Source organism: Actinokineospora bangkokensis (assembly GCF_001940455.1).
GTDB lineage: Bacteria > Actinomycetota > Actinomycetes > Mycobacteriales > Pseudonocardiaceae > Actinokineospora > Actinokineospora bangkokensis.
Window position 1 is genome coordinate 226,081 of record NZ_MKQR01000017.1, and the last position, 57,671, is coordinate 283,751.

35 protein-coding genes (1 of these 35 running past the window's edge) are annotated in these 57,671 nt (G+C 74.7%); 10 read left to right on the plus strand and 25 right to left on the minus strand.

All coding sequences use genetic code 11. The features are described 5' to 3' along the window. From BJP25_RS34225 to BJP25_RS17905, 17 genes are all read right to left on the minus strand, one after another. Nucleotides 1-1,123, minus strand: a 1,123-nt coding sequence (locus tag BJP25_RS34225; protein WP_456318646.1) for a WXG100-like domain-containing protein, incomplete at its 3' end; no start/stop codon positions are given. A 4-nt stretch (nucleotides 1,124-1,127) separates the two neighbouring features. Beyond that, nucleotides 1,128-2,423 (minus strand): hypothetical protein, encoded by a 1,296-nt coding sequence (locus tag BJP25_RS17830; protein WP_075976078.1) that lies wholly within the window; start codon nucleotides 2,421-2,423, stop codon nucleotides 1,128-1,130. Then, entirely contained in the window at nucleotides 2,420-2,821 is a 402-nt protein-coding gene (locus BJP25_RS17835) for a YbaB/EbfC family nucleoid-associated protein (protein WP_233158132.1), read from the minus strand. The genes BJP25_RS17830 and BJP25_RS17835 overlap by 4 nt, the downstream gene beginning before the upstream one ends. 108 nt (nucleotides 2,822-2,929) lie before the next feature. Further along, nucleotides 2,930-6,289: a right-handed parallel beta-helix repeat-containing protein gene (locus BJP25_RS17840; protein ID WP_198943534.1), complete on the minus strand. Its 3,360-nt coding sequence runs from the start codon at nucleotides 6,287-6,289 to the stop codon at nucleotides 2,930-2,932. A gap of 28 nt (nucleotides 6,290-6,317) precedes the next feature. Continuing rightward, complete coding sequence (locus tag BJP25_RS34230) at nucleotides 6,318-9,122, minus strand: hypothetical protein (RefSeq protein WP_075976079.1); 2,805 nt, start codon at nucleotides 9,120-9,122, stop codon at nucleotides 6,318-6,320. A 4-nt stretch (nucleotides 9,123-9,126) separates the two neighbouring features. Next, nucleotides 9,127-10,482, minus strand: a complete 1,356-nt coding sequence (gene eccB, locus BJP25_RS17850; protein ID WP_075976080.1) for a type VII secretion protein EccB — start codon at nucleotides 10,480-10,482, stop codon at nucleotides 9,127-9,129. A 4-nt stretch (nucleotides 10,483-10,486) separates the two neighbouring features. After that, entirely contained in the window at nucleotides 10,487-11,881 is a 1,395-nt protein-coding gene (gene eccD / locus BJP25_RS17855; RefSeq protein WP_075976081.1) for a type VII secretion integral membrane protein EccD, read from the minus strand. 61 nt (nucleotides 11,882-11,942) lie between these two features. Further along, nucleotides 11,943-15,935, minus strand: a complete 3,993-nt coding sequence (eccCa, locus tag BJP25_RS17860; protein WP_075976082.1) for a type VII secretion protein EccCa — start codon at nucleotides 15,933-15,935, stop codon at nucleotides 11,943-11,945. Beyond that, nucleotides 15,932-20,269 (minus strand): hypothetical protein, encoded by a 4,338-nt coding sequence (locus tag BJP25_RS17865; RefSeq protein WP_075976083.1) that lies wholly within the window; start codon nucleotides 20,267-20,269, stop codon nucleotides 15,932-15,934. Before BJP25_RS17865 ends, eccCa begins: the two co-directional genes overlap by 4 nt. An 81-nt stretch (nucleotides 20,270-20,350) precedes the next feature. Beyond that, nucleotides 20,351-21,058, minus strand: a complete 708-nt coding sequence (locus BJP25_RS17870; protein ID WP_075976084.1) for a hypothetical protein — start codon at nucleotides 21,056-21,058, stop codon at nucleotides 20,351-20,353. A 175-nt stretch (nucleotides 21,059-21,233) separates the two neighbouring features. Beyond that, entirely contained in the window at nucleotides 21,234-21,533 is a 300-nt protein-coding gene (locus BJP25_RS17875) for a WXG100 family type VII secretion target (protein WP_075976085.1), read from the minus strand. 37 nt (nucleotides 21,534-21,570) lie between these two features. Beyond that, nucleotides 21,571-21,894: a WXG100 family type VII secretion target gene (locus BJP25_RS17880; RefSeq protein WP_075976086.1), complete on the minus strand. Its 324-nt coding sequence runs from the start codon at nucleotides 21,892-21,894 to the stop codon at nucleotides 21,571-21,573. An 818-nt stretch (nucleotides 21,895-22,712) separates the two neighbouring features. After that, on the minus strand, nucleotides 22,713-25,004 hold the full coding sequence (locus tag BJP25_RS17885) for an MMPL family transporter (RefSeq protein ID WP_084794131.1): 2,292 nt from the start codon (nucleotides 25,002-25,004) through the stop codon (nucleotides 22,713-22,715). 188 nt (nucleotides 25,005-25,192) lie between these two features. Beyond that, nucleotides 25,193-26,392, minus strand: coding sequence for an RNA polymerase sigma factor (locus tag BJP25_RS17890; protein ID WP_075976088.1), 1,200 nt, complete (start codon nucleotides 26,390-26,392; stop codon nucleotides 25,193-25,195). Continuing rightward, on the minus strand, nucleotides 26,389-26,757 hold the full coding sequence (locus BJP25_RS17895; protein ID WP_075976089.1) for a YciI family protein: 369 nt from the start codon (nucleotides 26,755-26,757) through the stop codon (nucleotides 26,389-26,391). The genes BJP25_RS17890 and BJP25_RS17895 overlap by 4 nt, the downstream gene beginning before the upstream one ends. 89 nt (nucleotides 26,758-26,846) lie before the next feature. Beyond that, nucleotides 26,847-27,689 carry an LLM class flavin-dependent oxidoreductase gene (locus BJP25_RS17900; RefSeq protein ID WP_075976090.1) on the minus strand — a complete coding sequence of 281 codons (843 nt, stop codon included), beginning with the start codon at nucleotides 27,687-27,689 and terminating at the stop codon, nucleotides 26,847-26,849. A gap of 43 nt (nucleotides 27,690-27,732) precedes the next feature. After that, nucleotides 27,733-28,512, minus strand: a complete 780-nt coding sequence (locus BJP25_RS17905) for an SDR family NAD(P)-dependent oxidoreductase (RefSeq protein ID WP_075976091.1) — start codon at nucleotides 28,510-28,512, stop codon at nucleotides 27,733-27,735. A 290-nt stretch (nucleotides 28,513-28,802) separates the two neighbouring features. Between BJP25_RS17905 and BJP25_RS17910 the strand changes: the two genes are divergently transcribed. Beyond that, the gene (locus BJP25_RS17910) at nucleotides 28,803-29,624 is read left to right on the plus strand and encodes an SGNH/GDSL hydrolase family protein (RefSeq protein ID WP_075976092.1); all 822 of its coding nucleotides are present in this window, start codon (nucleotides 28,803-28,805) and stop codon (nucleotides 29,622-29,624) included. 60 nt (nucleotides 29,625-29,684) lie between these two features. Here BJP25_RS17910 and BJP25_RS17915 read toward each other — a convergent pair whose 3' ends face one another. From BJP25_RS17915 to BJP25_RS17940, 6 genes are all read right to left on the minus strand, one after another. After that, complete coding sequence (locus BJP25_RS17915; protein WP_075976093.1) at nucleotides 29,685-31,442, minus strand: ABC transporter ATP-binding protein; 1,758 nt, start codon at nucleotides 31,440-31,442, stop codon at nucleotides 29,685-29,687. An 81-nt stretch (nucleotides 31,443-31,523) separates the two neighbouring features. Next, entirely contained in the window at nucleotides 31,524-32,693 is a 1,170-nt protein-coding gene (locus BJP25_RS17920; RefSeq protein ID WP_075976094.1) for a glycosyltransferase, read from the minus strand. Then, a complete protein-coding gene (locus BJP25_RS17925; protein ID WP_075976200.1) occupies nucleotides 32,690-33,463 on the minus strand; it encodes an alpha/beta fold hydrolase in 774 nt (257 codons plus the stop codon). Before BJP25_RS17925 ends, BJP25_RS17920 begins: the two co-directional genes overlap by 4 nt. A gap of 101 nt (nucleotides 33,464-33,564) precedes the next feature. Beyond that, entirely contained in the window at nucleotides 33,565-33,882 is a 318-nt protein-coding gene (locus BJP25_RS17930; protein WP_075976095.1) for an acyl carrier protein, read from the minus strand. Continuing rightward, the gene (locus tag BJP25_RS17935) at nucleotides 33,879-38,345 is read right to left on the minus strand and encodes a beta-ketoacyl synthase N-terminal-like domain-containing protein (RefSeq protein WP_408607155.1); all 4,467 of its coding nucleotides are present in this window, start codon (nucleotides 38,343-38,345) and stop codon (nucleotides 33,879-33,881) included. Before BJP25_RS17935 ends, BJP25_RS17930 begins: the two co-directional genes overlap by 4 nt. Nucleotides 38,346-38,352: 7 nt before the next feature. After that, nucleotides 38,353-45,501, minus strand: a complete 7,149-nt coding sequence (locus tag BJP25_RS17940) for a type I polyketide synthase (protein WP_075976096.1) — start codon at nucleotides 45,499-45,501, stop codon at nucleotides 38,353-38,355. A 664-nt stretch (nucleotides 45,502-46,165) separates the two neighbouring features. Here BJP25_RS17940 and BJP25_RS17945 point away from each other — a divergent pair. From BJP25_RS17945 to BJP25_RS17970, 6 genes are all read left to right on the plus strand, one after another. Next, on the plus strand, nucleotides 46,166-46,816 hold the full coding sequence (locus BJP25_RS17945) for a GntR family transcriptional regulator (protein ID WP_075976097.1): 651 nt from the start codon (nucleotides 46,166-46,168) through the stop codon (nucleotides 46,814-46,816). Nucleotides 46,817-46,909: 93 nt separating this feature from the next. Then, on the plus strand, nucleotides 46,910-47,392 hold the full coding sequence (locus BJP25_RS17950) for a tellurite resistance TerB family protein (protein ID WP_075976098.1): 483 nt from the start codon (nucleotides 46,910-46,912) through the stop codon (nucleotides 47,390-47,392). 392 nt (nucleotides 47,393-47,784) lie between these two features. Then, on the plus strand, nucleotides 47,785-49,113 hold the full coding sequence (locus BJP25_RS17955; protein ID WP_084794151.1) for an amino acid permease: 1,329 nt from the start codon (nucleotides 47,785-47,787) through the stop codon (nucleotides 49,111-49,113). Between the two features lie 128 nt (nucleotides 49,114-49,241). After that, entirely contained in the window at nucleotides 49,242-50,468 is a 1,227-nt protein-coding gene (locus BJP25_RS17960) for an ABC transporter substrate-binding protein (protein ID WP_075976100.1), read from the plus strand. Next, nucleotides 50,465-51,355, plus strand: coding sequence for a carbohydrate ABC transporter permease (locus tag BJP25_RS17965; protein WP_075976101.1), 891 nt, complete (start codon nucleotides 50,465-50,467; stop codon nucleotides 51,353-51,355). Before BJP25_RS17960 ends, BJP25_RS17965 begins: the two co-directional genes overlap by 4 nt. Further along, on the plus strand, nucleotides 51,352-52,152 hold the full coding sequence (locus BJP25_RS17970; RefSeq protein ID WP_408607156.1) for a carbohydrate ABC transporter permease: 801 nt from the start codon (nucleotides 51,352-51,354) through the stop codon (nucleotides 52,150-52,152). Before BJP25_RS17965 ends, BJP25_RS17970 begins: the two co-directional genes overlap by 4 nt. Nucleotides 52,153-52,457: 305 nt before the next feature. On the opposite strand, the gene BJP25_RS17975 is transcribed toward BJP25_RS17970, so the two are convergent. Further along, nucleotides 52,458-53,192 (minus strand): dienelactone hydrolase family protein, encoded by a 735-nt coding sequence (locus BJP25_RS17975; RefSeq protein ID WP_075976102.1) that lies wholly within the window; start codon nucleotides 53,190-53,192, stop codon nucleotides 52,458-52,460. Between the two features lie 206 nt (nucleotides 53,193-53,398). Here BJP25_RS17975 and BJP25_RS17980 point away from each other — a divergent pair, with 206 nt between their 5' ends. The 3 genes from BJP25_RS17980 to BJP25_RS33500 all read left to right on the plus strand — a co-directional run bounded on the left by BJP25_RS17980 (nucleotide 53,399) and on the right by BJP25_RS33500 (nucleotide 57,216). Then, nucleotides 53,399-54,745 carry a hypothetical protein gene (locus BJP25_RS17980; RefSeq protein WP_084794132.1) on the plus strand — a complete coding sequence of 449 codons (1,347 nt, stop codon included), beginning with the start codon at nucleotides 53,399-53,401 and terminating at the stop codon, nucleotides 54,743-54,745. Next, nucleotides 54,745-55,563 carry a TauD/TfdA family dioxygenase gene (locus BJP25_RS17985; protein WP_075976103.1) on the plus strand — a complete coding sequence of 273 codons (819 nt, stop codon included), beginning with the start codon at nucleotides 54,745-54,747 and terminating at the stop codon, nucleotides 55,561-55,563. Before BJP25_RS17980 ends, BJP25_RS17985 begins: the two co-directional genes overlap by 1 nt. 117 nt (nucleotides 55,564-55,680) lie before the next feature. After that, entirely contained in the window at nucleotides 55,681-57,216 is a 1,536-nt protein-coding gene (locus BJP25_RS33500; protein WP_075976104.1) for a hypothetical protein, read from the plus strand. Between the two features lie 58 nt (nucleotides 57,217-57,274). Here BJP25_RS33500 and BJP25_RS17995 read toward each other — a convergent pair whose 3' ends face one another. Further along, nucleotides 57,275-57,671 carry the 3' end of an ABC transporter permease gene (locus BJP25_RS17995; RefSeq protein WP_084794133.1) on the minus strand. It continues 404 nt past the right edge of the window, so the window shows 397 of its 801 coding nt (coding positions 405-801); the start codon falls outside the window, past its right edge; it ends in the stop codon at nucleotides 57,275-57,277.

The following is a 57,671-nucleotide window of genomic DNA, read 5'->3' on the forward strand; positions in this document are numbered from 1 at the left end:
GCGGGCCCTGGCTGCCCTGCGGGGGCGGCGCGGGGGTGCCCTGGGGGCTGGGGGTGGGACCGCCTTCCGGGGTTCCCTGCGGGCCCTGATTGCCCTCGGGACCCTGGTTGAACGAGTCCTGCGGGCCCTGGTTGCCGCCGGGGCCGCTCTTGGGGTCGCCGGAGCCACCGGAGCCGCCCGGGGTGTCGAGGCCGGAGGGGGGTGGGGTTTGGGGGATGTTGGGGAGGTCGGTGCCGGTGTCGGGGCCGCTGGGGGTGTCGGGGGTGTCGGGGCCGCCGGACCGGTCTTTGGTGTGGCTGGCGGCGCCGCTGAGGAAGCCGTTGAGGCCGCCTGCCCAGAGGCTGTCGAAGTCGCCGCCGAGGGCGGCGGCGGCGCCCGCGCCGACGATGATCTCGGTGAGGCCCTCGTTGACGCCCGCGCCCCAGCGGCTGTTGTTGAAGTTGGGGTTGACCTTGTTGCCGCCCAGGTGCAGGCCGCCAGCGACCACGCCCGCGGCGCCGCCGATGGCGAAGGCCTGGCCGAGGTCTTCGAGGTTGAACTTGTCGCGCACGCCCTGCAGGTACTGGATGAGCTGGGCGAGGAACTCCTGGGCGGCCTCGGACAGGGCCTCGGAGAGGGCCATCCTGGCGAGCAGGCCGCCGATGCGGCCGAACAGGGAGGTCAGGATGCGGCGGACGGCGGCCTGGCCCGCGGCGATGAAGCCGGGGACGAGGGGGGCGGTGAACGGGTTGGACAGCGCCCAGGCGATCTCCGCGGCGGTCATCACCGCGGCGATGATCATGGAGTACTTGGCCTTCTGGACGTTGAGGCCGTACTGGTAGAGGGTGTTGGCCGTCTCCCCGGCGCTCTTGGCCAGCTGCGGGGCCGCCCGGCCCAGCCTGCGCCCGTACTCCAGGAACGCCCGGCCGCTGTCGCCGGACATGGCCTGCTGGGCCTGGCTGATCAGCGACGGCAGGTCGTTGACCGAGGTGGTGATGTCGCGGGCGATCTGGTTCCACTCGTTCGACATCATGAACAGGTCGCCCTCGCGCGACTTCGGGAAGAAGTCGCCGAACAGGATGGGCGCCAACCAGTTCAGCTCGGACGGCCACATGATCGAGCCGACCTGGGGGACGTTGTCCACGGGGCTACCCGGTCACGACGACGGTCTCACCCGGGGCCAGGGTGCGCTCCAGGCCGCCCATGAGCAGCGAGACCCGCAGCCGCGCGTCGTCGACGGGCAGCACCCACCCCTCGACGCCGGGCCCGCCGTCCACGCCCGGCTGCCGGATCATCGCGGGCGAGGCCAGGTAGGTGCCGTCGGGCTGCTCGCCCTGCTGCACCACCACCTGCTGCCCGGGTCGCAGCTGCGCGCGCAGCATCCCGACGAAGGTGTCGCGCTCCGCCGCCGGGTCGGCCGGGAAGGGCAGGACCTCGCGCTGACCCGCGGGGGTGTCGATGAACTGCGTGGCCGGGATGCCCGGCAGCGCGGGCTCCAGGGCGGACTGGATCGGGTCGATCCCGGGCAGGGCGGGCAGCAGCTGCGCCTCAGCGACGGGCTCCAGCCCCCGGCTCGGCTCCAGCGGCTGCAACGGCTCCATCCGCCTGGCCAGCGGCAACCCGTCCTCGGTGAACTCCTGCGGCGCATCAGCGCGCAACCGCGGCAGCGCACTCACCGTGTCCATCCGCCGCGCCAGCGGCAGCCCATCCTCGGTGAACTCCTGCGGCGCATCAGCGCGCAACCGCGGCAGCGCACTCACCGTGTCCATCCGCCGCGCCAGCGGCAACCCGTCCTCGGTGAACTCCTGCGGGGAGTCGGCGCGCACCCGGGAGTGCAGGGTGCCCTCCTTCGGCTGCTCCACCACCCGCTTCGCCACCCGCTGACCGTCCTGGGGGGACTCCTCCCCCGGCTGGTCGGCGCGCAGCCGCGCCCCGCCCATCCTGGCCAGCCGCGCGTACCGCCTGGGGGTGGCCTCGGCGTGCTCGCCGGTGCCCGTGCCGTCGCCGGAGCCCTCCTGGGGGGCGAGCTGCTTGGCGATGCGGGTGTTGTTCTCCTCCACCCGGTCGGCGATCTTGGCCTGGAACTCCAGGCCCTCGCCGGTGGCCTGCACGCCGCGGGCCAGGTTCTGCACGCCCTTGGCCACGCCGGTCTTGAGCTTGGTGTAGGAGGCGAGCATCTTCTTGCCCGCGCTGTCGTCGCCGAAGGCCTCGGCGTAGGTGCCGTCCATGAGGTTGACCCGGCGGTAGATCTCGTAGACGCCCTCGGAGGCGTCGGTGTAGCCCTGGGCGAGGCGGCGCAGCGACTCGGTGTCCATCGACACCGGCAGGCCGCGGTGGCGGGTGGACCGGCTCGCGCCGCCGTCGGTGGAGTCGGCGCCGTCGAAGTGGTACGGGTTGTTGCTGCCGCCGCGGACCGGGTCGTTGTAGCGGTTGGTGTAGCTCACAGCTCCTCCTCCGTCAGGCCCACGACGGGCGGCTCGGGCGGCAGCACGGCGCCGATGTCGGCCTGGCCGCGCATCACCTGGCGGGCGTCGAGGCCCGGCGGGAGCATCGGGGCGAGCAGGTCGGCGGCCTCGTCGAGGGCCTTGTCCCTGGCCTCGGCGATGGTGGACAGGATCGCCGAGGCCAGTTCCGCGGGCGCCATCCGCTTGTAGGCACCGGTGGGGAAGGAGACGTCGGTGACCTGCCCCTGGCCACCGACGGTCACCGACACGACCCGGCGCGGTGAGGTCGCCGTGGCGGCGACCTCACCGAGGCGGCGCTGGTAGTCCAGGGCCGACGCCCGCTGGTCGCGGTAGTGGGCCATGGCCTCGTCGAGCTGCTGTTCCAGCGGTGCCGACACGCCTGCCTCCCGGGATATCGGGTCCGGAGTCGAGTAAAGGAGCCACCCACCGCGCCGACAAGCGCCCAACCGTCCACCTGGGCAGACCGGGAACGCTTGTTGCCCGAACTACCCGACCGACGCCAGGCCCGGCACCGGGCCCAGCGCGGGCGCCGGGCGCAGGTCGGCCGCGGCCAGGGTGCGCGAGGCCACCGCGGCGGCCAACCGGTCGGCGAAGCGGTGCACCGCGTGCGCGGTGCGCAGGTCGCCGTCGCGCACCTGGTCGGCCAGCGCGGCGCGCACGTCGTCGGGCACCTCGTGGCCGCGGCGCAGCAGCCTGCGCACGGCCAGCTCGGCCAGCTCGGCGTCGGTGTAGTCCTCCAGCGCCCAGGACTGCGGGAACACCTGGGCCAGCGCGCGGGAGCCGGAGAACAGCGCGGCGAGGGCGTCGTGCTCGCCCAGCAGCACCACCACCGGGTCACCCGCGAGCCTGCGCAGCCCGTCCACCAGCGACTCCACCGCCTCGGCCCGCCACTGCTCGGCGGGCCGGTCGTCGACGTCGACCACCAGCACCCCGCCGGAGGCGTCGGCGACCGCGGCGCGCAGCAGCGCCCCGGCCTGCCCCGGCCACTGTGGGGTGAGGTCGGTGCCCAGGCCGACGCGCACCAGCTGCCCGCCGGGCACCAGGCCCAGCTCGCTCAGGCACTGGGCGTAGCGGCGGGCGACCTCGCTGCGGCCGGTGCCGCGCGGGCCGCTGAGCACCAGGTTGGCCTGCTTGTTCAGCGGTTTGCGGGCGCGCACCAGCTCGGCGAGGCGGACCAGGCCGGGGCCCGCCTTCTCGCGCAGCCCCGCCTGCCCCACCAGCGCCTCCAGCCGCTGCCAGCCGCGGCTGGCGCGCACCTGGGAGGCGGGGTCGGTGGGGGCGTCGGAGCGGTCGGTCTTGGCGCCGACGGCAGCGGACAGGGCGGTGATCTCCGCGCCCAGGTCCTCGGCGGTGAGCCGGGACAGCTCGGAGTCCTTCGTGCTGGCCTGCGCGGCCAGCCGGGAGGCCTGGTTGCCGACCATCGCCTCGAACAGCTTGCGGGCGACGCGGCCGTTGCCGAAGGTCTCGTTCTTGGGCACCCCGTCGAAGTAGTCCACCAGCGCCTGCGTGGCGTCCTCGGTGAGCTCGAAGTAGTGCTTGCGGCACAGGTTGGTGGTGATGGTGACCAGCTCGTCCACCGAGTAGTTGGGGAACTCGATGGTGCGGGTGAACCGGGAGGCCATGCCGGGGTTGGAGGCGAGGAACTTCTCCATCAGCTCGGAGTAGCCCGCGACGATCACCACGAGCTCGTCGCGGTGGTCCTCCATGAACTTCATCAGGGTGTCGACGGCCTCCTGGCCGAAGTCCGGGCCGGAGCCGCCGGACTGGGCGGTGAGGGTGTAGGCCTCGTCGATGAACAGCACCCCGCCCAGGGCCTTGGTGACGACCTCGGTGGTCTTGATGGCCGTGGAGCCGATGTACTGGCCGACCAGGTCGGCGCGGGCCACCTCGACCATGTGGCCGCGGGAGAGGATGCCCAGCTCCGCCAGCACCGCCCCGTAGAGGCGGGCGACGGTGGTCTTGCCGGTGCCGGGCGGGCCCGCGAAGACCAGGTGCCGCGACATCGGCGGCATCGGCAGGCCCATCTCCTGCCGCCGCTGGGACATCTTGATGAGGTTGATCAGGCCCTTGACCTCGTGCTTGACCGAGGCCAGGCCGACCAGGGAGTCCAGCTCGCCGAGCGGGCCGGAGGGCTCGACGCCCGCGGCCTCGCCCAGGGACTGCTCGGGGTTGGGCCCGGTGGCGTGCTCGGGCTGCTCGGCCCCGGCGGGCGCCCGCTCCTCGCGGGCGGCGGCGGGCACGGCGGGGATGGCCGCGGACAGCTCCTCCAGGCCGGAGGCCACCACCGCGCCGGTGAGCTGCTCGACGGTGACCCGGTCGCCCTCGGCGGGCCTGCGCAGCGCCTCGCCCGCGTTGTCGCGCAGGGTGCAGCGGCTGACCAGGACCGGTTCGGTCGTCTCGACCCGCACGCCGTCGGCGGCGGCGCCGGTGACCTCGCACTCGCGCAGCTCCGCGCGCCCGCCCGCGCCGATGAGCACGCCGTTGCGGCCCGCCCCGCGCACCCGGCAGCGGGTCATCGTGGCCGAGCCGCCGCCCGCCACCAGCACCGCGTCGCCCGCGGCCTCGACGACCTCGCTGTCGCGCAGGCCCACGGCGCTGTCCGCGCCGACCCGCACCCCGCCCGCGCGCAGCAGCGCGGAGGTGACCTCGGCGCGGGCGCCGCCGCTGAGCGCCACCCCGTCGCCGCCGACGGCGGTGATCCGCAGGTCCGACAGCACGCCGCGGGAGGAGTCCGACAGCGCCACGGCGGTCTCGCCGCGCACCTCGACGACCCCGTCGGACAGCGCCAGCGCAGACCCGGCGCGCACCTGCACGCCCGGGCCGGACTCCGCGGCCAGGCGCAGCCCGGCGAAGCGGGCGTCGGCGCCGCCCTCGACCACGACCGCGCCCTGCTTGCAGCCGCGGACGGTGGTGCGCTCGAAGACCGGCTTGCTGTCGGCCTCGACGATGACGCCGACGCCGGAGTCCTCGACCCGGCAGTCGGTGAACCGGGGCGCCGAGCCGCCGGTGACGTGCACGGCGTTGCGGCCCGCGCCGGTGAAGCGGCAGCCGGTGAGCTCGGTGGCCGAGCCCGCGGCGATGTGCGCGGACTGCACCGGGGCACCGGTGAACACCGAGTCCGCGATGGACACCGCGCCGGTGGTGAGCAGGTAGAGGTCGAGCGCGGTGCTGCCGGAGACGGTGAGCGCGCGCGCCTTGGCCTGGCCCTGCTTCTCCACGACGACGGCGGGCTTGCCCGCGCCGACGACGGAGACCTGCTCCAGCACCGCGCGGGCGCTGTCGTTGACGCAGATCCCGTTGCCCTGCACGCGCTCGACGGCGGTGCGGCGCAGGGCCAGCGCGCCCCGGTCGGCCAGCACCACGCCGGAGGAGCCGATGTCGTGCAGCGCGGTGTCCTCGACGGTGCCCTCCACCGGGGAGGTCACCACGATGCCCGCGCCCGCGGAGTTGGCGATGTCGCAGCCGCGCAGCGCCACCCGCCCCTGCCCGCGGCCGAGCACCGCGGCCCACGCCGAGCCGGAGATGCGGCACTCGTCGAGGGCGATCTCCCCGCCGTGCACGTCGACCACGGGGGCCTTGGTGTCGGTGGAGGTCAGCACCAGCCCGCGCAGCTGCACCGCCTCGGCGCCGCTGACCACGGTGCTGCCCTGGGTCGAGTGCACCTCCACGGTGCCGGGGCCGTCCTCGGCGACCACGGTGACGAGCCTGGTGAACACCAGGTTCTCGGCGTAGCGGCCGGGCAGCACGCTGATCGTGGCGCCGGGCCCGGCGGCGTTCAGCGCGGCGGTGATGGTCGGGTACGAGCCGGGCTTGTCCGCGGAGACCACCAGCAGCTGTCGGTTCATCGTGCGCTCCCTCCCGCGTCCACCGCGCCTACACCAGCCCCGGCAGGGCGCGGAACCGCGGCGCGGCCTCCGCCTCGACCGCCGGGCCGGTGCCCCCGGCCCGGGCGGCGGCCCACCGCTCGGCCCGCTGGCGCAGCGAGGTGACCGCCAGCTCGTCGAGGGACACCTTGTCCGCGTCCACCCGGCCCTGCGCGTCGATCTCGGTGGCGGCCAGCTCGCGCAGCATGATCGTGGCCCGCCCGCCGTCGGTGGCCGGGGCCAGCGACAGCACCTTGAAGCTGGTGCCCGGCACGAACACCACCCGGTCGGCCACCTGGCCGGTGTCCGGTTCGAGCAGCCGGGTGCGGCGGGCGGTCATCGACCACAGCAGCACGTCGGTGTCGCCGTCGAGGCCCGCGGCGGGCTCGGTGAGCGCGTGCCCGAAGCCCCACTCGGTGACCAGCTGGTTGCCCTCGTAGAGCGCCCACTGGGCGGCGTCGACGGCGGTGGTGACGATCGCCGGGCCGCGGTGGGTGGGCAGCCGGTTGAGCCCGGAGACCGCGCAGCGGGCCAGCGGCACGTGCGGGCCGACCGCGGCCGTGCGCAGCGCGTCGTCGACCGGGACGCCCTGCGGGGACAGGTAGAGCCGCAGCGCCACCGCGTCGGTGACCAGCTCGGCGGAGTTGCGCGACAGCGCGCCCTGGAAGCCGGGGTGCTCGGACAGCACGCGCAGCACCGCGTTGGACATGGTGCCGTAGTCCTGGTCGAGGGTGCGGCGCAGCCAGGAGCGCTCGTCGTCGATGCCGCGCCGGGGCAGCAGCGCCGCCGCCTCGGGCGACGGGGTCGGCTGCAACCGGGGCTCGGCCCGCCGGGCCCGCTGGGGCTCGGCGGGTGCCGCGGGCTCGGCGGCGGGCTCGGGCCGGGCCTGGGCCGCGGTGTCTTGGGGCGGCGCGGGCCGGGGTTCGGTGCGCGCGGGGGCGCCGGGCTCCGACGGCGACAGGTCCGGCAGCGGCGGGGCGGCGGTCGGCCGGTCGGCCGACGACCGGGCGGTGGGCGGCGGGGTGGTCGGCGCCGGGGCGGCCTGCGGCGGCGCGGCGGCGGCCGGGGGTTGCGCGGCGGGCTGCTCGGGAGCGGGTCGCCTGGTCGTCGGCTGCGGCGCCCACGGCGAGTCCGCGGCGGGCGCGTCGATGCCCGCGGGCGCGCTGGCCGCCGACAGGTCCGGCAGCGGCGGCGGGGCGGCCGGGGCGGGCGCCGGGGTGGCCGGGACCGGCTCGGCGGTGGCGGTGGCGGGGTCGGCGAAGTCGTCGAAGTCGGTGGTGCCGAAGCCCTCGCCGCCCAGCTCGTCGAACGGGGCCGGGGACGAGCCGACCAGCACCAGCTCCTCGGGGATGTCGTCCGGGCCGGACACCGGCCGGATCGACACCAGCCCGGCGTCGGCGCCCGCCCCGTCCCCACCGCGGCGGCCGGGGGCGGGGATGGCCTCGGTGCTCGACGCCTCGATCTGCAGCGCCGGGCCCTGGGCGGGCGGCTGCTGGCCCGCGCGCAGCGACCCGCCCGCCTCGATGGCGCCGAACGAGCGGTGCGCCAGGTGCCCGCCGGAGAAGCGCAGCCGCGCGGCGGGCACCACCCGGCCGTGCCTGCGGGCGTCCTCGGCCAGCCGGGCCAGCACGTCCTCGGCCAGCGCCTTCATCCTGGCGGCGACCTCCTCGGTGGAGGTGTCGAACACGACCAGCGGGCCGCGCTGGTCCACCGTCACCGCGCGCACGTCGGCGGCGCCGTCGACCTCGTGCGGCGGGCGCATCCACAGCCCGGCCTGGATCACCTCGATGACCGCGTCCGGGGCGTACCAGTACACCGCGGGCGAGACCTCCTCGACGGCGAAGTCGGGGTGGCGGTGGCTGCGCAGCACCGGCTGCTCGGCCCGCTCCCCCTCCGCGCGCGGCTGGTAGCCCAGCTCGCGCACGAAGGGCACCCAGCCGCGGGTGCCGTCCACGCCGATGGTCCAGATCTCCGGGTGCTCGCCCTCGCCGAAGGGCAGACCGGCGTAGCTGGTGACCTCGGCGCCGAGCAGGTCGGCCAGCGCCTGCCCGAACGGCACGCCCTCGGGCAGGCGCACCGGGCCGTACTGGGCGAAGCGCACCTTGTCCTTGACGTCGTCGGGCAGCTTGCGCCAGAACCGGGCCACGTCGTCGAGGGAGACCGGCGGGGTGCCCGGGCAGCCGATGACGACCGCGAGCACCTCCGGCTGGCAGCTCAGCGCGCCGACGAGCATCACCCGGCGGTCGCGGACGGTGGACTCGTGCCCGACCGGGCGCAGCCACACCCCGCCCGGCAGCGGCTCGGCCACGCCGGTGGAGCTGGTGGGCCACGGCTCGGCCACCGCGTCGACGTCCCAGGACGGGCGCGGGAAGCGCTTGGCCTCCCACTCCGGCGGGTGGCCGGGGCGGCAGCGCACCCAGCCGCTGCCGCGGCCGGAGTGGACGAACAGGTTGCCGCCGGTGGCGCGCACGACGGCGCCGTCGGGGGCCACGACGGTGCGGCCCAGCCGCTCGGCCAGCCACTGCCCGGCCAGCGCGGTCATCTCCCGCGACCGGCCGCCGATGATCAGCCGCACGCCGCGCTTGCCCTTGGGCACCGCCTGGGCGATGGCCTCCCAGGCGGTCACCGGGGCGTCCGGCGGCAGGTCGACCACCACCAGGTCGTGCTCGGCGTCGGGGGCGACGGTGAGCGCGAGCACCTGGGTCTCGGTGGTCATCCCGGCCCGGGGGTGGACGACGGTCGCGTTGCCCACGACGTTGCCCGCGAACTCCGGGTCGGGCTCGCGCCGGTCCCGGCGCCTGGTCAGCAGCGACATGGCGTCATCCCTTCCGCTGGGGCGCGCCCGCGGCCGCCCGGGACAGGGCGGGCCCGGAGGGCAGCTGGTCCAGCACCTCGGTCGCCACCGGCACGGGCGGGATGCCGCCCAGGCCGAGTGCGCTGATGGAGTCGTCGTCGACGAGCTCGAACTTGCGGCCCTGGTCGTCGATGAGGAAGCGGTCGGGCTTCTCCGCGCCCGCGCGCACCGGCACGGCCGCGACGAGCATCCCGCCCGCCGGGCGGACCTTGGCCGCGGCCTCGGTGTTGACGTCGGCGCCGTGCGCCACGACCAGCTCGCTCTTGACCGCCACGCCCTCGGCGTGCTGGCGCAGGCAGAACGCGCCGTCGCCGGGGTCGATGGCGCGGGTGCCGAGCAGGTCGGGCAGCCGGGCCATCAGGGACGTGTCCGGTGAGCGGGGCGCGGCCACGATGTCCTGCGCGCCCAGCCGCACCGGGGCGACCTGGGCCTTGGCGCCGAGCAGCGCGAACTCGGTGGCGGTGAGCGGGGCGAGCCCGTCGGCGCGCAGCACGTAGAACTGGTCCGGCTGGCCCGCGCCGACCTCGTGGCGGAACAGCGCGCCGACCGCGGTGGGGCTGCCGCCGATGGCCGGTCCCTGCTCGCCCGCGCCGGGGACCTCCGCGGCGCCGATGACCGGACCGGTGGGCAGGCCGTTGAGCCACGCGTCGGGCGCCACCCGCGGCGGCATCGTCGGCAGGCCCAGGGCGATCGGCACCGTCGGGTCGGCCAGCGGGAACTTCACGTTGCGCCACACCACGAACTGCTGGCCCGCCGGGGAGGCCACCGGCAGGTAGCGGTCGCCGCCGAAGGTGTCCTGGTCGCCGGTGATGTCGATGGACATCGTCATCGCCAGCGAGCGGCCGTCCGGGGCGGGGAAGCCGGGCAGGCACAGCAGCCACGGGCCAGCGGACAGGTCCGCGCCCGTGGGCACCACCTGCGGGCCCGCCGCCACGCCGATCGGGCCGCCGCGGCGCAGGCCGTCCAGCGACGCCCGCTTGATCATCTCCACGTGCGCGCCGGAGCCCTGCACCAGCAGCGCCGAGGCGTGGTTGAGCACCGGGCGCAGCTCGCCGTCGAGGTAGACGTAGCGGGTGCCGGTCTCCTCCTCGACCAGGATCGCGCCCTGCTGCTGCCACGCGGTGTTGCCGCCGGGCACGATCAGCCCGTAGATGCCGAAGCCCGCGGCGATGAGCACGGCCAGGCCCAGCCCCACCAGGAAGCCGAAGCCGCTGCGCCGCTCGGGCTGCTCCAGCCGGGAGGAGTCGCCGAGCACCAGCGCCGAGACCATCCGGCCGATGAGGAACTGGTAGGCGTTGACGCGGTCGCGCTGGGTCTGCACCGGATCAGCCCGCCAACCCGCGCGCCCAGGCGTAGAAGCCGAGCAGCTGCAGCAGGATCGGCAGCACGGCCACCGCGGTCAGGGTCTCGGACATGTCGGCCAGGTGCCCCCACAGCGGCAGCAGCCGCCGGTTCGGCGGCCGGGTGGCGGCCAGCACCAGCGACACCACCAGCCCGAGCAGCAGCACCAGGGTCACCCCGTGCCAGGCCTGCGGCATCTGCGACACCACGCCGACGACCACGAGCACCATGCCGACCACCCCGGCCGCGGTGACCGCGAGGCGCTGCCACGCGCCGAAGAACTGGCGCGAGCGCAGCAGCAGCGCGGCGGCGAACACCCCGGTGAGCGTGGGGCCCAGCCACCCGCCCGCGGTGAGCAGGTACGGGAAGCAGACGGCGAACACCGCCGAGGACGACACGGTGAGCACCGACAGGTACCGGTCGGCCCAGCCGGTGCGCTCGATGACCTGCTCCGCCGGGTGCGGCTCCAGGTCGACCTGGAGCTCCTCGGCGGTGCGCGGCAGCTGCGGGCCGCGCAGCCGGGCCGCGCGGATGGCCAGCTTGGCGGAAAGGATCATCAGCGCGAACAGCCCGGTGGACAGGATGCCCGCCGCCTGCGGCACGGTGAACCCCGCGCCGGTGCCCAACCAGACGCCCACCATGGTCTCGACGCCGACCGCGGCGATGACCCCGAAGGGCACCAGCGGGATGCGCGGCGACACGAACACCTTGGCGGTCAGCAGGACCCCGGCGGCCACCGTCGTCGCCAGCGCGCCGATGACCACCGCCATCGGCTCCAGCGCCAGCACGCCGTCCATGCCGCCGACGCCCACCAGGCCCGCGTAGGCGGCGAACGCGCAGCCCGCCAGGCCGGGGGCGGTGGTCAGCGCCAGGTCGTCGAGCTTGCGCCCGGCGGCCACCGCGGCGCCGAGGAACACCCCGGCCAGCACGCCCGCGCTGATCGTCGAGGCCAGCCCGGACAGGCTGACCTGGAGCACCAGCAGCATCGCCAGCACGGTGATGCCCGACAGCGACAGGAACAGCCACCGGCTGTACTCCGGCTGCCACCGGTCGGGCCTGCGGTTGACCGCGGTGGCCATGCCGTCGGCGATGTCGTCGAAGTCCAGCTCCGGCATCGGGTTCTCGGCCGGGCGCAGGTAGAGCTGCTCGCCCTCCAGCAGGTCCAGCGTCTCCGGGGTGCCGTCGGGGTCCAGCGGCGGCTCCCCGAGGCGCTGGAGCACCCACGAGCCCTCGTGGCTGTCCTGCCCGCGCAGGGTGTGGCGGACCAGCACGGGCAGCAGCCCGGCGATGGTGGACGAGATCGGGACGGCCACGTCCGCGCGCCCGTCCGGGCCGACCACCGTCAGCCTGCACGTCTCGGCACTGCGCGCCGCTGTCATCGCCGCTCCTCCCCGTCCCGCTCCGCTCGTCCTGCCCCGCCGCCCGGCGGCCCGCCCGGGCTCACCGGCCACCCACCGGCACGTCGGCCTGCACCAGCGCCGTCTGCACCAGCTTCACCCCGCGCCTGGTCACCAGCTGCGCGCGCCCCGGGGGCAGCTTGCGCGGCTGGGCCTCGCCGAGGAACTTGCCCTCCTCCTTGGGGTAGGCCAGCACCAGGCCGGGCGTGCCCAGCTCCCACAGCCGCCGCAGCACCGGGTCGACCATGGCGCGCATCGCCCCGGAGGTGGAGCGGGCGATGACCACGTGCAGGCCGATGTGCACGCCCTGGGCCAGCAGCGGCAGCACCGGGTCCAGCGCCGAGCCCATGCCCATCGGCCTGGCCAGCAGCTCGTAGTCGTCGATCACCACGAACAGCTCGGGGCCGGTGTACCAGTCGCGCAGCCGCAGCCGGTCGGGGGCGACGTCCTCGCCGGGCACCCGGCGGCCCATCGACACCGCCGCCTTGCCGATCAGCTCGTGCAGGCTGTCGGCGGTGATGGCGTAGCCGATGCGGTAGTCGTCGCTGACCGCGGTGTCGAGGTCGCGGCGGGAGTCCCCGAGCAGGATCTTGGCCTGGCCGGGGGCGTAGCGGCGGCGCACGTTCTCGATGACCAGCCGCAGCAGGTTGGTCTTGCCGGTCTCGTTGTCCCCGAACACCATCAGGTGCGGGGTGGCGCCGAAGTCGTGCCACACCGGCAGCAGGCGCTGCTCGTCGTAGCCGAGCACCATCCGCATCGGGTCGTGCTCCGGGGCGGGCAGCTCCGCGACGTCCAGGCGGGTCGGCAGCAGCCGCACCGGCGGGGCCGAGCGGCCCGGCCAGAACGTGCGCACCTCCTCGGCGATGGCCTTGGTGGCCGAGGCGAGGTCGGTGGTGTCGGAGCTGCCGTCCAGCCGCGGCAGCGCGGTGAGGAAGTGCAGCCCGTCGGTGGTGATGCCGCGGCCGGGCTGGTTGGGCACGGTGGCCGCCTTGCGCGAGCCGACCTCGGACTCCATCGCGTCGCCCAGGCGCAGCTCGTAGCGGGTGCCCAGCAGGTCGCGCAGCCACGGCCGGATCTCCGACCAGCGGTTGGCCGCGACGACGACGTGGATGCCGAAGCTGAGCCCGCGCGAGGCCAGCTCGTTGATCCTGGTCTCCAGCTCGGCGTAGTCCTGGCGCAGCGAGAACCAGCCGTCGACGACGAGGAACACGTCGCCGTGGGCGTCCTCGAACTCCCCGGCCCGGTGCCGCTCGCGGTAGTCGGCGATGGAGTCCAGGCCCAGCTCGGTGAACAGCGCCTCGCGCCGCTCCATGACCCCGACCAGCTCCTCGATGGTGCGCACCACGCGGTCGCGCTCCAGGCGGGTGGCCACCGAGCCGACGTGCGGCAGCCCGGAGATCGACATGATGCCGCCGCCGCCGAAGTCCAGCCCGTAGAACTGGACCTCCTCGGGGGTGTGGGTGGCCGACAGGGCCAGGATCAGCGTGCGCAGCAGGGTGGACTTGCCGGTCTGCGGGGCGCCCACCACCGCCACGTGCCCGTCGGCGCCGGACAGGTCGGCCACCAGCAGCTCGCGCAGCTGCTCGTACGGGCGGTCGATCATGCCCAGCGGCACCCGCAGCTGCCCGCGCACCGACGGGTCGTCGACGATCATGCCGCGCACCGGGTCGGGCAGCACCGAGGGCAGCAGCGAGTCCAGCGACGGCGAGGCGGCCAGCGGCGGCAGCCACACCTGGCGGGCGGGCGGGCCCGCGCCCTGCAACCGGTTGATCAGGGTGTCCATCAGCGACGGGGTCTTGTCGTTGACCGCCACCGGCTCCGGCTCGGGGGCGGACTCGGCCACCACCGCCTCGGCCTCGGCCACCGCCAGCTCGCCCAGGTCGGGCCGGGCGCTGGTCTCGAAGGCCACCACCCGCTGCACCGGCTCGGCGGCCCGCTCGTCCTCGCCGGTCGGCGGGGCCACGGTGTAGGGGCCGGAGACGTAGGCGCCCTTGAACCGGATGAGGTTGGTGGTGTCGAGCTTGAGGTAGCCGTTGCCCGGCTCGGAGGGCAGCTCGTAGGCCTTGGCCACGCCGATGACGCTGCGCGACTCCATGGAGGAGAAGGTGCGCAGCGCGATCCGGTAGGACAGGTGGCCCTCGACCCGGTGGATGCGGCCCTCGTCGAGGCGCTGGGAGGCCAGCAGCAGGTGCACGCCCAGCGAGCGGCCGAGGCGGCCGATGGAGACGAACAGCTCCATGAACTCCGGCTTGGCGGTCAGCAGCTCGGAGAACTCGTCGACCACCAGGAACAGGGTGGGCAGCGGGGGCAGCTGCTCGCCGCCGACGCGGGCCTTCTCGTACTCGAACAGCGACGGGTGCCCGGAGGCGCGCAGCAGCTCCTGGCGGCGGGTCATCTCGCCGTTGAGCGAGTCCTGCATGCGGTCGACCAGCGGCAGCTCGTCGGCCAGGTTGGTGATCATCGCCGAGGTGTGCGGCAGCTTCTCCATGCCCAGGAAGGTCGCGCCGCCCTTGAAGTCCACCAGGACGAAGTTGAGCACCTCGGAGGAGTGCGTGGCGGCCAGGCCGCAGACCAGGGTGCGCAGCAGCTCGGACTTGCCGGAGCCGGTGGCGCCGATGAGCATGCCGTGCGGGCCCATGCCGCCCTGGGCGGGCTCCTTGAGGTCGAGCTCGATGACCTCGCCGTCGCCGGTGACCCCGATCGGGGCCATCATCCGCGCCCGCTGCGGGGTGCGGCGGCGCCACAGCGCCTGCACGTCGAAGGTGTGCAGGTCGCGGATGCCGAGCAGGGTGGTCAGCTCGAAGTCGGACTCCAGCGGCTCCTCGGTGACGTCGACGCTGCCGCCGGTGCGCATCGGGGACAGCAGCCGGGCCAGGGTGTCGGCCTGCACCAGCGACATGGCGTCGCGCGCGGCGGTGCCGGTGCCCTCGCCCGCGGGGAACTCCACGGTGTCGCCCTTGCAGTGCAGGCGCAGCACCTTCGGGCCGCCGCGCAGGGCGCCGGTGATGTCGAGCAGGACGACGTTCTGCAGGCCCGCGCCGAGCAGCCGGGACGACTCGGGGATCGAGCCGAGGTGGGCCACCACGACGATGAACGGCTCGGCCACCCCGGGGCGGGCGGTCTTGTCGTGGTCGCCGCGGTCGGTGACGTCCGGGCCGAGCAGCGCCATCAGGTCGTCGTGCTCGGCGGCGAGCATGCGCAGCGGGCCCGCCTCGTCGCGGGCGGTGGGGTGGGCGTTGTGCGGCAGCCACTTGACCCAGTCCCACTCGGGGCGGGTCTCCTCCGGGGTGAGCACGGCCACGCGCAGCTCGTCGGGGGCGTGGAAGGTGACCAGCTGGCCCAGCACGGCCCTGGCGAGCCCGACCGAGGCGGTGAGGTCGCCCGCGAACTCCACGCTGGTGAAGCTGCGCAGGCCCACCGAGGTGGGGATGCCGCCGACGGCCCGGTAGGTCTCGCTGAACCGGCGCAGCGACACCGACGACAGCGGCTCCAGGTCCTCGATCGGCTTGGTCGAGGGCGGCACGAACTCCAGCGCCGCGGCCTGGGTGCCCAGGCCGATGCGGGCGCGGGCGAAGTCGTCGTGCCCGCCGCGGCGCTCCCACACCCGGGGCCCGGTGGCGACCGACCACAGCCACTGCGGGTCGGGGTTGTTCCAGGCCACGGCCCGGCGCTGCTCGTCGGCGGCCTCGCGGGCCTGGGTGCGCAGCTGGGCGATGTAGCGCAGGTAGTCGCGCCGCTCGGACTGCATCTTGCGCTTGCGGTCGGCGCCGGGGCGGATGAGCTGGCTCAGGCTCATGCAGATCATCGCGGTGCCCATCGCCCCGCCCATGACGTACATCAGCGGCGAGCCGTTGGACATGGAGAACATCAGGACCATGGCGATGGTGCCGATGCCCATCGGCAGGTACATCAGCATCGAGCTGAAGTCGCGCTGCGCGGGCTCGGCCATCACCGGCGGCTCCTGGAGCTCCACCTGGCCGCGCGGCATCTCCGGCCCGGCCGCGCGCGGCGGGCGCTTGACGGTGATCGTGCTCATTCCAGCACCCCCGACGGTGTCGACCCGCCGGAGCCCCAGACGTCACCGGTCTGCTTGAGCAGGTCGGCGGAGGTGCGCTCCTCCTCGGCGTCGGGCTCGGGCTCGGGTTCGGGCTGCGGTTCGTCCTCGTCGTCCTCGACGAACCCGGCGCCGCAGAGCACCGGCCGCCGCTCCGGCTCGCCGGACTCGACCGGCTTGCGCCGCTGGAAGGTCTCCCGCTGGTCGGCGGGCTCCTCGCCCACCCAGGGCTCGGCGCTGCGCTCGGTGTGGTCCGGTGCCGCCTGCTCCACGGGCTGCTCGGCGGCAGGCGGCACCGACAGCGGCACGGCGAACAGGCCCGGCATCGCCATGTCCCACGACCGCGCGTCGGCGCGCTCGGCATCCACCGCGACCACGGCGACCCGGCCCGCGGCGGGCTGCTCCACCCGCTGCTCGGCCTGCGGGGCCGCGGCGGCGGGCGGCGCTGCCGGGGCGGCCCAGTCGTCGGCCCCGGAGGCCCACGACCCCGCCCGCGGCCCGACGGCCGCCCACTCGTCGTCCTGGCGCACGGCCCACCCCGCTTCGTGGGCGGGCGCGTCCACAGAGGTCTCCAGCGAAGCGGCCGCGGTCACGCCCGGCACGGTACCCGGCGCGGGCGCGCCCTGGTCCGGCTGTCCGGTCTTGTCCGGGTACCACCGGCTCGTCGAGGGTTCCCCGGGAACGGCGGTGGGCTCCCACGCCCCGTCGCCACCCCGCACGCCCTCGGCGGGTCCGGGCTCGCGCTCGGCGCCCCGGCGCCGGTTCACCAGCGCGCCCGCGGCGAACCCGGCGGCCGCCACCCCGGCGGCGGGCAGCACCCCGCTCCACCCGCCGGGGCCCTGCGCGGGCTCGCCCGGGACGTCGGCGGGCGCCCAGGGGCTCTGCTCCTGGCCGAGCAGCTCGGAGGCGTCCGAACGCTCGGCCGCGGGCTCGTCACCGCCGGGAGCCCCGGGGACGAGGGGCATGCCGCCCGCGTGGGCCTCGCCCGCCCACGCCGCGGGGGCGGCGGCAGGCGCCTCGGTGCCGGACGGCTCGCCGGGGACGTCAGCGCCCGCCCAGGGAGCGGACCCGCTGCCGAGGAGCCCGGAGGCGTCCGAACGCTCGGCGGCGGGGGTGTCCTGACCGGCACCGGGGGCCATGGGCATGCCGGGCACGCCCTCGCCGGTGCCGTGGGCGACCGGAGCGCCCGGGGTGTCCGCCCACGCGGCGGGATCGGCGGCGGGGGCGTCGGTGCCGGTCGGCTCACCCGGGACACCGGTGCCGTCGCCCCAGGGCGCGACCTCGTTGCCCAGCAGACCTGACGAGTCCGAGCGCTCGGCAGCCGCGCCGGTGCCGCCCGCGCCGGGGGCCATGGGCATGCCGGGCACGCCCCCGCCCGGCACCTGCCCCAGCTGCGGCGCGGGCGCGCCACCGGCCCACTCGGCCGGATCGGCGGCGGGGGCGTCAGTACCGGTCGGCTCACCGGGAACCCCGGTACCGCCAGCCCACGGCGCCACCTCGTTGCCCAGCAGACCGGACGAGTCCGAACGCTCAGCGGCAGCACCATTCCCAGCGCCACCCGCACCCGGCGCCATCGGCATACCGGGCACACCGCCACCACCGGGGAACTGGCCCGCCTGGGGCGACGTGCCACCGGCCCACTCGGCCGGGTCGACAGCGGGGGCGTCAGTACCGGTCGGCTCACCCGGGATACCGGCACCGCCATCCCACGGCGCCACCTCATTACCCAGCAGGCCTGAAGAATCCGAACGCTCAGCGGCAGCGCCATTGCCCGCGCCACCCATGCCCGGCGCCATCGGCATACCTGGCATCCCACCACCGCTGCCCGGGAACTGACCCACCTGCGGCGATGTACCACCAGCCCACTCCGCCGGATCCACCGCCGGGGCATCAACCCCGGTCGGATCACCGGGAATCCCGGTACCGCCATCCCACGGCGCCACCTCATTACCCAGCAAACCGGACGAGTCCGAACGCTCAGCGGCAGCACCATTCCCAGCGCCACCCATACCCGGAGCCATCGGCATACCGGGCATCCCACCACCGCTACCCGGGAACTGACCCACCTGCGGCGCAGGCGTACCACCGGCCCACTCCGCCGGGTCCAGCGCGGGCGAGTCCACAGCAGACGGATCGCCCGGGATGCCCTCGCCGCCCTCCCAGGGCTTGAGCTCGTTGCCCAGCAGGCCGGACGAGTCCGAGCGCTCAGCGGCAGCACCATTCCCAGCGCCGCCCATGCCCGGCGCCATCGGCATGCCGGGCATGCCGCCGCCGCTGCCCGGGAACTGGCCCAGCTGCGGCGTCGGCGTCCCGCCCGCCCACTCCGCCGGGTCGAGGGCGGGGGCGTCGACGGCGGTGGGGTCGCCGGGGATCTCGGTGCCGCCCTCCCAGGGCTTGAGCTCGTTGCCCAGCAGGCCCGAGGAGTCCGAGCGCTCGGCCGCGCTGGGGTTGCCCGCGCCGCCCATGCCCATCGGGGGCGACATGGGCATGCCACCCGGGGAGCCGAAGCCGTCGCCGAGGTTGCCGCCTGCGGGGATGCTGCCGCCCGCGGCCCAGTCGGCGGGGTTGGTGGAGGGGGTCTCGATGGCGGAGGGGTCGCCGGGGAAGTCGCTGCCGCCGGTCCAGGGGGCGATCTCGTTGCCCAGCAGGCCGGAGGCGTCGGAGCGCTCGGCCGCGCCGGGGTTGCCACCGCCGCCCATGCCCATCGGGGGCGACATGGGCATGCCACCCGGCGAGCCGAAGCCGTTGCCGAGGCTGCCACCGGAGGGCATGGTGCCGCCCGCCGCCCACTCCGCGGGGTCCGTCACGGGGAGTTCGCCGGGCAGTTCGCTGCCACCGGGGAACGGGGACACGTCGCCCAGGCCGCCGGGGGCGTCCACGCCGCCGATGTCGCCCAGCCCACCCGCGCCGCCGGGCAGGCCCGCGCCGTCGGGGAAGTCCGCGCCACCGGGGAACTCGCTGCCACCGGGGAACGACGCGGGCGGCTCGACGCCGTCCAGCTCCGGCAGGCCCTCGCCCTGGGGGAAGGGGGTGGTGGTGTTGGCGCCGCTGTTGTTCTGGTTCTGGTTCTGCCCGGTGGGCATTCCCCCGCCGGGGAACGGCGCCAGCGGCATCGGGGCGCCCAGGCCGCCGGTGTCACCGGAGCCGGGCATGTCCCCGCCGGGGAACGCCTCCGGGTCGAAGACGCTGGAGCCCGCCTGGTCGCCGCCACCGCCGGGGATGTCGCCACCGGGGAACGCCTCGGGGTTGAAGTCCCCGCCGCCGGGCACGTCGCTGCCGGAGAAGGCTTCCGGGGAGAAGTTGTTCGCGCCGGGCCCGTCGCCGCCACCGGGCATGTCGCCACCGGGGAACGACTCCGGGTTGAAGTTCTCGGGGTTGCCGCTGCCGGGACCGCCGCCGGGGATGTCGCCGCCGGGGAAGTCCTGGGGGTTGTAGTCGTTACCGCCAGGCGGGGGCGTCTGGTCGAACGGCGGGGGCTGCTCCTGGTACTGGTCGGTGGGCGGCGGCTTGTAGTCGAACGGCGGGGGCTGCTCGAACTTCCAGTCCGGGGGCGGCGGGTACTCGAAGTCGGGGATGTCCGGCCCGTCGCCCCCGCCGCCGGGCCCGGGGCCGGTGAACTGGGTGGGGTCGACGACCGGGGTGCTGTCGATGGTGATGACGTACTCGCCCGCCAGCTTGGAGATGACGTTGCGCATGTCGTCGGTCATCATCTTCACGATCTCGGGCTTCTTCGAGACCATGACCAGGCCGTTGTCCATCACCGGGGCGCCCGCGTTGATGGCCTGCTGGGCGTACCAGCCGTCGATGGCCTCCATCTGGTGCTGCGCCCAGGCCAGCTGCTGGCCGTTGAGGTGCAGCTGCCTGGCCACGTCGGTGCGGCCGCTGGGACCGCCGCCGAGCTGGGTCGCGCGCGCCTTGACGTAGGCCGAGAGCAGCTCCATCTTCTGCTGGAACGCCGTGGCCGCCTCGCCCTGCCACGGGCCGTTCTCGCCCACCAGCGAGCGCGCCTGGGCCTGGATCGACTCGGCGACCATCTCCAGCACGCCGCGGGTGTAGTTGATCTTGTTGGCGGCGTCGTAGAACGTGCTCGGGTCGGCGATGGAGTGGACGCGGTCAGCGCGCTCCTGCTCGCTGACCGCGTCGTCACCCTGGGTCGGCACCGCGGCCGAGCCCACGACGGCGGCCTTGATGTGCTTCCAGTCCCACCCCATGTAGTCCTTGGGGTCCGACGAGCTGCCGGGGCCGTCGCCCCAGTAGCCGGAGTCATCGTTCTCACCGGGGACGTCGAAGCCGTCGCCGTCCGTGGGTGTGGTCACCGCAGCCCCTCAACCGCCACTCGGAGGACCGTCCGGAACAGTCCACTTGCGAACAGGATCAGACCCACCGGGCGCACCGCGTCAGATCGAGCCGGTGGCGCCCAACCCCGTGATCTCGCTGTTGACGTCGGAGAAGTTCTTGTTGAGCTTCTCCGAGGTCATCGAGTTGAGCTCCTCGGCGCTGTCGTACTCGGTCTTCATCCGCCCGACGGCCTCGGTCACCAGCTGCAGGGCGTCCTGCAGGTTGCCGATGAACTCGTGGGTGTCCTTGGCCAGGCCCTTGCCGCCCATCTCACCGCCGCCGATGGCCGAGCGCACCTTGTTGGCCACCGCGAAGGTGCCCGGTGCGACGAACAGCCCGTCGAGGTCGGCCAGCGGCTTGTCGAGGTGGCCGCGCAGCACGGTCATGTTCTCGGCGAAGGTCTGCAACGCCGCGGTGTTCACCCGGGTGTCCTTGCCGCCGTCGGCGCCGGGGCCCGGCACCGCGGGCGGGGGCGGCACACCGTCGTCGTTGACCTGGAAGGTCGACTCGGTGGGCACGTCGTTGTTGTACTCCGAGGAGTTCTCGGCGTACTCGGGGTTGCTCTCGATCCGCTTGACCTGCTCGTCGCGGTACTCGTTCCAGGCCGCGACCTCGCGCTCGAACCGCTCCTTGTCGAAGCCCGACGCGTCGCGCCAGGTGCCGTGGGGACCGGGGATCGAGTTGTGCTTCGACGCGTTGGCCTGGTCGACGAAGTCGTAGTAGCCCTTGTCGAAGACGTACCCGGTGGACGGGTCCTTGTAGCTCATGCTCACCACCCCTGTGGTCTGTCAGTGCCGGTGGCCTGTTCGTGGCCGGGGAGGGGACGGGCGAACCGGGGGCGACGCGGCGGCAACCGCCCGCGGCCCGATCCCGTCCTCCGACTGCTCGTGCCCTGGTCGCCGGGGGCCGACCCGCCCGCGGGCAGCGGGCCCCGGCAGCGGCTCAGAGGCCGGTGCCCTGCCACATGTTCACACCGGTGTGCTCGACGCGCAGGTAGCCGTTGGAGATCTCGTTCAGGGCGATCTCCGCGCGGTTGAGGCACTTGGGCATCTCGTTCGCGGCGGCGTTCCACTTGGCCTGGCTGACGTTGTACTGGTCGCGCGCGGCCGAGGTCCACTGCTGCAGGCTGCCCCGGACGCTGTTGTCGAGCTCCTGGAGCATGGTCTGCATCCGCAGCGTGATCGCGGCCATCTGGTCGCGGGTCGCGTCGGCGGCGCTGAAGCTGAAGTCGTACTGGGTCATCGCGGTTGCCCTCCTTCGCTGGTCTCGTGGTGGCGGGTCAGAGCCCGGGCAGGCCGTCGGCGAAGCCGAACTGCGGGGCCAGGTTGACGGCCTCCTGCTCGGCGGCGTCGTAGGCCTTGGCGTTGCCGCCCATCACCTGGATCATGTTGTTCAGCTCGTTGATGATGATCTGGAACTGGTTCTCCCAGTCGTTCATCGCCCGGCTGAAGTTGTTCGACGCGTCGCCCTTCCAGGTCGACTGCAGGGCCAGGATCGTCTCGTTGACCGAGCGCAGGTGCCCCGTGGACTCGCTGGAGGCGGCCTCGAACTGCTGGGCCGCCCGCTGCATGCCGAGTGTGTCTGTGCTGACCGGGTTGGTCATGCGGTCCTCCCTCATCACTTGACGACGCTTGGACGGCCCCGAGTCTCACGAGTCGCCCGCACCCGGTGAAGGACCCACCACGGATTGCTTCCCCGAACACCCCGCGAAGGTGCCCGAACACCCCTGCCGGACAGGGTCCGCAGGTCAGCGGCGTGCGAGTGGGTACCGGAACCGGGTCCGGGGGGTGGCCGCGGCTCGCCTTCGGCGTCGGGGGGAAAGGCCGGGATTTTCGAGGCGGGCTCGATGTGGTGATCCCGTTTGGGCGGGGCCCCTACGGCGATCATGAGCTGAGAGAGCGGGAAAAGCTGGGGCCAAAAGAGCCCCGCTCAACCCGGACAGGGTAGCTCATGATCGCCTACCCCACCCAAACAAGATCACCACATCGAGCAGGGCCGTAGCCGGGCTACCCGGTCCGCAAGTGCTTGCGTCGTGGGAAAAGCGAAGGACGAGAGCCGGGGACGGTGTGGGGGTGCGGCGGCTGCGCCGACGCACCCGGGAAGCGGCTTGGCGGCGGCGCAGCCGCCGCCCTTCAAGCCAGCCATGTCACGGTCAGCAGAAGGTGGGAAGCAGCGCGCCCACCTACGGATTCGGCGGCCCGGCTACGGCCCTGCTCGATGCGGTGGTTGTGCTTGACCGGGGAAGGCGATCATGTGCTACCCACGGCGGGGGGTGGGGCCGCAGGCCTCACCTTTTCCCCACCCCGAGCACATGATCGCCGCAGGGGCCCCGGTCAAGCGCAACCACCACATCGAGCCAGCCACCAAACGACCGGGCTTTTCACACGCCGAAGCCGAAGGCGAGGCGACCCCGAACCACGCTCACCGCCGGTAGTGCGCCCCGGACATCTGCACGTCGGCCTCGATGACCTGCCCCGTGATCTGGCGCGGTTCGCGCGGGACCTGCTCCACCGCGGGGGCGAACCAGTCGAACGGGCCCTGGGGCTCGTCGGGGTCCTCAAGGCGGTGGCTGTGGCCGGTGCCCTCGACGTCGAGCTTGGGGAGGATGCGGTTGACCCACTCCGGGAGCCACCAGTTGGCCTTGCCGAAGATGGCCATGACGGCGGGGACGAGGGCGATGCGGATGACGACGGCGTCGAGCAGGACGGCGACGGTGAGGCCGAGGCCGGACTCCTGGACGAGGCGTTCGCCGGTGGTGACGAAGGAGAAGAAGACCAGGGCCATGATGAGGGCCGCGGCGGTGATGGTGCGGCCGGTGGCGGCGAGGCCGTTGACGGTGGCCTCGACGGTGTTGCCGCGGCGGTGGTACTCCTCCTGGATGCGGCTGACGAGGAAGACCTCGTAGTCCATGGAGAGGCCGAACAGGCCCGCGAAGAGGAACACCGGGATGTAGGGCTCGATGGGGCCGGTGGCGGCGATGCCGAACCAGCCCCACTGGAACACCGCCACCAGGACGCCGAACATGGCGGCGGCGGCGAGCAGGTTCATCACCGCGGCGGTGAGCGGGATGAGGATGCTGCGGAAGACGATCACCAGCAGCAGGAACGAGATGGCCACGACGGTGAACAGGAACAGCGGGAGGCGGTCGGTGATGGCGCGGGCGAAGTCGATCTGCACGGCGGTGACGCCGCCGACGTAGAGCTGCGCGCCGGTGCCGTCGGTGGCGCGCGGGATGACGTCGTCGCGCAGGGACCTGACCAGGTCCTCGGTGGCCGGGTCCTGGGGTGTCTTCTTCGGGTAGACGATGACGGCGGTGATCTGGCCGCCGGAGCGGGTGGGGCTGACCACCGGCGGGACGGCCAGCTCCACGTCGTCGTGGCCCGCGATCTCGCGGTGGACCTCCTCGGCCGCGGCGCGCTCGGCGGCGGTGTCGGCGCGGCCGACGACCACGAGCGGGCCGGTGAAGCCGGGGCCGAAGCCCTTGCTGAGCATGTCGTAGGCCTGGCGGGTGGTGGCCTCCTCGCGCAGCAGGCCCGCGTCCGGGATGCCCAGGCGCAGCGAGAACACCGGCAGGGTCAGCGCGCCGATGATGAGCAGCGCGACCAGGGTGCTGATGCCGGGCCGCTTGGTGACCGCGCGGGCCAGGGTGCCCCAGCGCCTGCCCTCGGGCAGCACCTTGCGGTGGCGCACGCTCATGTCGCGGCGCACCGAGGCGGACAGGATGCGCACGCCGAACACGCGCAGCAGCGCGGGCAGCAGGGTCAGCGCGGCGAACATCGTCATGAGCACGGCGATGCTGGAGCTGATCGCGATGCCGTTGAGGAAGCCGATGCCGATGGTGAACTGGCCCAGCAGCGCCACGCACACGGTGACGCCCGCGAACAGCACGCTGCGCCCGGAGGTGGACGCGGCCAGGCCCAGCGCGTCCTCCTGGCGCGAGCCGCTGACCAGGGCCTGCCGGTAGCGGGTGACGATGAACAGGGCGTAGTCGACGCCCACGCCGAGCCCGAGCAGGACCACGATCTCCTGGCTGACCGTGGGCACGTCCATCACGTGCGTCATCAGGCCCACCACGCCGATGGCGGTGCCGACGGAGATGATCGCGGTGAGGATCGGCACCAGCATGGAGAACAGCGACCCGAAGGTGAACAGCAGCACGATCGCCGCCGCGGCCAGGCCCAGCCCGGCGTCGTCGAGGTTCGGCGGGGCCAGCGTGCGGGAGGCCACCGCGCCGTCCACGGCGATCTTGAGCACCCCGCCCTGCTCGCGGGTCGCCACGTCGACGAAGTCGTGCGCCTGCTGCGAGGTCAGGTCGTCGGCCTTGACGTCGAAGGTGACGTTGGCGAAGGCGACCTGCCCACCCGGCGACACCTGCTGGGCGCCCTCGGGGCTGTAGGGGGAGACCACCGACTCCACGTGCGGGAGCTTGGCGATCTCGGCCAGCACCGGCTCCACCCTGGCCCGCACCGACGCGTCGACCACGGGCACCCCGGTGGTCTCGAACACCACCCGCTCGGTCGACCCGCCGATCCCCCCGGCGCTCTGCTGGAGCAGGTCCTGGGCCGTCGAGCTGTCCGAGGCGGGCTGCTGCAGGACGTCGCGGAACCCCACCCCGGCCGACTGCGCCCCGAAGGTCACCCCGGCCAGCACGGCGAGCCACACCACGATCACCAGTCGCGCGTGGCGGAAGCAGAAGGTCGCAAGAGCCCGCACCGCCCAGAGCCTAGTTGACCAGGGCAGCGGCGAATACGTGCACGGGTGACAAAAGTGCGCGGCCGACTTGTGCGCGGGCGCCCGCCACCGCTGGAGGTCCCCACCGACCCCAGCAGCAGTGTCCTCCCACAACCCCCCGAGCACCACCCCCGGCGACCCGCGTCACCCGCTCGGCGCGGGGGCGGTGGTCAGCCCAGGGCGGCGGCGCGGCGTTCGAGGTAGCGCTTCTCGGGGGTGCTGAGGGTGAGGCGGGCGGCGCGGCGGTAGGCGGCCTGGGCGGCGGTGGGGTCGCCCGCGCGTTCGAGCAGGTGGGCCTGGACGGCGGCGAAGCGGTGGTAGGTCCTCATGCGGGGGTCGTCGGCGATGGTGGCGAGCAGGGCGAGGCCCGCGGCGGGGCCGTGGGCCTCGGCGACGGCGACGGCGCGGTGGACGGTGACGACCGGGCTGGGGGTGAGGCGTTCGAGGATGCGGTAGAGGACGGCGATCTGGGGCCAGTCGGTCGCGGCGGTGTCGGGGGCGGTGGCGTGCAGGGCGGCGATGGCGGCCTGGAGCTGGTAGGGGCCCAGGGGTGCCCAGGACATCGCGTCCTCGACCAGCGCGCTGCCCTCGGCGATCATCGCCCGGTCCCAGCGGGCGCGGTCCTGCTCGGCGAGGGGGACCAGGGAGCCGTCGGGGCGGGTGCGGGCGGGGCGGCGGGCCTCGGTGAGGAGCATGAGGGCGAGCAGGCCCGCGACCTCGCCGTCGCGCGGGGCGAGGGTGTGCACGAGGCGGGTGACGCGGATGGCCTCGGTGGTCAGCTCGGGGCGGGCGAGGTCGGCGCCGGAGGAGGCGGTGTGGCCCTCGTTGAACACCAGGTAGAGCACGTGCAGCACGGCGCCGACCCGGGCCGCGGGGTCGCCGCCGCCGGTCAGGCCCGCGTCGCGGATCTTGAGCTTGGCGCGGGTGATGCGCTGGCCCATGGTGGCCTCGGGCACCAGGAACGCCGCGGCGATCTGGGCGGTGGTCAGGCCGCCGACCGCGCGCAGCGTCAGCGCTACCCGCGACGGTTCGGTCAGTGCCGGGTGGCAGCACAGGAACAGCAGGTCGAGGGTGTCGTCGGCGGCCGGGACCTCGGCGGCGTCGGTGGGGTCGGCGCGCGCGGCGGCGACCTCCCGGCGGGCGCGGGCGGTCTCGGCGCGGAAGGCGTCGGTGAGCTTGTTCGAGGCCACCGCCACCAGCCAGCCCCACGGGTTGGCGGGCACGCCGTCGCGCGGCCACTGGGTGCCCGCGGCCAGCAGCGCCTCCTGCACGGCGTCCTCGCACATGTCGAAGCGGCCGTGCCTGCGCACGAGCAGGGCGAGGACCCGCGGCGCGTGCTCGCGCAGCAGGTCCTCGACCCCGCCGGTCACAGGTCCGGGCCCGCCGCGAACATCACCGGCCGCACCTCCACGCCCATCCCCGCCACCGCGGCGTCGGGGATCATGGCGGCGAGCTCCAGGGCCCGCCCGCGGTCGGCGACGTCGACGAAGTAGAAGCCCGCCAGGAACTCCTTGCCCTCGGTGTAGGGGCCGTCGGTGACCACGGGGGCGCCGTCGCGCACCCGCACCACCGCGCTGGTGACGGGGTCCCCGAGGGCCTGGGTGTTGATCATCTCGCCGGACTCGGTGATGGTCGCGATGAACCGGTCGTGGCCGTCCATCACGGCCTGCCGCTCGGCCTCGGTGAGCCCGTCCCAGACCACCGGGTTCATGTGCATGATCAGCAGGAACTTCACGTCCGTCTCCTCAGGTCGACCGCTGGATCACCAGGAGGTCGGAGCCGCCGCCCCCGGTCCTACACCCCGCGCGCGGGCAATCCTGCCAGTCAGACCCGCGGCGGCCCCGCCTCGACCCGCCGCAGCACCGACTCCCAGCTGTCGAGCCCCGGCGAGTCCATCGGCTGCCGCTCGTCCCACCAGGTCGCGCCCGCCTCGGCCAGCGGCCCGAGCACGTCCGCCGCGCTGTCCGGCTCCGTGCGGCCGCCGAGCACCACCTCGTGGGGCGCGGGCGGCGACCCGAGGAACCCGACCAGCTCGCGCACCTGCGCCGGGTCGGGGACGACGCCGTGCCGCGCGGTCTCGAACAGCGGCACGACCCCGTCCCACCGGGCCGCCCGGCGCATCGGCGCCCGGTGGGGCCAGTAGCCCGCGACCCACACCGGCACGCGGGGCCGCTGCACCGGCGTGGGCAGCAGGGTCACCTGTTCGGCGCGGTAGAAGGTGCCCGAGTGGGTGACCTCCTCGCCCGACCAGTAGCGGTCGACGAGCCCCAGGCCCTCGTCCAGGCGAGCGGCGAGCAGGCGGGGGTCGGTGGGCTCACCGAAGTCGCCGTACTCGTCCTGCACGGGCGCGCCGAGGCCGACGCCGAGCACCATCCGCCCGCCGGTGAGCCGGTCGAGCGTGGCGACCTGCTTGGCCACCTGCTGCGGGCGCCGCCGGGCCAGCGGGGTGACCAGCGTGCCGAGCCTGATCCGCTCGGTGGCCAGGGCGGCGGCGGTGAGCAGCACCCACGGGTCCGCGATCACCCGCCGCTTCGCCTTGACGTGCACCAGGTGGTCCCAGACGAACAGCCCGTCCCACCCGGCCCCCTCCACCGCCGCGGCGAGCCGGGCGACGACCCGCGCGTCCGCGAAGTCGCCGAAGTTGGGGATGTTCACCGAGAAGCGCATACCACCACCCTGCGCACCCCGCGCGGGGGCCGCAACCGGGTTCTCAGGGCAGGATGGAGTCGACGTAGCCGCCGTCGACGCGCAGGGCGCCGCCGGTGGTGGCCGAGGCCAGCGGGCTGCTGAGGTAGACCACCATGTTGGCGACCTCCTCGGGCTCGATGAGCCTGCCCAGCAGCGACTGCGGGCGGTGCAGGCGCATGAACTCCCGCTGCGCCTGGTCCCACGGCAGGGACTTGTCGACGAGGGAGTAGACGAAGTCCTCCACGCCGCCGGTGTGCGTGGGTCCCACGATCACCGAGTTGACGGTGACGCCGGTGCCCGCGGCGGCCTTGGCGAAGCCGCGGGAGGTCGCCAGCAGGGCGGTCTTGGTCATCCCGTAGTGGATCATCTCGGCGGGGATCACCACGGCGGAGTCGCTGGCGATGTACTGCACCCGCCCCCAGCCGCGCTCGACCATGCCGGGCAGGTAGGCGCGGGTCAGCCGGATCGCGGACAGGACGTTGACCTCGAAGAAGCGGCGCCACTCGTCGTCGCTGATGGACAGCGGGTCCTGCGCGCCGAAGATCCCCAGGTTGTTCACCAGGACGTCCACCGACGGCAGCGCGTCGAGCACGGCGGCGGCGCCCTCCTCGGTGGACAGGTCGCCGGGGGCGGCCACCACGTCGCCGTCCATCCCCTCGACGGCCGCCGCCACCGAGTCCGCCGAGCGGCCGTTGACCGCCACCCGCGCCCCCGCCGCCGCCAGCCCGGCCGCGATGGCCGCGCCGATCCCCTGCGTCGACCCCGTCACCAGTGCCGTCTTCCCCGACAGGTCCAGCCGCACGTCCCGCTCCTCTCCCAACGCCGTCACCCCTTTCTCTACCACCACCGGCGGCCCGGCACCCGCGGGACCCGGGTGCGCCACAGCCCCGGACCACCCCGTCCATTCCTGTGTGGACAGTGCGATCCGGTGGCACCACGGCATTCGGTCGCGGGCTGGACTCCTTCCGGCGCAAGCACTGGGTGCTAGCGCAAATATCTGCCGATGTTCAGCAGAAGTGGGGTATTCACCCACCAGCGCTGCTGCTAACTCTTGTGGTGTCCCATCCGAACTCCCCTCCGGAGAACCACGTCATGCGCATGACACGGGCCCTGCTCCCCGTCCTGCTCGCGGCGGCGTCCTCGCTCGCCCTGGCCTCCCAGGCCTCGGCGACCCAGGCGCAGGCAGCGGGCAAGTACGTCGCACTGGGCGACTCCTACGCGGTGGCGGTCGGCACCCGCAGCTACGACAACCCCGACGACGCCTGCCGCCGCGGTCCGCTGGCCTACACCCGGCTCTACGCGGCCGCGCACCCGGAGAAGGCCTTCGTCGAGGCCTCCTGCTCGGGGGCCACGACCGCGGACATCCCCGGCCAGCTCGCCCAGGTGACCCCCAACACCACCCTGGTCACCCTGCAGGTCGGTGGCAACGACGTCGGGTTCGTCGACGTGCTGACCAACTGCATCCTCACCATCGACGACGCCGCCTGCGTCAACGGCGTCGAGCTGGCCAAGGCCGCGGCCACCAGCCAGCTCTCCCCGGCGCTGGGCACGCTCTACGCCCAGGTCCGCGCCGCGGCGCCGAACGCGCAGATCATCGTGGTCGGCTACCCCCGGCTGTACAAGATCGGCGGCAACTGCGGCATCTTCGGCCTGTCCGACACCGAGCGCACCGCGTTGAACTCGGCCTCGGACACCCTGGCCGGGATCATGTCCCAGCGCGCCGCCGCGGCGGGCCTGACGTTCCTGGACGTGCGCCCGCTGTTCGACCCGCACGCCATCTGCGCGGGCGGCACCACCTGGGTGACCAGCCTGGAGTGGGACAAGATCAACGAGTCCTACCACCCGAACACCGCGGGCCACCAGGGCATCTTCCAGGCCATCAACGGGATGGCCGCGCGCGCCGCGCAGGCGTAGCACCGGACCGGGGACGGGCCGCTCGCGCGTGCGGGCGGCCCGTCCTGCTGCCCGCCCCACCTACCCGGCCACGCCGGTGATGTCGGTGGGCTCGACGTCACCGGGCACGAGCATCTGGGTGGCGGCCAGCTCCCGGTAGAGCGGATCGGTGCGCACCAGGTCGTCGTGGGTGCCGCGGGCGCGCACCAGGCCGTGCTCCAGCACCAGGATCTGGTCGGCGCTGGTGACTGTGGAGAGCCGGTGGGCGATCAGCAGCACCGTGCAGCGGCGCGAGGCCTGCTCCACGACCTCCCCGAGCGCCTGCTCGTTGCGCGCGTCGAGCTGGGCGGTGGCCTCGTCGAGCAGCAGCACCCCGGGCTTGCGCAGCAGCGCGCGGGCGATGGCCAGCCGCTGCCGCTCACCACCGGAGAGGGTGACCCCCCGGGTGCCGACCTCGGTGTCGAGGCCGTGCTCCAGGCGGGCGACGAACGCGTCGAGCCGGGTCACCCGCAGCACCTCGGCGATGTCGGCCTCGGCCGCGTCCGGCTCGGCGTAGAGCAGGTTGGCCCGCAGCGTGCCCGCCATCACCGGGGAGTCCTGCTCCACGTAGGCGATCCGCTTGCGCACCTCGGCGCGCGGCAGGGTCGCGATGTCCACCCCGTCGATGCGCACCTGCCCGGCGGTGGGCTCGTAGAAGCGCTGGAGCAGCGCGAACATCGTGGTCTTGCCCGCGCCGGACAGGCCGACGAGCGCCGTGCGCGTGCCGGGGTCGACGGTGTAGGTGACGCCGCGCAGCGCGGGCCCGCGGCCGGGGTAGGCGAACTCCACGCCGTCGAACTCCACCCGCGGCGGCGCGGTGGTGGCGGGCGGCCCGACGGGGCCGTCGACGTCGTCCTCCACCGGCATCCGCGACACCTCGTCGATGCGGTTCACCGCCCCGAGGCCCTGTTGCAGGGTGCTCAGCCCGGAGGCCAGCGACGCCAGCGGGCTGGCGAGGTAGAAGACGTAGAGCAGGAAGGCGATCAGCTGCGGCGCCGTCATGCTGCCCGAGGCCACCAGCGCGCCGCCGACGCCGAGCACGGACAGGAACGCGGCCTGGATCGCCAGGCCGGTCAGCACCGACACCATGGCCACGTAGCGGGCGCCGAACAGGCCCGCCTCGTAGGCGCGCTCGACGGCCTGGTTGGCGGTGTCGGTCTCGCGCTGCTCGGCGCCGTTGGCCTTGACCGTGCGCACCGCGCCCAGCACCCGGTCGACCGCGGCGCCGATCGCGCCCACCGACTCCTGCGCCCGCGCCACCGCCGCGCGGATCTTGGGCAGCACGAAGCCCATCAGCACCGCCACCACCACCAGCACGCCCAGCGTGACGCCGAGCAGTCCCAGGTGGACCACGCCCATGAGCACGACGGCGCCCAGGGTGGTGAGCACCCCGTTGGCGACCTGCACGAGCCCCTCGGTGGCCGCCTTCTGCACCAGGGTGCTGTCGGAGGTGATGCGGGCGGTGAGGTCGCCGGGCGGGCGGCGGTCGAGCTCGGGCACGCGCAGCCGGATCAGCCGGTGCACCAGGTCGCGGCGCACGTCGCGCACGACGCGCTCGGCGGTGCGCTGCTGCCACCACGACTGCACCCCGGTCAGCAGCGCGCCCGCGACCACCAGGGCGGTGAGCAGCACCAGCCACCCGACCGCGGACGAGCCGGTGCCCAGCGCCTCCAGGACGTGCTGGGCCACCAGCGGTTGCACCAGGCCGGAGCCGCCCGCGAGCAGGACCAGGACCAGGCTCGCGAGCAGCACCCCCCGGTGCGGCCGGGCGTAGCTGAACAGGACAGACAGCGGGCTCATCGCACGTCCTCGTGGGGATCTCAGCGTCGTGGGGATCTCAGCGTCGTGGGGATCTCTGCGTCGTCGGGCGGGCGCCCCGGCTCACTCCGCGACGGCGGTCAGGAGGGCGGATTCCAGGTGGTCGGCGGCGGCGGGGACGCCGCCCGCCGCGCGGAAGGAGCGGGAGATCGCCTCGGCGGCGGCGAGGTGGCCGCCGCCGGGGTCGAGCACGGCGTCGACGGCGGCGCCGATGTGCCGGGCGGTGGCCCGGCCGAAGCGCAGCCGCACGCCCGCCCCCGCGTCGACGACCTGCCCGGCCACGATGGGCTGGTCGTCGCGGATGGGCGCGAGCACGAGCGGCTTGCCGTTCCACAGCGACTCGCACACGGTGTTGTGCCCGGCGTGGCAGACCACGGCCGCCACCCTGGGCAGCAGCTCCAGCTGCGGCACGTGCGCGCGCACCGCGACCGTGGGCGGCGGTTCCGCGCCCGCGAGGCAGCCGCCCGGGTCCACCACCACCGCGCGCAGGTGCGGGCGCGCGGCGAAGGCGGCGACGGCCTCGGTGAGGAAGCGGGTGCCGGTGTCGGCGTTGGCCGTGCCGAGGGAGACCAGCACGGTGGGCCGGTCGAACTCCGGCCAGTCGAACGCCGGGTCCGGCGGGCGCTGCCCGATGGCGGGCCCGACCAGGTGGACCCGGGCCGAGGGCAGCTCCTTGGCGCCGATGAGGTCCCGGGTGGTGAAGCCCAGGACGCCGTGCGGGGAGTAGCGGGGGTCGTGGGTGGCGGCGGGGTCGCCGATGCGGGCGCGCAACCCGCCCAGCAACCCGGTCAGCCACTGCGCGACCTTGGGGAACTCGTCGAGCGGGTTGGCCAGCTCGGCGGAGGTGGTGGAGGAGGTGAACCACGGCACGCCCAGCCGCTCGGCGACCAGCCCGCCCGCCACGGCGTGCTGGTCGCTGACGACCAGGTCCGGGCCGAACGCGCGGATCGCCGCCGCCACGCCGGGCGCCATCGCCTCGGCCAGCGGCACGAAGAAGTCCCGCCAGAGGAACTGGAACGCCGCCGGGCCGGTGAGGTCCGGGGGCCGGTGCAGCCCGGTGCCGGGCACGACGCAGCCGAAGACCCGCGCGCCGTCCCCCGCCAGCCTGCCCACCAGCTCCGGCGTGCCCGCCCAGGCGACCTCGTGGCCGCGGGCGGTCAGCTCGGCGGCCACCGCCGCGAGCGGGTTGATGTGGCCGACCAGCGGGGGGACGACGAGCAGGAAGCGGCTCACCGCGCGGCCACCACCGCGGCGTGGTGCTCGCGCACCCAGCCGAGCACCAGGTCGCGGGTCTCGGTGGGCTTCTCGATGAGCACCGAGTGGCCCTGCTCGGGCAGCACGACCGTGCGGCAGCGCGGCAGCCGGGCCCGCAGGTCGGGCACCTGCTCGCTGAGCCCGGACTCGTCGCCGAAGACGGCCAGCAGCGGGCAGGTCAGCTCCGCGAGGTCGTCGCCGATCACCCGGCTGTGCGGGATGTCCTCGGCCAGGGTGGTGGAGGCCAGGATGGTGCTGGCGCCGCGGGAGAGCCGGGCGGTGTGCTCGCCGTGGTTGTCCTCGATCCAGTTGATCACCACCTCCTCGGCCAGCCGCGCCTTGGCGTCGGCCAGGCCCGCGGACATGTGCCGGGTCCAGGTCGCCGTGGGCGGCTCGGACTCGATCATGGTGGCGGTGGCGACCTTCTCCGGGTACCAGGCGGCCAGGCCCGCGGCGATGGTGCCGCCGAAGGAGTTGCCGACCACGTGCGCCGGGCGCCGCTCGCCCAGGGCGTCGAGCAGGTTCGCCAGGTCGTCGACGAAGCGCTCCAGCCGGTAGCCGGTGGCCGGGCGGTCGGTGCGGCCGTGCCCGCGCAGGTCGTACATGAGCACGTCCACGCCCGCGGCGGCCAGGTCCGGGGCCAGGGTGAAGTAGTAGCTGGCGAGGCTGTCGGTGAGCAGGCCGTGCACGAACACGACCAGCGGGGCGTCCTCGCGACCGCCGGGGAGCCGCTGCACGTGCGTGCTCAGCTCGCCCGCCTGGACGTTGGAGCGGGGCCGCTTGCGCCGCGGCCGGGTGGGGGCTTCGAGGGTGGCGGGGGTGTGCGTGGCGGGGGTGTGCAGGGTGGCGGTCACCGGGTGGCCTCCAGCGAGGTGACGACGTGGTCGACGAGGTCGCCCACGGTCAGCGAGATGATCTCGTCCAGGTCGCGCGCGGCGATGAACTCGGCGAAGTTGACCCGGCTGCCGTAGTGCTCGCGCAGCGAGCCCGACAGCGCGACCAGGTCGACGCTCTCCAGCTCCAGGTCGCCGTGGAAGGTGCTGGCGGGGGTGATCTCGACGTCGTCGAGGCCGTACTCGTCGAGGACGTCGCGCAGCATGGCGGACAGCTCGGCCAGCACCACCGCCGGGTCGGTGGACAGGGTGTCGCTGATGGTCTCGGCGCTCATTCTCGCTCTCCTGGTTCGTGTCCTGGTCGGTCCGCCCGGTCGGCTGCGCTGCCGGTCCAGGCGACCACGTAGTCCCGCGCGGGGAGCCCCGGCGGGTTCTCGGCGGACCGCACGCGCACCACGTGCACCGCCCCCTCCACCTGCACGCGCAGCCGCTCGGCGGTGGCGTGCACGACGCGGAACGACTGGGGCCTCCCACCCAGGCCCGTCCCGCGCGCCTTGGCGACGGCCTCCTTGGCCGCCCAGAACCGGGTGAACCACAGGGCCCGGTCACCCCCGAGGCCGTCGAGCAGCGCCCGCTCGGCCGGGTCGCACGCGGCGTCCACGGTCCGGTCGGGGCGCGCCACGACCTCCTCCACGTCCACCCCGCACGGCCCGGTGGCGGCGATGCCCACGCCGACCTCCCGGCAGTGCGCGATGGAGACGGTCAGCCCACCGGGGTCGCGGCCGTGCACCCCGCGCAGCACCGGCTTGCCGGTGGCGTCGTTGGTGATGGCCAACTCCGCCGGGTACACCTCGCCCGCGCCCGCCCGCCACAGCGCCGTGCGGGCGGCGTCCTTGGCGGCGATGCGGCCGAGCAGGAATTGGCGCCTGCGATTGGGCGGCTGGGCGTCGTAGGCGTCGCGCTCGGCCCCGGCGAGGTTGTTGCGCATGATCAGCTCGCGGGTGGCCAGGTCGGGCCAGCGCTCGTGCACCACCGCGACACCGTCCTCGTCCACGGTGGACAGGGTGTTGCGGCCGGGCCAGCGGTCCATCGCGCGGATGCCGGGGTCGGTGTCGAAGCGCCGGTCGGTCCACCCGGTGAACTGCGCCCACACCACGCCGCCGCGGCTGAGCTGCATGTCGGCGGTGACGGTGCCCGCGGTGACCTCGGTGATCCGGATGAGGCAGTCCAGGCGCTCGCCGGGCACGGGCTCGGACCCGTGGAAGCCGACCCGCTCCATGCGCACCGGGAACACCGTGGTGCGCTCGGGCAGCACGGCCATGATCCAGTAGCCGAACAGCTGGCCGACGTTGTCCAGCAGCGCGCCGGGGGCGGCCAGGCCGGTGAGCACGCCGCGCACGTGCCGGGCGCCGATGCCGGTGATCTCCGCGACGCCCTGGAAGCGGGGGCCGTGGAACATCCACCGCTCGTCGTAGAGGACCTCCACGCCCCGCTCGGGCACCCGGTCGTCGTCCGGGACGGGCCAGGCGGCGGGCGGGGCGCCCGGGGCGGGGGCCAGCTCGACGGTGGCCTGCGAGCAGCCGACCAGGGTGACCTCGACCCGGTCGGGGCCCAGCACGCGCGCGGTGACGGGCACCTCGGCGGCGGGTTCGGCGACGATCCACTTGAGCAGCCGCACGTCGCGCAGCCCCACCGCCCGGGTGCCCGGCACGGCCTGCTCCGCGATCCGCATCAGGTGCGTGACCACGGTGGTGGCGGGCACGACCGGCCAGCGGTCGGCCGGGTCGGGCCAGTCGTCGGGCTGGCGGAAGAAGCAGTGGTCGAGCAGGTAGGGCATGGACTCGACGTCGAACCGCAGGCTCGCCGGGACGGCACCGCTGGGCGGCACCGGCGGCGTCGGCCGCACCGGCGGGGCGGGCGGCGGCGGGGCGGGCAGGTGCGCGGGGGTGGCGGGCGGCCGGGCGGGCAGGGCCCGGCGGCCGCTCGCCGCGCCGATCAGCTCGGCGGCCACCCCGGCGGTGTCGTGCAGCAGCGCCGACAGCTCGGCGGCGATCGGGTGCGCGGTGGTCTCCAGCCCCGCGAACGCCTGCGCGGCGGGCACCCGGGGCCGGGCCACCGGCCGCTGCTCCGGCGGCAGCGACACCAGCGGCGACCCCAGCGCCAGCTTCACCTTCGGGCGGCGGGCGGCGGGGGCGACCGCCGCCGCGGTGCCCGCGGGCAGCAGCGGCGAGGCGTCCGGGTCGGCGCCGTCGACCCACAGCGCGGTGACGACCTTGCGCAGCTGGAGCAGGCCGCCGTGGGCGGAGACGGTGGTGTGCGGGCGCCCGGCGAGGGTGTCGTCGACCAGCGAGCCGAGCTGGCCCGCGCCGAGCTGGAGGAACGTGCGGAACCCGGCGTCGTGCATGGCCAGCACCAGCTGCCGGAACCGCACGGGCTCCAGCAGGTGCCGCACGAACAGCTCGCGCACCGCCTCGGGCTCGGCCGGGTAGGGCGCGGCGGTGGTGGCCGACCACACCGGGGTCGCCTGCGGGTTGAGCGTGTAGGTCTGGGCGGCGTCGCGGATCGGGCCCAGGTACGGCGCCAGCATCGGGGTGTGGAACCCGGACTGGAACGGCAGGATGCGCCCGAGGACGCCCTCCTGCACCCGCATCCGGGTGACCAGGGCCTCCACCTGCTCGCGCGGCCCGCACACCATCGCCTGGCTGGGGGCGTTGTCGTGCGACAGCACCACCTCGGGGTGCTCGGGCAGCACGGCGAGCACCTCCGCCGCGGGCATGCCCAGCACGGCGAACGCCACCCCGGGCACCACCAGCGAGTCCGGGTCGAAGGTCTCCAGGAACGCGTCGACCTCGTCGGCGGCGTGGATGCCGCCCGCGGCCATCGCCGTCCACTCCCCCACGCTGTGCCCGGCCACGGCGTCGGGGACCACGCCCAGGCGGCGCAGCGCGGCGTCGAGCAGCCTGCCCACCTGGAACACCGCGGTGCCGTGCCTGCCGATGTCGCCCACGCTGGCCTCGCCGGTCGACCACGGCAGCCCGAACAGCGCGGCCACGTCGGCCACCTCCGGCTCGAACTCCGCCTCCAGGCCGGGGAAGACGAACGCGGTCCGGCCCGGCAGCGGCTCGGGGGCGAACCACACGTCGCTGCGCCCCGACCACGGCACGCCCTTGGCGATGGCCTTGGCGGCGAGCTTGAGCTTGCGCGGGGTGGGCTCGACCACGCCCAGCCGGCACGGCTCGGTGGTGCGCGCCCGCTCGTCGAGGCCGGGGTCACCGGCCGCCAGCAGCTCGCCCAGCTCGCGCGGGGTCGCCGCGGCCAGCCGCAGCACCCGCACCGGCTCGACCACCTCGACCCGCGCCGGGGCCGGTTCGGTGAGCACGACGTGGGCGTTGATCCCGCCGAAGCCGAAGGCGTTGACGCCCGCGCGGCGCGGGGCGCCGCTGTCCGGGGCGCGCCACGGGGTCGCCTCGGCCAGCGGGGCGAACCGGGTGCGCGCCACCGCGGGGTTCGGGTCGTCGCAGTGCAGGGTGGGCGGCAGCACGCGGTGGTGCAGGGCGAGCGCGGCCTTGATCAGCCCGGCGATGCCCGCGGCGGGCATGGCGTGGCCGATCATCGACTTGACCGAGCCGAGCGCGGCGGGCGTGCCGGGGCCGAACACCTCGGCCAGGGTGCTCAGCTCGGCGGCGTCGCCCGCCGGGGTGGCGGTGCCGTGCGCCTCGATCAGGCCCACCGAGTCCGGGTCGCGCGGGTCGAGCCCGGCGGCGTCCCAGGCCCGGCGCACCGCGCGCGCCTGCCCGGCCGGGTCGGGGTTGAGCAGGCTGGCCGAGCGGCCGTCGCTGGCCACCCCGGTGCCGGAGACCACGGCGTAGACGCGGTCGCCGTCGCGCTCGGCGTCGGCCAGGCGCTTGAGCACCACGACGCCGGTGCCCTCCGCGATGAGCACGCCGTCGGCGCCGCGGTGGAACGGGCGGATCCGCTGGCTCGGCGACAGCGCCCCGAGCTGGCTGAAGGTCGACCACAGGGTGATGTCGTGGCAGTGGTGCACCCCGCCCGCGAACATCACGTCCGCGCGGCCTTCGGCCAGCTCGCGCACGGCGTGGTCGACGGCGATGAGCGAGGACGCGCACGCCGCGTCGACGGTGTAGGCGGGGCCGCGCAGGTCGAGCCGGTTGGCCACCCGGGAGGCGGCGAGGTTGGGCACCAGCCCGATCGCGGACTCCGGCGCGGCCGGGCCCAGCTGCTCGACGAACGCCGCGCGCACCGCCTCCACCCGCTCGTCGTCGAGGTCGGGCACCACCTCGCGCAGCGTCTTGACGACCTGGTTGGCGGTGCGCACGCGCTGGTCGAGGCGCACCAGGCCGGGGGTGAGGTAGCCGCCGCGGCCCAGGATGACCCCCACCCGCTCGCGGTCGGCGGGCAGCACCGCCTCGCCGCCCGCGTCGGCCAGCGAGGCCGCCGCCACGTGCAGGGCGATGAGCTGGTCGGGCTCGGTGCCGGGCACCGAGTTCGGCATCACGCCGAACCCGGCCACGTCCACCTCGGCGTCGACGAACCCGCCGCGGCGGCAGTACACCCGGTCGGCCCGGCGCTCGCCGGTGCCGAAGAACCCCGGGTCCCACCGGTCGGCGGGCACGTCGGTGATCGCGTCGGTGCCCGCGGCGATGTTGCGCCAGTAGGCGTCGAGGTCGGGGGCGCCGGGGAACAGCGCGGCCATCCCGACGATGGCGACCGGGGTCGTGGGCGGGGTGGTGGGCGGGGTCATCGGCGGGGTGGTGGGCGGGGTCATCGGCGGCGTCATCGGCCGGTCACCACCCCGAGGCGGTGTAGACGACGGCGTGCGCGTCGGCCGGGCCGTAGGCCAGCTCCCGCAGCAGCGCCAGCGGGCCCTCCTCGGGGTCGATGAGCGCGATGCCGCGGGCGGCGTAGGAGCGCATCAGCTCCGCGGTGACCATGCCGCCGCCGGTCTCCGCGGCCGCCCACGGTCCCCAGTGGACGGTCAGGCCGCGGCGCCGGTCGGTCGACCAGCGCCTGCCCAGCTCCTCCAGCGCGTCGTTGGCCGCGGCGTAGTCGCACTGCCCGCGGTTGCCCAGGGCGGCGGCGATGCTGCCGAACAGCACGGCGAAGCGGGTGTCGGTGCCGGGCAGGGCGTCGACCGCGTCGAGCAGCGTGCGGGCGCCGTCGACCTTGGTGCCGAACACCCGGCGGAAGGACTCCACGCCCTTGTCCGCGATCAGCTTGTCCTCGATGACCCCGGCGGCGAACACCAGCCCGTCGATGCGGCCGTGGTCGGCGTGCACGCGCTTGACCGTGGCGCGCACCGCCTCGCTGTCGAGCATGTCGACCTGGTGGTAGCGGGCCTGGCTGCCCGCGGCGGCGAGGTCGGCGAGGGTGGCGCGCACCTCCCGCTCGGCCAGCGTGCGGGCGATCGCCTTCTCGACCTCGGCGGGGGTGCGCATGCCCTGGGCGAGGAACGCCGCGCGCAGCGCGGCCCGGTCCGGGGCGCCCGCGGTGGCGGGGTCCTCGACCTCGGCGGGCTGCGGGGTGCGGCCGAGCAGTTCGACGCGGCACCGGCTGGTGGCCGCGAGCAGGCGGGCGAAGCGGGCGGTGATCCCCCGGGCGCCGCCCGCGAGCACCACCACCGAGTCGCGGTCGAGCCCGGCGGCGGTGGCCTCGGCGGCGCCGTCGCCCGCGGGGCCCGCGCCGTTGGTGGCCAGCGCGCTGAGGTCGGTGATCGTCAGTTCCAGCGCGTGCCGGGTGCCCGGCTCCGCCAGGACGACCGGCGCGGAGTCGGTGGCGGCGATCTCCGCGACGAGGGCCGCGGCGATCTCGTCGGCGGTCGCGGCCGCGGGCACCTCCAGCAGCGTGCTCGTGATGCCCGGGTACTCCCTGGCGACCGTGCGGAAGAAGCCGCGCAGGCCGGTGACCGCACCGGTGGTGCGGCGGTCGAGGGCGATCAGCGCACCGGGCCCGGCGGCGAGGACGTCCTTGATGCGGGGGAACTCCTCCGGCAGCAGGGACTCGTCGGCGTCGAGCGCCCCGAGGTGCACCACGACGGACCCGCGCACCTCGTCGGTGGGCGTGGCGCCCGCGGCGGCGACCGCGGCGGCGAGGTCGGCGGAGTCGCCCCCGAGGAAGAGCACCCTGGTGCCCGTGGGGATGGACGCCCCGGGCGCGGCGAGGGGGACGGGGTCGAACAGCAGCCGCTTGGGGGCGAGGACGTCGGCCCCGGTGTCGTCCGCGGGAGCGGCGGCGGGGGCCGTCCCGGGCGCCTGCCCGAGCAGGTCCGCGATGCCCTGGGCGGTGCGCGCCGCGCTCAGCGCCTCCAGGTCGGAGTCGGTGCCGGACAGGCCCAACCGGGCCGCGATCTCACCGGCGATCTCCGAGCGCTTGATGGAGTCGACGCTCAGGTCCGCCTCCAGGTCCAGGGTCGGCTCGATCATCTCGACGGGGTAGCCGGTGCGCTCGGCGATGACCGCGGTGACCGTACCGAGGACGTCCGCGACCGGGTTCCCGGCGGGGGCGGTGGCCGCGGCGGGCGCCGTGGTAGCGCCGAGCAGGTCCGCGATGCCCTGGGCGGTGCGCGCCGCGCTCAGCGCCTCCAGGTCCGACTCCGAGCCGGACAGGCCCAACCGGGCCGCGATCTCGCCCGCGATCTCCGAGCGCTTGATGGAGTCGACGCTCAGGTCCGCCTCCAGGTCCAACCCGGGCTCCACCATCTCCACCGGGTAGCCGGTGCGCTCCGCGATCACCGCGGTGACCACGGCGAGCACGTCCGCCACCGGCGCGGCGGCAGCGGCGGGGGCGGCCGGGGCCGCCGCGGTGGCACCGCCCAGCAGGTCCGCGATGGCCTGGGCGGTGCGCGCGGCGCTCAGCGCCTCCAGGTCGGAGTCGGTGCCGGACAGGCCCAACCGGGCCGCGATCTCACCGGCGATCTCCGAGCGCTTGATGGAGTCGACGCTCAGGTCCGCCTCCAGGTCCAGCTCGGGGTCGATCATGTCCTCGGGGTAGCCGGTGCGCTCCGCGATCACCGCGACCACTGTGGACAGCACGTCCCGCGCGGGTGCGGCGGCCGGGGCGGGTGCCGCCGCCGCGGGAAGGGCGGGCGCGGCGGCGACCGAGGCGGCGACCACCGGGGCGGGCGCGGCGGGGGCGAGCACGGCGGGCACCCGCTCGGCGCCGCCGAAGTAGGTGACGAGGACGTCGCGCTGGGCGGCGAGCATCTCCCGGCTGGTGCGCAGGAAGTCCGCGATGAGGGCGTCCCCGCCGGACGGCGTGGGCACCGGGGCGTGCTGGGTCACGAGGGGCTCCGTCAGTCGGTGGGCGGGGCGCAGCGCGCCCGGGGCGATGGTGCCGTCGGCCAGCCGGACGAGGTGGCCGTCGACGGTCCAGCCGGGCGTGCGGCGCGCGGCGGTGGTGGCGGGGTCGACCGCGTCGCGGCCCTGCACGAGCGCGCCGGTGCGCACGTCGACGCCCGCGACGGCCAGCCGGGCCAGCGCGTCGAGGAAGCCGCGCAGGCCGGGCTGCTCCTCCAGCGGCACCACCCGGTGCGGGCGCTCGCCCAGCACGGCCGGCACCAGGCGCGAGAGCACCCGGCCGGGGCCGACCTCGACGAACACCCTGGCGCCCGCGGCGTGCATGGCCTCGACCTGCTCGGCGAAGCGGACCGGCGCGCCCAGCTGGGCGGCCAGCTCCGCGCGCACGTCGCCGTAGGGCGCCGCGGTGCGGTTGGCGTAGACGGGCACCTCGGGCGCGGCGAGGTCGAGCCCGGCCAGCGCCGGGGCGAACCGGGCACCGGCGCCGGCGACCACCGGGCTGTGGAAGGCGCAGGCGACCTTGACCGGCTTGACCTCCAGGCCCGCGGCGCGCAGCAGCGCCACCGCGGACCCGACCGCCTCGGTGGGCCCGGAGACGACCGTCTGCGCGGGCGAGTTGTGGTTGGCGGCAACCACCGGCAGGCCGCTGTCGGCCAGCACGGCCTCGACGCGGGCGGCGTCGGCCACCACGGCGGCCATCGTGCCCGGGTCGCCGCCCGCGACCTCGTCCAGCACGGCCTGCGCGCGGGCGGCGCTGGCGGTGAGCAGGTCCTCGGGGGTGAAGACCCCGGCGGCGGCCAGGGCGGGCAGCTCGCCGTAGCTGTGGCCCGCGGCCATGTCCGGGCGCACCCCCACCGAGCGCAGCAGCTCGGTGGCGGCCAGCTCCACCACGCCCAGCGCGGGCTGGGCGACGGCGGTGTCGGTGACGGCGGCGGTCTGCGCGGCCTTGGCCTCCTCGGAGAAGGCCGCGGGCGGGTACAGCGCGCCCGCCCACCGCTTGCCCAGGTGCAGGTAGCGGTGCAGCTCCGGGAAGGTCACCAGCAGCTCCGCGAGCATGCCGGGGCGCTGGCTGCCCTGTCCCGGGTAGAGGAACGCCACCGCGCCCGTCTCGTCGGTGTCGGCGGTGTGCACGCCCTCGGTGGAGCCCTCGACGACGGCGCGCAGCCGGGCGGCGAGGTCGTCGACGTCGGCGGCCAGGAAGGCGAACCAGGCGCGCTCGCCCCGCGCCGCGGCGGCGTCCGCGCGGGCGGCGGCGCCGCGGGCGTGGTCGCGCAGCCGCCACCCGCCCTTCTCCACCGTGGACAGCAGGGTGGCGGCGGTCCGCTTGGCCGCGGCCGGGTCGGCGCCGCGCAGCACGAACAGCTCCACCGGCCACTCGTCGAGGGCGTGCCGGGCGGGCGGCTGCTCGTGGGCGCGCAGCACCACGTGGAAGTTCGTGCCGCCGAAGCCGAAGGCGCTCACGCCCGCGACCCGGTCGGCGGGCTCGGCGGCCCAGGGGCGGGCGGCGGCGTGGAAGGCGAACGGGCTGCCCTCGTCCCACGCGGCGTTCGGCTTGCGCACGTGCAGCGTGGGCGGCTTGACGCCGTGGTGCAGCGCGAGCGCGGTCTTGACCAGGCCCGCCAGGCCCGCGGCGCACTTGGTGTGGCCGATCTGGGACTTCACCGAGCCGATCGCGCACGAGCCCGGCTCGGCGCCCGCCTCGGTGAACACCTCGGTGATGGTGCGCAGCTCGGTGCGGTCGCCGACGACGGTGCCGGTGCCGTGCGCCTCGACGAGGCCGACGCGCGCCGGGGAGATCCCCGCCATCGCGTAGGCGCGCTCCAGCGCGGCCCGCTGGCCCTCCGGGCGGGGGGCGGTCAGGCCCAGCGAGCGGCCGTCGCTGGCGGAGCCGACGCCGTCGATCACCGCGTAGACCCGGTCGCCGTCGCGCTCGGCGTCCTCCAGCCGCTTGAGCACGACGCAGGCCACGCCCTCACCGAGGGCGATGCCGTCGGCGGCGGAGTCGAAGGTGGCCGAGCGGCCGGTGGGCGACAGGGCGTGCACGGAGGCGAACATGAGGAAGTCGTTGATGCCGTTGTGCAGGTCCGCGCCGCCGCAGAGGACCAGGTCGGAGGTGCCCGCGACGAGTTCCTTGCAGGCGACGTCCACCGCGGTCAGCGAGGACGCGCAGGCGGCGTCGACGGTGTAGTTCGCCCCGCCCAGGTCGAGCCGGTTGGCGATGCGCCCGGCGATGACGTTGGCCAGCACGCCGGGGAAGGAGTCCTCGGTGAGCCGGGGCAGCTGCGCGTCCAGCTCGGCGGGGACCTCCCCGAGGTAGCCGGGCAGCAGGGTGCGCAGGGTGGTCGCGTTGGACAGGTCGCTGCCCGCCTCCGCGCCGAACACCACCGAGGTGCGCGCGTGGTCGCCGCCCTCGCACCCGGCGTCGACCAGCGCGCGGCGGGCGGCCTCCAGCGCCAGCAGCTGCACCGGCTCGATGGCGGCCAGCGACGCGGGCGGGATGCCGTAGCGCAGCGGGTCGAAGGGGATCTCGGGCAGGAACCCTCCCCAGCGCGACGGGGTGCGCTCGCCGTCGCCGTCGGGGTCGTAGTAGACCGAGGCGTCCCAGCGGGTCGCGGGCACCTCGGTGACGCTGTCGCGGCCGGAGAGCACGTTCGCCCAGAACTCCGCGAGGTCGGTGGCGCCGGGGAACATCGTGGCCATGCCGACCACGGCGACGCGCAGCGGCGCAGGCGCGGGCTGCTCGGCCGGGGCGGCCGGGCGCAGCTCGGCGGCGCGCTCGCGTAGCCAGGCCGCGGCACCGGTGGTCACCGCGGCGTGCAGGTCCGCGATCGTGGTGACCTCGCCGCGCAGCACGCTGACCTCACCGGCCATGAACATGCCCTCGGTGCGCTGCCGGTCCTCGTCCACCCCGCGCAGCTCGGCGCCCACGCGCTCGATGCCCTTGCTGGCCAACCGCAGCCGCCCGACGTTGAACCGCTCCAGCCGGTCCCACGCGTCGCGGTCGGGCACGCCCTGGGCGGCCAGGTCGGCGCGCAGGGCGGCGAAGTCGTCGGTGAACCCGCTGCGCACGCACCGGGTGGCGTGCCCGGGCGCGGTCTCCAGCAGGTCGGTCTGCTCGGCGGCGACGACCTCGCGCTGGAACACCTCCCCGATGGCGCCCCCGGCGACGGCCTCGGCGGTGAACAGGTAGGCGGTGCCCATGAGCACGCCGACCTCGACGCCCGCGGCGGACAGCGGCGCGGCCAGCGCGGCGACCATGCCCGCGGAGCGCTCGTCGTGCACGCCGCCCGCGAACAGCACCGTCAGCCCGGCGCCGTCGCCGCCCGCGGCGAGGTGGTCGAGCAGGACGCCGACCTGCGCCTCCCACAGCGGGAAGCTGTTGCGCGGCCCCACGTGCCCGCCGCACTCGGCGCCCTCGAAGATGAACCGCCTGCTGCCCGCGGCGAGGAACTGCCGCAGCAGCCCCGGCGAGGGCACGTGCAGGAACGTGGTGATGCCGTCGGCCTCCAGCGCCGCGGCCTGGGCGGGCTTGCCGCCCGCGATGATGGCGTGGCTGGGCTTGGCGGCGCGGATCTCGGCCAGCTGCGCGGTGCGCACGTCCTCGGCGGCGAAGCCGAGCACGCCGACGCCCCAGGGCCGGTCGCCGAGGCGGTCGCGGGTGCGGGCGAGCAGGTCGCGGGTCTGCTCCCCGGTGGACAGCGCCAGCGCCAGGAACGGCAGCCCGCCCCGCTCGGCGACGGCGGCGGCGAACTCCGGCGAGTCGCTGACCCTGGTCATCGGCCCCTGGGCGACCAGCGCGGGCGCCGGGGCGTCGAGCGCGGCCAGCACCTCGTCCTCGACCGCGCGCACCGCGGCGGCCACCGAGGAGAAGCGGGCGGCGAAGACCTCGGCCAGGAACACGTCCTGGCCCACCGGCAGGAACTGCGTGCGCAGGTCGGTGCCCAGCCGCGCGGCCAGCTCGGCGCCGGTGGCGGGCAGCTCCGGGACGCCGGGGCCGCGCCTGCGCAGCACCCGCACGCCCTGGTGCACCACGGTCTCCGAACCGTCCAACCCGGCCAGCACGCCCGCGACCTCCAGCGGGAGGCCGACCTCGGGCAGCAGCGCGAGCTGGGTGTCGAGCACGACGCCCGCCGCGCCACCGGCCACCGCGGCGGCCGCGGTGCGCGGGCCGATGCCGCCCGCGGCCCACACCGGGACGTCCACGGTGGACACGACCTGCTGCAGCAGCACGAACGTGCTCAGCTCACCGACCCGGCCGCCGGACTCCGACCCGCGCACGACGAGCCCGGCGGCGCCCGCGGCCGCCGCGGCGCGCGCCTCGGCCGCCGACGCGACCTCGACCAGCACCCGGCGGTCGCCGAAGTCGGCGGGCGTGCGGGCCGGGTCGGCGCACAGGACGGTGTGGACGGCGGCGGGCAGCCCCGCGGGCAGCTCGACGGGGCAGTCCGGTCGCACCCGGACGGCGAAGCCGGACGGCGCCCAGCGGGCCGCGTCGGCCAGCGCCGCGGCGGCGGCCCGGCGGTCGGCGGGCAGCTCCAGCACCCCGAGCGCGCCTGCGCGGGCCGCCGCGGCGGTCGACCGGGGTGCGGGGCGGTGCAGGGGGTCGACCACGACGACGACAGGCGGGCGGTCCGGACGCATGAGCTCTCCCCGAAGAAGAGTGGTGGATCGGCGCGTTGACTCCCGGTAGTCAAGTCAGGCCGTTCCGTCGTGGTCAACACCCCCCGATCCGACCCCCCTGGCGACCCGGACCCGCGTCTCACGTTGGTTGTGATTTGCATCAAGGGCGGTTGAGCTGGTGAATCGTTCCCGGAAGATCACCCGGGCCGGTCCGCCGACACGAGCGCGTCACGCACCGGTCACCGCCGCCGTCGTGAGCGCATGACAAATATGACGCGAATCACGTCCTATCGGACCAATCGGGCCTGCTCCACTCGCCGGAATCCGCCACTTCCGAGTGACCCTCGCCGTCGGGGTGCACCGAACGCCACGGGTCGGCCGTCGGGGGCGAGGCGGCGTCACCATCGCTGCGACCAACGGACTATCGGCAGGTCTTTCATGTTTTCGGCCGGTTCGGCTGAGGCCGAAATCATACCTACCACACGTTAGGCAAGGGCCGTTCCGCCGCCCGCGCGGCGTCCGGGGTTCCCCGACCGGGGCCGCGCGAACCCCCGGCGACCCGTCCACCCCGGCCCGGGCGGCCCGCTGTGTTGAACAATCCAGCGGGGATCGGGTATACCTGCCGCCGTCCAGACGTCCCGGTGAGCCGTCCCCGGCGACCGGCCGCGGGTGGAGGAGGAGTGCGATGGGGCCCCTCCGGGAGCAGTTCCCGCCCGTGGCGATCAGCAAGCGGGCGGCCCAGGTGCTGCGCGCCGAGATCGCCGAGGGCGTGCACCGCCCCGGCGACCGCCTCATCGAGGCCGCGGTGGGCGAGGAGCTGGGGATCTCCCGCAACACCGTCCGCGAGGCCTTCGCCGAGCTGGAGGCCGAGCGCCTGATCGTGCGCGCCCCCCACCGCGGCGTCTTCGTCGCCCAGCCCGGCCGCGACGACGTCCGCGACGTCTACGCCCTGCGCCGCGTCGTGGAGGTGGGCGCCGTGCTCACCGGACCGGACACCACCGCCGTCGCGCGCGCCCGCGAGGCCGTGGAGGAAGCGGTCGCCGCGCGGGCGCGCGGCGACATGGCCGCACTGGGTTCGGCCAACAACCACTTCCACCGCGCCGTGGTCGCCATGGCCGCGAGCAGCAGGCTCGACGCGACGATGGAGCACGTGCTCGCCGAGATGCGGCTGCTGTTCCTGTCCCCGACCACGCGCGAGGACTTCCACCTCGGCTTCGTCGACGCGAACGGGGCCATCTGCGCGGCGCTGGAGCGCGACCGGCGGCAGGAGGCGGCCGACCTGCTCGCGGCCTACCTGGACCGCGCCGAGCGCGCGCTGCTGGACATGACCGGCTGAGCCCGTTCGCGCACTCGGGTGACACCCGGTGCGCCGCGTCCACCCGCCACGGCAGCATCTGCTGCGCACACCCGATCCCGAGGCAGGGGGACCATGACCGAGAGCACGCTGGAGATCAGCGACTTCGGCAAGCAGGCCTACGGCTTGAGCAGCGCCAGCGCCGAGGCGATGGTGAACTACGGCAAGGCGCTGCTCGTCATCGCGGGCGCCGACGGCGAGGTCAGCGACGCGGAGTTCGACTGGCTCGTCGACCACCAGCGCCGCTTCGGCGCCACCGAGGAGGTCATCGCGGCCTACCGCGACTTCGACCACCAGTCGGCGGACCTGGGCGAGATCCTGGCGGGCATCTCCACCGACGTGGCGTCCTGGCAGGCCGCCCCGCACCTGGTCTACCACGCCATCCAGATGTGCTCGGCAGACGGCGGCTACGCCGACGCCGAGCGCGGCAAGGTCGTCGAGGCCGCCCGCCGGATGGGCGTCGCCGACGACACGACCCTGGCCCTGCACGCGCTGATCCGCATGGAGAAGGCCGTCTACGACCTGCGCGCCGCCCTCTTCCACGTCGACACCCTCTGACGCGGGCCGCTCCCGGCGCCCAGCGCCCGCAGTACCGCCGCGCCCACCCGGACACGTCCCGGGTGGGCGCTGCCACCTGCGCCGCCCGCCACGCGCGGCGAGACGCCAAGCGCGGCAACAACCTCAAGGCAACCCTAAGCGCACCTTCTGCGCACCCCAACGGTTTTCCCCTCTGACGATCTTCGTTGCCCGAACGACCAGTCGGTTCACCAGTGCGTCGGCCATTCACCACCCGGGCGTGCCATCCTGTCCACCTTCCACTGGCCGCCACCGGAGAGAGCGCAGACGTGACTGAACACGGCACGGTGCCCGTCGGGTCCGACACCCCGGTCCCGCACACCGACGCGGGCGACGACGGGTACAACAAGGCGTTGAAGTCCCGGCACATCAGCATGATCGCGATCGGCGGTGCCATCGGCACGGGGTTGTTCCTCGGTGCCGGGGGCAGGCTGAACCAGGCGGGCCCCGCGCTGGCCATCGTCTACGGGGTGTGCGGGCTGTTCGCCTTCTTCGTGGTGCGCGCCCTCGGGGAACTGGTGCTGCACCGGCCGTCCTCCGGGGCGTTCGTGTCCTACGCCCGCGAGTTCCTGGGCGAGAAGGGGGCGTTCGTCGCGGGCTGGATGTACTTCCTGAACTGGGCCACGACCGGCATCGCGGACATCACGGCCATCGCGCTCTACGCGCACTTCTGGAGCTTCCTGACCCCCGTCCCGCAGTGGGTGCTGGCGCTGGGCGCGCTGGCGGTGGTGCTCTCCCTCAACCTCATCTCGGTGAGGCTGTTCGGGGAGATGGAGTTCTGGTTCGCCATCGTCAAGGTCGCCACCCTGGTCGCGTTCATGGTGATCGGGATCGTGCTGCTGGTGCTCCAGCACCCGATCGACGGCCACAGCCCGGGGCCCCAGCTCATCCTGGGCTCCGGCGGGCTGCTGCCGAACGGGATCGTCCCGCTGGTGCTGGTCGTGCAGGGCGTGGTGTTCGCCTACGCCGCGGTGGAGATGGTGGGCGTGGCCGCCGGGGAGACCGAGAAGCCCGCCGAGGTGATGCCGCGCGCGATCAACTCGATCATGTGGCGGATCGCGGTGTTCTACGTGGGCTCGGTGGTGCTGCTGTCCATGCTGCTGCCGTGGAGCGCCTACAAGTCCGGGGAGAGCCCGTTCGTCACCGTGCTGTCGAGCATCGGCGTGCCCGCCGCGGGCGACGTGATGAACCTGGTCGTGCTCACCGCCGCGCTGTCGAGCCTGAACTCGGGCCTGTACGCGACCGGTCGCATCCTGCGCTCGATGTCGGCCTCGGGGTCCGCGCCGCGGTTCGTCGGGGTGATGAACCGCAACCAGGTGCCCTTCGGCGGCATCATGCTCACCGGCGCGGTGTGCGTGCTGGGCGTGGGGCTCAACGCCGTCGTGCCCAGTTCCGCCTTCGAGATCGTGCTCAACTTCTCCGCGGTGGCCATCGTCAGCACGTGGGCGCTCATCGTCGTGTGCCACCTGGTGTTCGTCCGCCGCACCCGGGAGGGCAAGCTCCGCCGCCCGTCCTACCGCCTGCCCTGGTCGCCCTACACCCAGGTGGTCACGCTGGTGTTCCTCGCCGCGGTGGTGGTGCTGATGTGGTTCGACGAACCCGCGGGCCGCGTCACCCTGCTCTGCGTGCCGCTCATCGCCGCCCTGCTGGTCGCGGGCTGGTTCGCCGTCCGGCGCCGGGTCGCCGCTCTCGCCGGGGAGTGACCCGGCCGTCCACAGCGGACGGTCGCGTACCACGTGCCGGGACTGCTCGACAGGTGCTCGGCGCGGTGGGACAATCCTCCACATTTGTGCCGTTGGCGTGAACGCGCTGGTCATGAGGGGTGTGGGGGATGGTGCAGGCGAACAGGCGGTCGTTCCTGGTGGCGGCGGGGTTGCTCGGGTTGACCGCGGCGTGCGGGTCGAACACCGGCCGCGGCGGCTCCGGGTCCGGGACGCTGGAGCAGTGGTACCACGCCTACGGCGAGGACGGGGTGCACGACGCGGTCGACCGCTACGCCGCGGAGTACACCGCGGCGAAGGTCAACGTGCAGTGGAACCCGGGCGACTACGACTCCAAGGTCGTCACCGCGCTCCAGAACAGCGCCGTGCCGGACGTGTTCGAGGCGCAGGTCAAGGTCGACTGGGTGCGGCAGAAGCAGGTCGTGCCGCTGGACGACCTGCTCGGCGGCACCCGAGACGACTTCGTCAAGGCCCTGCTCGACTCCCAGACCGTCGACGGGCAGCTCTACGGCATCCCGCAGGCCATCGACACCCAGGTGCTGTTCTACCGGCCGAGCCTGCTGCGGGCCGCGGGCGTCACCCCGCCCACCACGCTGCCCGAGCTGGTCGACGCGGCCAAGCGGCTCACCGGCGGCGGGGTGCGCGGGCTGTTCGCGGGCAACGACGCGGGCGTGGCCGTGCTGACCCCGCCGCTGCTGTGGTCGGCCGGGCTGGACCTGCTGTCCCCGGACGGGTCCGCGCCCGGCTTCGACGACCCGCGCGCCGCCGCCGCGTTCACCGCCTACCGAGGCCTGGGCGACGCGCTGCTGCTCGGCTCCCCGACCGACTGGTCCGACCCGGGCGCGTTCGTCGACGGCCGGGTCGCGATGCAGTGGACGGGCCTGTGGAACCTGCCCAAGATCACCGCCAAGCACGGCGACGACGTGGGCGTGGTGCCGTTCCCGAAGTTCGACGACCAGGGGGCGGTGTCGGTGCCGGTCGGCGCCTACAGCTCCATGGTGAACGCGCGCAGCGCCGACGTCGACGCCGCCAAGGCCTTCGTCAAGTGGCTGTGGGTGGACAAGACCGACCACCAGGCCGAGTTCGCCACGAAGTTCGGCGCGCACCTGCCCGCCCGCAAGAGCCTCACCGGCGCCACCGACGGCCTGGCCACCCAGGTCGCCGGGTTCGTCGCCGACAGCGGTCGGATCGCCAGCCCGGCGCGCTGGTCGGCGCGGGCGAACACCGCGCTGTCGGACGCGGTCTCGCGCATCGTCCGCCAGGGCGCCGACGCCACCACTGAGCTCAAGGCCGCCGTCGAGGTCGCCCGCGCGGAGATCAGCAGGATCGGGAAGTGACCAGGCGGGACGCGCTCACCTTTTGGCTGTTCGTCGGCCCCTTCGCGGTGGGGCTGGTGCTGTTCACGCTCGTGCCGATCGGGTGGAGCGCGTACCTCAGCTTCTTCGACGCGCGCAACACCGTCACCCCCACGGACTTCGTCGGGGTGCGGAACTACACCGACATGCTCACCGACCGGGCGTTCGTGAGCAGCATCGGCACGTTCTCGGTGTTCTCGCTGTTCATCGTGCCGCTCACGGTGGTGCTGTCGCTGCTGCTGGCCCTGCTGGTGAACCAGGTGCGCGTCGCCAGGGCCTTCGTCCGCTCGGTGTTCTTCCTGCCGTTCGCCTGCTCCTACGTGGTGGCGTCGCTGGTGTGGAAGATGTCGCTGTTCTCCGGGGTGGACACCGGGGTCGCCAACACCGTGCTCGGCTGGTTCGGCGTCGAGCCGCAGGCGTGGGTCGGCACCGTGGACCCGCCGCTGTACTGGGCGGTGCTGGTCTCGGCGCGGCTGTGGTTGCAGGTCGGCTTCTACATGATCCTGTTCCTCGCCGCCCTCCAGCGCATCCCCCAGCACCTCTACGAGGCGGCCTGGGTGGACGGCGCCCGGCCCGGCTGGCAGACCTTCCGGCACGTGACCCTGCCCGGCCTGCGCGCCACGGTCGTCGCCGTCGTCGCGCTCAACCTCATCAACGCCTACCAGGCCTTCGACGAGTTCTACAACATCCTGGGCGACTCGCGCGGCTACCCGCCCTTCGCCCGACCACCGCTGGTGTACCTGTACTACACCTCGCTGGGCTCCGGCGGCCAGGACCTCGGCCGGGGCAGCGCGGGCGCGGTGCTGCTGGCGCTGGTCATCGCCCTGGTCACCCTCCTGTCCGGCCGCGTCCTCCGGAGGCCCGCGTGAGCACCCCCGTCGGCCACCGGCGCCACCCCGCGACCGCCGCGGCGAGCTGGGCCGTGCTCGCGGTGTCGCTGGTGCTGTTCGCCCTGCCCTTCTGGGTCCTGCTGCGCGACGGCCTCGGCCGCGGCTGGTCCACCGTCACCGAGCTGTTCACCGACGACGAGATCCCGTTCGCCCGCAGCCTGCTCAACTCCGCGCTCGTCGCCGTGCCGCAGACCCTCGGGCAGGTGCTGCTGTGCTCGCTCGCCGGGTACGGCCTGGCCCGCGTCCGCTACCGGCACGCCTCGAAGGTCCTCGGCGCCGTCCTGGCCACGCTGATGGTGCCCACGGCGGTGACCTTCGTGCCCAGCTTCGTCGTCGTGTCCACCCTCGGGTGGGTCTCCGACCTGCGCGGGCTGATCATCCCGGGGATGTTCAGCGCGCTCAACGTGTTCCTGTTCCGCCAGTACTTCCTGGACTTCCCGCGGGCGCTGGAGGAGGCGGGGCGGCTCGACGGGCTGTCCCGGTGGGGGGTGTTCCGGCGGATCGTGGTGCCCAACTCGACCGGGTTCCTGGCCGCCATCGCGGTCATCGACTTCTTCGCCAGCTGGAACCAGCTGCTGTGGCCGCTGGTCATCGCGCAGGACGCGGACTCGTGGACGGTGCAGGTGGCGCTGTCGAGCCTGCTGACGGCGCAGAACCCCAAGGTGCAGCTGCTGTTCGCGGCGGCGGCCATCTCGATCCTGCCGCTGGTGCTGGTGTTCGTGGTGTTGCAGCGGCAGTTGGTGCGGGGGGTGACGGAGACGGGGTTGACGGGGTGAGGGGAGCGCCTCGCCTTCGGCTTCGGTGGGCGGGTGCCTCGCCTGCGGCTTCGGGGGGGTTCGGGATTTGGAGGGCGGCTCGATGCGGTGGTTGCGCTTGGTCGGGGCCCCTACGGCGATCATGTGCTGTCGGGCGGGAAAAGGCGGGCTGAAAAGACGCCCGCCCGTCCCGTTTGGGTAGCACATGATCGCCTCCCCCGACCAAGCCCAACCACCGCATCGAGCATCTGCGTAGCCGGGGCGCCTGCTGCGTGGGGGGGTGCGTTGTGGGAAAGCTGAGCGGCTTGAGGCTTGGGGTTGGGGGGTTAGAGCTTGTCGCGGTAGAGGGTGGCGAGGGCTGTCCAGTGGCGCTCTTCGGCCTGGGAGTCGTGGGTGGGGTTGTCGGGGACGGCGAAGCCGTGGGCGGCGGGGTAGAACTCGACGGTGTGGGGAACGCCCGCGGTGGTGAGGGTGGTGTCGAGCAGCTTGGCCTGGTCCTCGGTGAAGGAGCGGTCGTCGGTGGCGCCCGCGACGTAGACGGTGGCGGAGATGCGGTCGGCGGCCAGGTGGGGGCTGTTCGGGTCGTCCTCGACGGCGAGGTTGCCGCCGTGGAAGGAGGCGGCGGCGGCGACCTTGGTGCCCAGGGCGGTGGCGGCGATGAGGGACATGCGGCCGCCCATGCAGTAGCCGGTGGTGCCCACGCCGTCGCCGCGGACCTCGTCCTGGGCCAGCAGGAAGTCGGTGTAGGCGGCCGCGTCGGCCTCGATGCGGTCGTTGGTGAGGCCGCTCATCAGGCCGCCGAGGCGGGCGCGCTCGTCCGGGTCGCTGAAGGCGGTCTCCATCGAGAACGGGGCCCAGTCCCCCGCCCGGTAGTAGACATCGGGGACGAGCACGGCATAACCGGTGCCCGCCAACCGGTCCGCCATGTCCCACATGGCGTCGCGGGGGCCGCCCGCGTCCGGGAAGAACACCACCCCGGGCCAGGGCCCGTCCCCCTCGGGCAGGTGCAGCGTCCCCGCCGCCGTTCCATCGGGGGTCGGAATCCGCACATCGCGTCGCATCAGGCCATCCCAAGCCGCGCTCCGGGCCCCGGCAGGGGCCCCTTTCGACGCCATCATGCCCCCGCTCCCCCGGCCCGGCAGCCCAGCGCCACTACGCCCGGGGCGAACGCGGTGATCCCTCGACCGCCGTCGTTTTCCCGGCGGGCGGGGCGGGTACGTCCCCGGGCGCCGTGCCCGAGGACGGGCGAGGACGGGGAGGTGCGCTGGTGCGCTGGGCTCTGGTCAGCGGGGACGGGCTCCCCGTGAGCGGGTTGCTGACGATCTTCCGGAACGTGGTGGACCGGGCCGCGCGGGTCGGGTTGGAGCTGCCGGTGACGGCGGACCTGGGGTACTCGTGGCGGCCGGACAAGGGGCGGTTCTTCCCGCGCGGCCTGCCGGGCGCGGAGTACCCGGGGTGGCTGCGGGTGTCCGACGCGGTGCCGGTGGCGGAGCCGGACTGGGCCGAGCAGGTCGTCGCGGCTCGGAAAGCGGTGGCCGCCGGGGCGGTGGACGCGGACGTGGCGGCCGCGGTGGAGCGGGCGGCGCAGGCCTACGCGGACTACTTCTTCGAGTGGTTCACCCGGGAGGACGTCGACTGGGTCGTGGCCATCAACCTGACGCTGTCGGACTCGGTGGCGGTGACGACGGGTCTGCACCGCGCGGCCGACCGCCGGTGGGGTGACGGGCGCGCCGGTGGTGTCCTGCACTGGGACCACGACCTGTTCGGCAGCTGCGGCATCGTCGAGGACGGCGAGCGCTACTACCCGGCCGAGCCGAACGCGCACACGCCCGTGCCCGGCAGCAGCCCGTCCGACCGGTGGGCGGTGGTGTCGGAGGCGCTGCTCAAGGAGGCGCGGGGGTACCCGACCGAGCTGGAGCCGGTGCTGCTCACCAACGTCCTGCCGCTGGTGCCGGAGGACGGCCTAGCGCAGCGGCACCACGAGTTCCTGCGCCAACGCGACATCGCGGGCAGGCCGGTGGTGCTGGTGCCGGTGCGGGTCTTCGCGGTCAAGGGCGTGGACATCGCCGTCGAGGTGTTCGCGGGGCTGCGCGACGAGCACGCCAGGGCGGGGCACCCGGAGCCGGTGCTGCTCGTCTTCGGCAGCCTCGACGAGGACCCGGGGTACGCCGAGGTGGTGCGGGCGGCAGTGGCGCGCTCGGGCGCGGCGGGCTCGGTCCACTTCCTCGACGGCGTGCCCATCACCAGCCACCGCGACCACACCGGGGCGTGGCGGTTGGACGAGGTCGACCTGCTGCGGCTGGCGCGGGCCTCGCGCGGGGCCGTGCTGTTCACCCCCGGCGTCACCGACGTGGAGACCGTGGGCCTGGGTCCCGCGCTGGCGGCGCTGGCGGACCTGCCGTGCGCGGTGACCCCCTACGACGCCTTCGACGACCACTTCGGCCCGGGGTACGCCCGGGTCGACGTCGACCCCGCGGACCCCCGCCCGGCGGGCGCCGAGCTGTCGCGCCGGATGCCCGGGGGCGAGACCGCCAACCGCGCGCTCGTGGCGTCGCGGTTCCCGGACGGCCCCTGGGTCGACCACCTCACCGCGATGGCCGAGGGGCGTGCCTGATGCGCCTGCTGGCTCCCGGCATCGCGGAGGTCACCACCCGGCACGACCTCGACGACGCCCTGGTCGAGCTGCGCACCCGCCGGGGCGTCGCCGCCGTCGTCGCGCGCTCGGGCCCCGTCGGTGAGCCGGACGTCCCCACCCCCGAGCACTGGCGCGCCGCGCCCGCGCTGCCCGAGCACGACGCCCACCTGCGGGCGGTGACGGCCGGGTTGGGCACGCCGACCTGCTGGGCGACCCTGCAGGACGGCAGGCTGGTGCAGGACGTCCTGCCCATCCGGGGCCAAGAGGACCAGCAGACCGGCCACGGCAGCCGCGACGAGCTGACCTTCCACGTGGAAGACAGCTTCAGCGACGACCGCTGCGACGTGCTCGCCCTGCTCTGCCTGCGCAACCCCGACCGGGTGCCCACCACCGTCGCCACGGTGGGCTCGCTCGACCCGGCCGGGTTGGACGTGGCGGCGCTGGCGGGCCCGCACTTCCACATCCGCCCCGACCCCGAGCACCTGCGCGCCGACCCCGGCCTCACCGCCCGCACCCGGCCGGTGCTGGAGGACGGCCCGCGCCTGCGCACCGACCCGGCGTTCACCGAGGCGGACCCGGGCAGGCCCGCGGCGGCGCTGGCCGAGCTGCACGACCAGCTGGCCAGGGCCCTGACCCCGATCGCCCTCACCCCCGGCGACGTGCTGCTCATCGACAACCGGCGCGCCGTGCACGGCCGGGCCCCCTTCACCCCCCGCTACCGCGGCGCCGACCGCTGGCTGCGCAAGCTGACCACCACCTACGCCCCCGCGAGCGGCCCGGTGGTCCGCACCCCCTGACAGCCCCATCGGGCACCCGGCCGCTGCCCGTTCTCCTGCCCGCCCCGCCCTCCCCCGGCACCCGCCCACCGGTCCAGTCTCCTCGTGGACACCCCCGCGCCCCACGAGGAGCCCCCCATGACCGACCCCATCGCCCCCAGCAAGAAGCGCAAGCGGGAAGAGGGCGACGAGCTGGTCCCGGAGGGCACCAGCGACCGGGTGCAGCTGATCATCGCCCAGCAGGCGCTGCGGCTGGCCCGCCAGGTCAAGCGGCAGCGCCAGGACGGGCCGGAGGGCGACCAGATCGCGGCGGTGTACTCCAGGGTCGTCACCGAGGTCAACGCGACGCCCGGGGGCGTGCACTTCGTGGACGACCCGCGCGCGCTGTCCATCGCCGGGACGCAGCGGGCGATCGCGCACGGGGTGCAGCCGCAGGACATGCACTACGCCGGGGGTGTGCTGCAGAAGGGGCGCTGGGAGGCCACGGGCACCGCCTCCGGGCCCCGGTACAAGGCGGCGGACCGGGCGCTGCAACTGCTCAACCAGCTCTCCCAGGTGCTGCTGCGGGCCGCTGCGGGCTCGCAGGAGGTCGAGGCGATGCTCGTCAACGGCCGCATCCTGGTCAGCGCGAACGAGACCAGCTCGGTGGAGGCGCTCGTCGCGCAGAACCTGGGCGACCTGCTCGACGCCGAGCGCGCGCACACCGAGGAGTACGTGCAGGCGAACTGGGCCGCGCGCAAGGGGCGCAAGCTCGCCGACCTCGGCGCCGCGCTGACCGACGAGGACGACGGCGGCCCGCTCGGGCCCAGCGGCGCCCGGGGCGCCGAGCGGCTGGGGCGGCTGGAGGTGGACCTGGCTGTGTTCCCCGGCCAGCGCGAGGCCGTGGCCGCCATCCTGGACGTGCTGCGGGAGGTCCTGGTCGACCAGGTCGCCATCGTGGCGGGCGGCCCCGCCGAGGTGGTGGCGGGCATGATCGACGACGACGCCAACCGCAACCGGATCATCGCCGTGGACGCGCGGGAGAAGGCGGCGGGCCCGTGCACGCACGCCGAGCAGAACCTGCTGCACGCGCTGGTGCTGTCGGGGTACACCGGGCCCGCCTACGTCGCGGGCGGCAAGCGGCCGTGCACGGTCTGCTGGCTGAGCCACACGCTGGCGCGGATGAACGGCTACGACGTCACCTTCAACACCCGCCGGGGTGGCTTCTGGGACGGGCGCACCACCGAGGGCGTCATGCACATCGGGCTCGCCCTGGGCTACAACGAGAACACGCTGGCCGCGGAGATCGAGGGCATCCGGGCCGTGGCCGGGGACCAGCACGTCACGAACCTCGCCGAGGACGCGCCGCTGCGCCTGCACGTGCCGAACCTGCCCAACGCCGTGCACACCGAGCTCTTCGCCACCGACACCGCGAGCCAGTCCGACAGCGACTACTCCGACCACGACGTCTCCGACAGCGACACCTCGGATTCCGACGAGGACGACGAGGATCCCGGGGACGGCGGGGACGAGGACATGGGGCAGGACGAGGGCGACGAGGACGTCGACATCGAGGAAGACGTCGACGAGGACGACATCGATGAGGACGAGGGGGACGAGGACGAGGGGGACGAGGGGGACATCGACGAGGACGAGGAGGACGGCACGCGGGAGCGGCCCATCACCGTCGACTAGTCCGAGGTGGACAGGGCGGCCGCCGGATGCCCCCGGCGGCCGCGCCCGCCCGACCCGGTCAGCGCGTGCGGCGGCGGAACAGCAGCACCGACGCGCCGACGGCCAGCAGCAGCAGGCCGGTGCTCCAGGTGATCGCCATCCACGGGTTGCCCTCCAGCGGCACCCCGCCGAGGAACCCGCGCAGGCTCTCCACCACCGGGGTCACCGGCTGCCACGAGGCGAACCCGTGCACCCAGCCCGGCATCGTCTCGATCGGGACGAACGCGCTGCTGGGGTAGGGCAGGAACATCACCCAGAAGGTGAACCCGCTGGCGGCCTCCGGGGAGCGCACCACCATGCCCAGCGCCGCGGCCACCCAGGACACCGCCACCACGAACAGCAGCAGGATGCCCGCGGCGCCGAGCCACCGGAGCAGACCGGCGTCGGTGCGGAAGCCGATGGCGAAGGCCACCCCC

Excerpts from the sequence above, each read along its gene's own strand:
- BJP25_RS17840 (WP_198943534.1), bottom strand. The coding sequence starts at position 6,289 with ATGAACCGACAGCTGCTGGTGGTCTCCGCGGACAAGCCCGGCTCGTAC.
- BJP25_RS34230 (WP_075976079.1), bottom strand. The coding sequence starts at position 9,122 with ATGTCGCTGCTGACCAGGCGCCGGGACCGGCGCGAGCCCGACCCGGAG.
- eccD (WP_075976081.1), bottom strand. The coding sequence starts at position 11,881 with ATGACAGCGGCGCGCAGTGCCGAGACGTGCAGGCTGACGGTGGTCGGC.
- eccCa (WP_075976082.1), bottom strand. The coding sequence starts at position 15,935 with ATGAGCACGATCACCGTCAAGCGCCCGCCGCGCGCGGCCGGGCCGGAG.
- BJP25_RS17870 (WP_075976084.1), bottom strand. The coding sequence starts at position 21,058 with ATGAGCTACAAGGACCCGTCCACCGGGTACGTCTTCGACAAGGGCTAC.
- BJP25_RS17875 (WP_075976085.1), bottom strand. The coding sequence starts at position 21,533 with ATGACCCAGTACGACTTCAGCTTCAGCGCCGCCGACGCGACCCGCGAC.
- BJP25_RS17880 (WP_075976086.1), bottom strand. The coding sequence starts at position 21,894 with ATGACCAACCCGGTCAGCACAGACACACTCGGCATGCAGCGGGCGGCC.
- BJP25_RS17900 (WP_075976090.1), bottom strand. The coding sequence starts at position 27,689 with ATGCGCTTCTCGGTGAACATCCCCAACTTCGGCGACTTCGCGGACGCG.
- BJP25_RS17910 (WP_075976092.1), top strand. The coding sequence starts at position 28,803 with ATGCGCATGACACGGGCCCTGCTCCCCGTCCTGCTCGCGGCGGCGTCC.
- BJP25_RS17915 (WP_075976093.1), bottom strand. The coding sequence starts at position 31,442 with ATGAGCCCGCTGTCTGTCCTGTTCAGCTACGCCCGGCCGCACCGGGGG.
- BJP25_RS17930 (WP_075976095.1), bottom strand. The coding sequence starts at position 33,882 with ATGAGCGCCGAGACCATCAGCGACACCCTGTCCACCGACCCGGCGGTG.
- BJP25_RS17935 (WP_408607155.1), bottom strand. The coding sequence starts at position 38,345 with ATGACGCCGCCGATGACCCCGCCCACCACCCCGCCGATGACCCCGCCC.
- BJP25_RS17940 (WP_075976096.1), bottom strand. The coding sequence starts at position 45,501 with ATGCGTCCGGACCGCCCGCCTGTCGTCGTCGTGGTCGACCCCCTGCAC.
- BJP25_RS17945 (WP_075976097.1), top strand. The coding sequence starts at position 46,166 with ATGGGGCCCCTCCGGGAGCAGTTCCCGCCCGTGGCGATCAGCAAGCGG.
- BJP25_RS17950 (WP_075976098.1), top strand. The coding sequence starts at position 46,910 with ATGACCGAGAGCACGCTGGAGATCAGCGACTTCGGCAAGCAGGCCTAC.
- BJP25_RS17955 (WP_084794151.1), top strand. The coding sequence starts at position 47,785 with ATGATCGCGATCGGCGGTGCCATCGGCACGGGGTTGTTCCTCGGTGCC.
- BJP25_RS17960 (WP_075976100.1), top strand. The coding sequence starts at position 49,242 with ATGGTGCAGGCGAACAGGCGGTCGTTCCTGGTGGCGGCGGGGTTGCTC.
- BJP25_RS17975 (WP_075976102.1), bottom strand. The coding sequence starts at position 53,192 with ATGCGACGCGATGTGCGGATTCCGACCCCCGATGGAACGGCGGCGGGG.
- BJP25_RS17985 (WP_075976103.1), top strand. The coding sequence starts at position 54,745 with ATGCGCCTGCTGGCTCCCGGCATCGCGGAGGTCACCACCCGGCACGAC.
- BJP25_RS33500 (WP_075976104.1), top strand. The coding sequence starts at position 55,681 with ATGACCGACCCCATCGCCCCCAGCAAGAAGCGCAAGCGGGAAGAGGGC.